Source organism: Mesorhizobium sp. M1329 (assembly GCF_040318035.1).
Classification (GTDB): Bacteria; Pseudomonadota; Alphaproteobacteria; order Rhizobiales; family Rhizobiaceae; genus Mesorhizobium.
Genome location: NZ_JAMYLN010000008.1, coordinates 57,672 through 114,144, shown reverse-complemented (window position 1 = coordinate 114,144; position 56,473 = coordinate 57,672). Strand labels below are relative to the sequence as shown.

Genomic DNA, 56,473 nt, shown 5'->3' with positions numbered 1-56,473 from the left:
CTGCGCTGATAGTCTCTAACGAGATGGGCCGCCCCGCGCCGTGTGAGCGACTGCAGGAGGTCTATTGGGGTCCTGATCTCGGGAGCGAGCGCGCCGTGCAACAGGAACTGAATGCATGGGCCGGACATCTCGAGGTTGAACGCTCTGATGACGTGGCAAGCAGTGCAGCCGACTGGATCGCCAACGGCGCCGTGATCGGCTGGGTGCAGGGTCGTTCGGAGTTTGGGCCACGTGCGCTGGGCAACCGCAGCATTCTTGCCGACCCTCGGCCCGCCGCAAACAAGGACCGGATCAATGCGATGGTCAAGAAGCGCGAAGGCTATCGGCCCTTCGCGCCATCTGTGCTGGAGGAGGATGCGAGCGAATTTTTCGACCTCCCGGACGGTAGGCACGAATTTCCATTCATGAATTTCGTCGTTCGCGTGCGTGACTCAAAGCGCGCCTTGCTCGGTGCCATCACGCACATCGACGGTACCGCTCGCCTGCAAACAGTATCGCGCAACGCCAATCCCGCGTACTGGGAGGTCATCAATGCGTTCAAGAAGCGCACAGGCACTCCAATTCTGCTCAATACGTCCTTTAACAACAATGCCGAACCGATCGTGGATTCGGTTGCAGACGCGATTGCCACCTTTCTGACGACAGAGCTGGATGGACTTGTGGTCGGGCCCTTCCTGGTAAAAAAGCGGGCTGCAACGCTGCAGGATTGGACTGCGCTTGCGGTTTCGTTGCCGCCCTATGTGTCCCTCCATCAAACCCGCGCTTACAAAGCGCCAGATCGTCGGGAGACTCACTGCGAGATCAGCACGACCCACTTCAGCAGTGACAGTGTACGAATTTCACACGACTTGTTTAATCTGCTGATGCGGATTGAGGGCGAAGCCATGTTGGGAGATCTCCTCAATACAATTGCGCCGGATCAGGCTAAGCGTGACGCTGTGATGGAGGGCCTGCGACGACTGTGGGAGCAGCGCCTCGTTCGGTTGCATCCCTCACAAGCTGCTCGCATGGATCAAGACTGCGATCAAACGCTGGACCAGCATAACAGGCTCTCAGCGTGATAGGGATGCCGCTATCCAAGCTCGGCGAATAAAGGTGTTCATCGACGCCGCCTGCCAGCTCACCGCCGGCAGGCGGTCGACTTCATCACAGGGTTGATTCGTCCAGTTCATGTTGGACGACCCGGACGCGCAGAAAAAAGCGCCTGCGGCGGGTCCTTTGTAACCACCATGATGCGGGACCACAGCGACAGGGCGTGCCGGAGACGGTCAATCCGGCCGGCGATGTCGTCGCCGGGGGCGACGGTCTCATTCAGGATCAGCATCGACCAAAGAGCGAGGCCACTGCCGTTATGCTCGAGATCTGGGGACGGCGGCTTGGCGAACGCCGTCTACTCGGCGTTTCTCGAACTCACTGCATGCAAGACCGTGACGAAGCCCTTCACATTGCGGTTCGGGACATAGCTGGCTTCTTGGCGCGCTACCACCGCTAGAGATGCAGACTTCGCCCGACAGCTCCTGCTGGAGCGCGGCTTGGATCTGATGGCAGAATTCTTGCGGAGACGCGGACAAGTGGGGAGCACTCCAACCCTACACACGCGTCACTGGGCTATCAGTGTTGACCGTATAATCTTCGGAATGGCAATGGCATATTTTACAAAGCACGACGGCAATCAAATTATATACCGCAGCTGGGAAGAGCCGGAACAGTCAAGCGCAAGGATGAGAATTTTGGTCCTCAAGCTTGATCATGTCGGCGACTTTTGGATGTCTCTAGGGCCCCTAAAGGACCTTCGTCAGCGTTTTGCGCATGCCCACATTACGCTGGTGGTGGGAAGCTGGAACATCGCTACTGCAAAACAGTTCGACCTCGCCGACGATCACATTGCTTTTGACTTTTTTCCTCGCAACCCAAAAGTCAAAACGCGCAAAGAAGCCGCCGACATAAGGCCGCTGCTGACCGGCGAGTTTGATCTTGCCATTGATATGCGTGTTCCGGAAGAAACAAGGCCCATCTTGCTTGAAGTCCCCGCCAGGCACCGTGCGGCGATAGTTGATCCGTACAGCATGCATCAGATCGATATTGCGATAGCGCCATTCAATCTGAAACTGCGCAGAACCATTTTCTACAAGCTGGTCCAAAAAATAGGGCTTGCTAACAAAATCCCCCGTAGATGGCTTGACTGGTTCATTGACCGTAAGCAGGTGCGTCTCCAGCATGTGTCAGAAATCCTCCTCTTTCTGGTCGCAAAGGCAGCTGCCTATTTCGAAAGCGGAGCGGGTCACCCACAGAATTCGACTACAGGCAATGCCCCGATTGTCGTGGCTCCGTTCTCCAATTCCAGCCTGCGAGATTGGCCGATTGAAAGTTTTGGCAAAGTTGTCGCTGCTCTTTCGACCCGTGGTGAGGTGGTCCTCGTTGGCCGTGGCGAATGCCTGGAAGCGCTTGAGGAGGTTGCGAAGATAGCTAGGGAACGTGGAGCCGCGAACATTCGCACGGCTGTCGACTTGTCAGAATTGGAATTCAATTGTCTCGTGAATTCGGCCGCGCTCGTCGTTTCGAACAATTCAGGCACCGGCCATGTCGCTGCCCAGCTTGGCCGCCCTACTATCGGCATTTTCACGGCGTCACATCTACCGGAGATTTGGGGGTTTCGAGGTCCCTTGGTCAGCATGCTTATGAGTGTTATTGAATGTCGCGGATGTGGTCTGGACCAAGTGCGGCATTGTCCGGTCAAAGTCCGATGCAAGTTCGACATCACGCCGGATCTCGTGATTGCCGAGGTAAACGCCTTGATGAATCATTGTAAGGGTACGGCACAAGCTTAGTGGCTCGCGGTCACCACAACCGCGATTGCCCGGACCGCAGTGGCGATGTCACATTGGCCGACAGGTGGCATAGAGCGGCGCCTGAGAATGAAAGTGCCGCCGCCCAGCCTTCATAGCCGTTCCTCCTTTGTGGCGTGACGGCCCGAAAGTCGCCATCGCGTCAGATGTTTATCAGGTTCGGGATAGCCGGGGCTCGTCCGGCGACAGTCATGGCAGCGACTTCGCTTCTGGACCCGCTCATCCGGCCGCCAAAAACAAATGCGCTTCCTAAGCCGTAATTGATCCGCCGGAGCTGACCAAAGCCACCTTGCTCTGGGTTGCGGCAATGGCGACTGGGGCGAGAAGCCGAGAAGAACCGATGCGGCGAGAAATCCTGAGACCATCCGCCACGAGACGTCGCCAGGGAACGTAGTATTGCGTTCCGCGCTACACTAACGTATATACGTCCGCAGCACAGGAGCGCGCCATGGCCACCACACCCACCAGGAAGGAAGCACCCGTCTCGATGCGGTTTCGCGACGATGATCTCACCATCATCGACCGCGGCGCGGAGCTGCTCGGCCTGTCGCGCACGGAGTTCATGCGGCGCGCGGCGCTGCACGAGGCGCAGGCGGCCATCCTCAACGAAACCGTCATCCGCGTGTCCCCGGAAGCCTATGACGCCTTCATGCAGGCGATCTCAGCCCCGGCCGCTGCGCCCCCGGCGAAGGCGGCCGAGCGGCTGCGTCGGTCCCCGCCCTGGGACCGCTAGGTGGCGCTTTCAGGCATCGAACTCCTCGACCACGCACACCGCCTCGACAGCTTCGATTGCGGCAAGCCGGCGCTCAATGCTTGGCTGGCCGGCTTCGCGCGAACGAACGAGGCCCGCGGGTTTACCCGCGTCCTGGTCATTCACGACGAGGGAACAGTCGTCGGCTATTACGGCCTCGCGCCGGGCGTGATCCAGCCAAACAGCGCGCCGCGCGCCATCCGCACCGGACGCCCGCCCGATCCGATCCCCTGCCTGCTGATCGGACAACTCGCCGTCGACCACCGCTATGCCGGACAAGGCGTCGGTAGCGGCTTGGTCAAGGACGCGCTGTATCGCTGCGTCGCCGGCGCCGACATCGTCGGCGGCCGCGCGGTGGTGGTGCGGGCGATCGACGCCGAGGCAGAGCGCTACTGGCAGAGCTGGGGCTTCATTCCCGCGCGGGACAATCCGTCGGTGCTCATGCGCTCGATCCAGGACGTGAGCCTCTGGCTGGCCGGCTAGCTCCACGCGCGTAACGCCTCCGGCAGCGGCAGGGTCCGGGCGCGCCGGCCTGCGGTCGGCCGAGCTCTAGTCGCGGCGTCCCGCCGCTCCCCGAGCCGGCTTCGCCGTCTCGGCGTTCGGGTGACCCCTCACGCAGGGCCAGAGGGAGACGGCGGTCAGAGCGAGGGAGCCCTGGAGAGAAGGGAAAGTCACGATGTCGATGATATTCATAGGGGGTTCACGCGAGATATTTGAGCTGCCGGAACCTGCCATCGCTCGGATCCGCCCAATCGTTGTTGCCGTGCACGGCGTGCTGATTGGCGACGCGTCTGGAGCCGATGCCGAGGCGCAGGGCCTGCTCGCGGGCTACGGCTACAAACATGTCGGGGTCTTCCATGCGGCCAAGGAACCCCGCAATGATCTGGGCGACTGGGCTGTACGCCGCCAAAGACCGGGAGATGGCGCGCGCCGATTTTGGGATGATAGTCCGGGACGGCGCATCACCCGGCACGGCCGTCAACGTGCTTCGGCTCGCCATGGCGAACAAGCCGAGGTCATCTACGATCTGGCCAGGGGCAGCATGGCGACTACGCACCATGTCGTCCCGGCGAGAAAGTCGTCATTGTCCGTGAGGGTGACCGCCGCCTCGACGGTGAGAATATTGATCGCCGGCAACTTATGGCGCCTGCCGACCTCAAATTCGTTGAAGTCGTGCGCCGGCGTGATCTTGACCGCGCCGCTGCCTTTCTCCGGATCAGAATACTCGTCCGCCACCACCGCGATCCTGCGGCCGACGATCGGCAGAGGATGAGGTTCTTGCCGACAAGATGCCGGAAACGCTCGTCGTCGGGATGCACCGCCGACCGCCATATCGCCCAGCATCGTCTCCGGGCGGGTCGTCGCAACGGTAATGAAGGTCCTCGGATTTTCCGGATCGAAGGTCATGCCTTCGACCGGATAGCGGAAGTGCCAGAGGTTGCCGTTGACTTCCTGCTGCTCGACCTCGAGATCCGAGATGGCGGTCAACAGCTTCGGGTCCCAATTCACAAGGCGCTTGTCCTTGTAGATCAGCCCTTCCTTGTAGAGCGTCACGAACACTTCGAGCACGGCCTTGGATAGGCCCTCGTCCATGGTGAAGCGCTCCCGGCTCCAGTCGGCCGAGGCCCCGAGCCGCTTCAGCTGGTTGAGGATCGCGCCGCCGGACTCGGCCTTCCACTCCCACACCTTGTCGATGAACTCATCGCGCGTCAGGTCGCGGCGGTGGATCTGCTTTTCCATCAGCCGGCGCTCTACCACCATCTGCGTGGCGATGCCGGCATGGTCCATGCCCGGCTACCACAGCACGTTCTTGCCGCGCATGCGCTCGAAGCGCACCAGAATGTCCTGCAGCGTGTTGTTGAGCGCATGGCCATGTGCAGCGAGCCGGTGACGTTCGGTGGCGGGATGACGATGGTCAAGGCTTCCGCGCCCTCCTCGGCGCCTGCGCCGACACGAAACGTCTTTTTAAGCGTAGTATGTTTTTTTGTGCATAGACCAACGAGTTGAACGGCGGCCCCATAAATCGCCGATGTGATAGGTCGGGCGAAGGCGTCCACCAGCTCGTACTTGTCAAGACGATGCCACCCTTGATCTTGCACCCGCCTCCGATATCAGCGATGCGCTGCGTCGTACGCTCATGCCTGTCAGGATGGGATGGGCGCTGCTAGCACCGTGGCAGTTTGACAACCCGGCCATCGGGGCGGTAGCACCGTCCAAGGCCAAGAGTCGCAGGGCAGACCGCACCCCATCGGGCTGCGCGACCCAGACCAGCTGACGCCCAACTGGCACACTCATCGCGCATCGGCACCGTGGATGCGACATCTACTTTGTTGCGAGCGCGATATCGGAACTTGGTTGTGACGCAGCTGTGCGTAAGCGCACCGCTGTCAGCGAGTGAGTGAGTGAAAGAACTACGTGGTGGAGGTGAGAAGTCATGCGGCGTCAAGATTCCCCGCCCTTTGCGGCAAACACACTGATCCCTCTTCAGAATCCGGTCTTTCGTTCGATCTGGACAGCCACGCAGATATCCAGCCTTGGCTGGCTGGTGCAGAGCGTGGCTATAAGCTGGCTTATGGCAACGATTTCAGCCTCCGATCTGATGGTTGCGCTCGTGCAGGCTGCATCGACACTGCCCGCCTTCTTCTTGTCGATCCTTGCTGGAGCGATTGCAGACAGCTTCAGCCGCCGCGGCGTGATGCTTGCCGGACATTGCCTGATCGCACTGGCATCCACGGCGCTGGCTCTCTCTGTTGGACTCGGCTTTGTCAGTCCATGGCTGATCTTGGGACTGAGTTTCTTGGCGGGATGCGGCTTTGCCTTGAATGATCCAGCCTGGCACGCCTCGGTCGGCGACATCCTGGAAAAGCGCGACATACCCGCTGCAGTGACGCTGATGTCGGTGGGGTACAACGTGGTTCGGAGCATAGGACCGGCGCTGGGCGGTGTAATTTTGGCTTTGCTGGGCCCCCTTACGGCTTTCGCCTTCGCTGCGCTGACCGACCTGGTCCCGTTGAGCGCTGTGCTGCGCTCCAAGTGGCAAGTTCGCTCTTCGCCTCTTCCGCGCGAGCGGATGACGACGGCCATTCATGATGGCATGCGCTTCACGGCAATCTCCTCGGAGATCAGAGTGGCGATCGTGCGCGCAACCCTGTTCGGGCTGTCAAGCATCTCGATCCTTGCTCTGCTCCCCCTCGTGGTTCGCGACCAACTGGCGGGGGGGCCAATTGTTTACGGCGTCCTGTTAGCCGGCTTCGGCACAGGCGCCTTCATCGCGGGCATTGGCAATAGCTACTTGCGACGCATCACGTCCCAAAATCGATTGATCACGCTCGCATCCGTTGCTTGCGCAACGTGTTGCCTTTTACTGGCTCTCACATCATCGGTGGCTGTAGCAGCGATCGCGCTTGCAATCGCTGGCGCAGGCTGGGTTGTCACCTGGACCGGAACCGACGTGTGTGTGCAGTTGGCAAGCCCAAGGTGGGTCGTTGGTCGCACCCTGTCGATCTATTACGCCCTGACCTACGGCGGCATGGCAGCGGGCAGCTGGATCTGGGGTGCTGTCGCGCAGTACTATTCCCTGACGTGGGCTTTGGAAGGTGCTGCAGCGGCGCTGTTGCTGGTTGCAGCCGTGGGAAAGCTATTGCCGGTACGGCTATGGGAGGAATCGGATCAAGGGGCTTTCGACTTCAGGCCACCAGAACTGGCCCTCGATTTGAAGCCCAGGAGCGGCCCGATCGTGATCAAGGTGGAGTACTCGATACCCGAGGAGAATATCGAGGAATTTCTGAGCTGCATGCGCGAAAGGCGGCGCGTTCAGAGCCGTGCCGGTGCGCGGGACTGGACCCTCCAGCGCGATCTTCAGAACTCGACTCTTTGGACCGAGACATTCCGCACGCCGACATGGACGGACTATCTTCGTCTAAACCATCGGCTAACGGTGACTGACAGGGAGGTAGGCGAGCGCCTTGCCGCTCTGCAGGTCGGTGATTCTCCTCCTCGTCTCTCACTTTCGATCGAGCGGTCGACAAGCCCCGCCCCCGGCAGCCAAGTCCAGCCCGTGCCCTTTGTATCGCGCCCGTAAGGAAACCAGTAACTTTTCTGGGTTCGGACACGGGAATGGCCGAGACCTACTCCATCTTTAGTCGGGACTGCCCGGATTGCCATACGTTGCGGCCGGTTAGGCGAGCATGAGGATTTGTGTGGCACGTACGTCCACCACGGGCGCATGTCCAGCCCCACCGCCTCTGCCATCAGATCGGCTTGGGCACGGGTTCAGGTCGCCTGTCCCCCTGCATCGTGGCGAGCAGCGCGAGCAAGGGGGCGGAGGGGTCTCCCCGGTCTGCACGGAGCGAAGCGGGCAGACGGAGGAATCCGCCAACGGCGACTTGCAGGGAGAGGGCCGCGCGCCTCTTTCCCTCCCTCACAAAACGTGCCGCCAAGCACGTTCACGTCGGCGCAGCCGTGCCGCAGAGCCGGCCGCAACAAAGAAGGCCCGCAAGGCGGAAGCATCGAAATGTCCGCCAGCGGGACCAATTCAGTTCGGTGCTGGAGAAAGCGGTTCAACAGGGCGGCCGTAGGAGCACCAGCATAGCGCCGTCGCCAGGCGCGATGCGGACCGACAGCCCCGACGAAGGGCGCTGATTGATCGACTGAAATTGGATCGGGTCATTTTATCAGCTGACATAATCCATGAATTTTTCACGATGCTTCAGCGCGCGCCTGGATTTTCTGCATTTAGCTGCAGCGAAGGTCCCGGTGATGCGGTGGAAGCGCACCCGGGGCATCTTGGACCTATTTGATGCAGCCATCCAGGACTGCTGCATTGCCACAGCAGTGGTCACAACATGCTAGGCGGGTTCATCGCCTCAATAGCGGCAGTGCCGCCGCCTGGAATGTAGATCAACCGGAACTCAGGGCTCGCGCCGGCCAACTTCGATTGGTTTCGAATGGTCAAGCGGCGCCGGTCGTTCCATAAGCCTTCCTCAAGAAACGGGCGGTATCCGCTATTCTCTTTGGTCGGTAAAATCGATTGTGTTTATGGAACGCATGCGCACGATGGATACGTGCGCATCAGGCGCACGTGAGTGCCCACGGATAGGACTTTGCTTCGGGGGTCACCGTCCTTTCGTGACTCTTGCAGTGCATGGATGAGGCGGCAATTCCCGCGGTGCAGCACCTTTCGAGCGCGTGCCACAAAATCGCTGGGTTCGACCTGCGCGGCGCTGGGTGGAGATCCGCCTGATCTAAAGCGTCACCATCCGACGGGCAACATCTCACGACGCGCCGGGCAGCTTGGCCAGCATCCGCACTGGCCGATCTTGCGCTGCGTGCGATCGCCTCCTGATAGCATAGAGCAAGACCTTCTTGAAATCAGCCTGTGCCGGCAATTTTGTCGTAAAGCTCATGGTGGCGACTGCCGCATGCGCGCAGGACAGCCGGCAGATCGCGCACCTTGGCGATCAACCCTGCCATTCGGCCGTCGTTCTTCTTTATTCCAATCGAGATCGCAATCAGGTCCGGCCGGTCACGCAGTAAAGTGTTCTCCCTTCGAGCAGCCAGGTCGGCGCCGCTCCGGGCCCGCCGCGATTGATCGGGTCTCATGCCCAAAGCTGCCTCGGTGCCCAGTAGCGGCACCGCATGGCCCCAACCCAGCCAGTAAAGCGTCGGCGAGCCAGCATCCGACGGTGCGTTCGAAGCGATCTCGTTCGGCGGCCATGATCGCGCCGGTCACCATGCCGCAGCGGAAAGCTGCCGAGCTCGTCTGGCCAGGTCGCTGACCGCCTCGTCGTCGCGGGGTCGACCGAAATCTTCCCCACCGCAGCGAGGTTTCTCCCGTTAGAAGATCCTGAGCGGGATGGGCAGCCAGTTCACGCCCGGCCAACAGCATCCGGCCCGCGGGGCCGACCTCGTCTCCCGGTCGTGTGAGCAGAAGAACATCGCGAAGTGCGGCTTCATCCTCGACGCCGCGAGCCTGCTCGCCGTACCGCGGCCGCCGAAAGCCCTAGGCGCTGTCACCAGGCGCCAGCCCACCTCTCTAGCTGGCGGACCATCGCATCGAGCGCGCCGATGGCCGCACCTGCAGTGATTGCAATGTCCTCATGCGCCGCAACTGTTCGGGTCGGGGGCAGCCCTGCGCAACCAGGCCGGCACCGCCGTCGTCGGCGGGGCTTCCGTGGCACCGGGAAGAGTGCCGTGGTAGCGCAGGAGGGTTTTGGCTCAGAACCATGGAATACGATGAATGACTGGGGCGCTTTTTGTAGAGCGAACGATAAGTCTTGCACGACCAGCCATTTATCCCTCGCGAGATCAATGCCGCGGGCAATTAGCAGGCGAACTCCGTCCGGACTGAGTACCCGTTTCAACGCGGGCAAAGAAGTTGTGTAGCCATGTCACGAAATGCTTGGTCCGCTTCTCTGCCGGCCGATGGTCCATGAAATCCCCTCTGCACGCACGACGCCGGAAACCTCCTTGCCGATATGATGCTCAAGCACCGGCCGCCATGGCACCAGCGTGAACTCGCGCGATTTCTCGATGACAGCGTATTTTCCGCCGGCGAGCTCGACGGAGCGGCGGAGCGTGCCTTCTATTCGATCTCCACTCTGGGCTTCAGAATAGGGCAGACCGAGTTCGTTCGACAACTGGCCGGCCACGCGGTTCAACTCGCGTTGGCGCAGCATCGAAAGCATGTTGGCGCGATAGACGATCCGGTCCTGCTCTTCCCGAGCAAGACCTTGCGCAATCAGCCACTGCCGTCGGCGGCCTTGCGCCTCTCGGACATCGCGGCCGAAACCAGAGCTGTGCAAGGCCTCCGGTATGTCGGAAACCAGCTCTCGATCGAGCCAGGTGGCGCCGTCGAAGCTGACTTGTTGTTCCAGCGGCGTCGATGAGAGCTTGTCAACCGTGACAGGCTCGGCCCCGGCCCGCTGACGCTCGTAGTCAGACACACGGTCGAGATGATCCGGTGCGACGATCCAGGTGCCGTCCGGCTCGCGCTCGACACGACCGGTCGCCCGGCGGATCGCCTCCAGTCGCCGCACGTGCGTTTCGGCAAAGCGTTCGGTGGCCGACTGGTCATGCTTGAGATGGATATCGACGCTGTAGCGCCCGTCATGGGCCGTGGCGATCTCGGCAATTGTGCGGTCGACTTGCCTTGGCCCGGTGTCCCTCCGCGTGACCCGCACTATGCAGCCCTCTGGCGTCGGTTGGGTGGCATCGCCTTTGCCGATATCAACATAGTGGCTTTTGCCGTCCACGCCGTCGACGACGAGGTAATGGCGGTCATTGATTTCGTCGGCCAGGCCGCGCGCAACGATGCGGCCGACGACAGGCTGCATCTGCTCTGCAGATCGATCATGGACAACATAGTCGGCGGCACTGCGGGCGAGCCCCTTGCCGGTCAGTTCGCGGTGCATTGTCTTGATGATGTCGCCCCGCTCGCCGATGCGGCGCAGCGTCGCTTCAAGCTCGCCATCAAGGCGCCAGCGGCCCGAGCCGACTTGCTCAGCCAGACCCATCCGCTCGAGCTTGCGCAGGCGGCCCTGGTGCAGCGTCTGGCGAAACGTGTCTCCGGTGGCCGGTGAGACATGCCCCTCATGGTCGCGCATGCGGAGCAGCTGCCGATCGATGCTGGTGAAGCGTTCCCGCTCCATTTCCTGGCGCAGGCGTTGCTCGATCTCGCGGTCCGTTCTCGGGCCAAGGTCGAGGCTGACCAGCTCGGCCGCCCGTTCACGGATTCCAGACGAGATGTAGTCCCGCGCGATGACGAGGTTTTCGTCGCGGTCATCCTTGCCGCGGACGATAATATGGGTATGCGGATGACCAGTGTTGAAATGATCGACGGCCACCCAGTCGAGCCTAGTGCCGAGGTCTTCTTCCATCTGCGCCATGAGGCGCCGCGTGAGCGGCTTCAAGTCATCATACTCGATGCCGTCTTCAGGGGCGACGATGAAGCGGAACTGATGCCGGTCGCCATCGGCACGATCGATGAAGGCCTTGCCATCAACGCGGTCGCTGTCGGCGCTATAGAGCTCGCCAGGCTCGCCTTCGCGGGTGACGCCGTCGCGCTGGAGGTAGCGAAGGTGTGCACGTGCCCCGTCAACACCCTTGCCGGCCAGCTTGACGATACGCGCCTTGACGACGGTGCGCCGCTGCCGAAACGCCGCGTGGGGGTCGCGCGCTCTGAGAACGGCGGCAGCAGCCCCGCCGCGCCCCGCCCGGCTTCCGATGAAGCGGCCACGGCGACCGCTGCCGCCGCCGGCTCGGTTGATCGCGGCGCGGATCTGGCCGGCGAAACGCTTGCCTGCCTTCGAGCCGCGCGATCCGATTTTGCCCAGGCTCGGCTTGAACTCTTCATCCTGCATTGAGCCTCCTAGTAATCTTAAGCAATATCAGAGGTTTGTCGGCAGCAGCTCTCCTGACGCTGAAGGCAGCCTCCGTGGAAAACGATGTGCAGACAAAGACTTCGCCGCCTCCAGGAGGCGATGCCTTTATCTTGCCTTCCGCGGACCTGCCTCCCTGCCTCCCTGCCTCCCTGCCTCCCTGCCCCGCCCGACCCACGGTACCCCTGCCCTCACCTGCGATCCGGCCGGCCTGACCTTGCTCGCTCCGATCCGAGCGGCACCACGATTTGGCCATTCGGATCGGTCGCGGAAACACCGTTTCGCAGGAAAAACAGCGACTGCCCGGACGGGATTTCCGGCGCTTTTCCGGAACGGGATTTGCCGGTGAACGCGTCCATGTCGGCGGCCGAAATCCCCGCAGCCTTGAGCTCTTCCAGATACGAAACCGTCTCGCTGGGCAGCGGTCGCCCACGCTGCAAATGCTGTTCGTAGCGGTCCGGCCCAGCGTTATAGGCGGCAAACAGGCCGGGAAAGCCGAAGCGGTCATACATGGCGCGCAGATAGGCAGTGCCTGCCAGAATGTTGTCGCGAGGGTCGTACGGATCGGCCCCCAGGCCAAGCTCTGCGCGCATCTCCTCGTAGGTGCCGGGCATCACCTGCATAAGGCCAATGGCGCCGGCGTGTGAGGCGATCGGCCGTCCGTCCAGCATTGTCTGCCCCCGGCTTTCGGCATCCATGACGGCATAAATCCAGGGTTGTGGAATGCTGAAACGCCGGCTTGCCTCAGCTACGTAGTGCTGCCATCTTGCCAGCTGCGGACCACGGGAGATGGCGGCCGGCTGAGCGTCGGTCGCGGCGGAACAGGCGCATGGCGCTATCGCGACCATGCCGAGCATCAGGAGGGTTACTCGGTCCATAGCGGCACGAGCCTCCCGGCAATATTTTCGGCCGGCACCGGCCCGAAATAGCGGCTGTCGAAGGAGCGATCTTTATCGCTGCCGAGCAGGAAAACCTCGTCCTGGCCAAGCTTGCGGCAGGCATTCCACCAAGGCAGCGGACGGCCTTGGCCGTCGGTTGCCAGCCGGCGGGCGACGATCTCGCCGCCGATGATGATGGCGTCGCCGAAGGCGCACACATGCTCGCCAGGCAGCGCGGCAAGGCGCTTGACCAGCGGCACGTTGCTGGGCAGATAGAAGCGTTCGGCGGCGAGATCGGCGACCGTTTTTGGCGCGCGAACGAGCACGAGATCGCCACGAGCCGGTGATCCGGTCGCGACACGGTAGAGGCCGACCGGGGCACTTGCCGAGGCGTTCCAGACCAGCCAGGGCGATGGTTTGCCGGAGGTGGCGAAGCCGATTAGGCCGAGGCCTATCGTCGCCACCGCGATCGTCTTGCGCGCCCGAAGGCGCCGCAGCTGGCTGCCGATCAGACGGATGGTGGGACGCCGGCTCATGAGCGGCCTCCCTCACCGGCCGAGCCGGAATCGTGCTCGCCATCCTCGGGCCTGGTCTCCTGCGCGCGTCCCTTCGACCAGTCGTCGAGCTCATCGATGTGATAGCGGACATAGCGGCCGTGCTTGCGAAATTGCGGGCCACCGCCTTTGAGCCGCATCTTCTCCAGCGTGCGCTGGGATAGCCCGATATAGAAGGCGGCCTGCGCGGTGTTGAGAAACGGACTGCCCTTCTTCGCGCGGGCCGCGCGTTCGTTTTCGTCGTCCATGATGATCCTCGTTTCGCTACGGACAAGCGAAGGCGAGGATCGGCGAGCGAGATCGTTTCGGGGACGGGCGAAGAGTGGGGGGCGAGTTTTCGCCGCCCCTTCTTGAGAAGAGCCCCGCGCCGGTTGCGGCGCGGGGCTCGAGGCTGGCGGTTCAGTCGACCGGGTTCCAGATGATGGCGTATGTGTCGTCGTCATCCTGGCCGGCGGCGCGGCCGAGATTGGCGTAGAGCTTGCGCGGACCGAACTCCGGGGCGGCAATCGACAGGCTCACATAGTCCTTGCCGGAGGTCTCGCCGGTGCGGATCCAGCCGGCCCCTACTTCGACCCCTTGCGTCAGCACCCGGAAGTCGGGATGGGTGTCGGCGCTCTTTGCCTGATTGGGCACGATGTCGATGTCGGCGCGCACGCTGAGCGTCTTGAGCTGGCCCTTGTAGCCGCCGTTTTCCTGTTTGGTGACGTATCCGATCGCGGTCATTTTCAGTCTCCTTTGGTGCTCGCCGGGGACCATTCCCCTGCGATGGCGGACCGTGATGGGCGCGTCCGGACCGCCGGAACCGGGACGGCCGCAGCGATAGCGGAGGACCCGAGCGGGCAGCTTTTTTGAAGCGAAGCGGCGCGAGGAAGCCGCCGCAGGCGGCGGGGAAAAAAGCTGCTGGCGAGGGTTTCGGGCGGGCCGGATCCGCCCATAGGTCGTCAAGCCAGCCGCAGGGGAATGGTCCCTGAGACACATGGAGACAGGTGGCGCGATCGGTGGCACAAGCGGGGGCGGCAATGCAGGGGGCTGGCTGCGCGGGCTCTGTCGGCAACCCGATCGGACAATTGGCCCCATGCGCGGGGCGCCTCAGCAAGCAACCCGGCGCTGCAGGGCTGCCGAAATGGGGGCGAGTTGGCGTCGGGATTTCTCGCGCGCGGCACCGGCTCGACAAGACGACCGATCGGCAGCCGGCGCGGTCCGGAGCGGCGCGCGCGACCTGAGCGGCGGCACTCGAAAGAACCGCCGCTTGGGTCCTGATCGATTATTCGCGGACGAACAGCGGCTGCACTTGTGCCCACTGATCGGCGGTGCGGAAACCGCCGCGGCTGGTGTAGCTTTCGGCCGGGAATTTCATCCAGCGCGGCAGCCAGGTCTCGACCCTGAGGCGGCCATTCTCGCCCGCCAGGAAGTCGCGGATGATCTTCTTTTGCGTCTTGACCTTCTCGGCGACATTGCCGTCGGCGACCAGCTTGCCGCCGACCTCGGCCAGCATCGAATTGGCGATTTCCTTGTCGCGCAAGAGGTCGAAGAACGCATCGTCCGGTTCCCACCATGCGCCCATATCCACGTTCAGATGGTTGCCGAGCGCCTCGATGACGGCGCTGCCGGCTGCAAGCGTCTCGGCCATGACAAGGGTGAGAACGCGCATGACATCGTCGTCGCACAGCGCCAAGAGGCGGGCGAACACGCCGGCGATAGCAAAGGCGTCGCCATTGCTGCCGGCCACCACTCCATCCTCATCCGGTGATCCGACCAGGGCCAACACCTCGCGCCGCTTTTTGCCGAATGCAGCTTCAGCCTTGCAGCCGGCAAGGCTGGCAGTCACCGTCTCGTTGACTGCGCGCTGTGGCTCACGGCGCACCTGCCACAGGCCGGAACCGGTGATGGCGTGCGCCACCACGAGGCGCAGCGCCACGGCGGGATGGTCGAGCATGGCCGCACGCACGGCAGCATGGCGATGCAGATCGAGATAGTTCTGCATCGGGCCGGTGAGTTCGGGGCGCGGCGGCTTGGCGGCTGTTTCTTCTTGCTCGCCGCCCTCGCGGGCGCGGCGGGCTTCCTTGCGTGACAGCCAGCCCTCGTGACACTCGACCTCGCCGCGATGCGAGACAGTGATGACGACCTTGCCGCCGCTCTTCTTCGGGGTCTTCTCGTGGTCCCATGGGTGGAAATATTGGCCCGGTTCCAGCAGCACCACCTCGCTCCAGCCCTCGTTGAGATAGGTGTCGCGTCTGGCGGCAATCGCTTCGTTCTGCTTTTGCCAGAACAGGTCGGCATCGGCGAAATAGCTGTCCTCGCCGAACAGGTCCGAGGTGATCAGGCCGGGATATTCGTCGATGGCAAACAGCGCCACCTTGGTGGAAATCGACTGGCCGCCGAACAGCCATTGCTTCAATTGAAAGCCACGCGGCGCGTATTGATCGGGATCGGCACAGAGTGCCAGCCAGTCCTTCTGCTGCGCCTTGGACGCCATGGTGAGATGGCGCACCGTCTCGGTATCGATCTCCTCGCGGCGATAGGCTTCGCGGATTTTGGGCAAGAGGTCGCCAAGCGCCAGAATGCGTTTGACCTTCAGGTCAGTGATGCCGAAGGTCGCAGCGATGTCTGGAACGGTGCGGCCTTGCCTGACGAGCCGCGAAAACGTCTCCCATTGCGATACTTCGTCAGGATCGAGGCGGGCGAGGTTTTCGATCAGCGAGGCTTCCAGCGCATCGGCGTCGTCGCCATCCTCCATGATGGCGCAGGGCAAGGGATCGCCTTCGCCGCGCTCGTCGGCAAGCGATTTCGCGGCGAAATAGCGCCGCCTGCCGGCAACGATCACGAAGGTTTCCGGTTGGCCGTTGGGCCGCACAAGGAGAGGCACCAGCACGCCGCGCGCACGCACTGACGGCAGGATGTCGGATATGTCGGGCGCGCGTTTTCCATGGCGCATGTTGAGCGCGGAAATGTTGAGGTGATCCAAGGGGATGTGGGCAAGCTGCATGGCTACTCTCCTTCGCTTTGGTGAGGTTGTCCCCGCCGCAGAGGCCGACGGCCGGCGCGGCGGGACGGTTTTTGCGCCTATCGGCGCTGCTGTTCCGCCGGGCCGGACGGAAGCTCGGAATGGGGCTTTGAAAGGGCGTCTGCTGCCTGCCGCAGAAGTCGCTCGGCATCGGTGATGTGGCCGCAAATGCGGGCGGCTTCGGCATAGACGGAGAGCGTATAGCGCGCCTGGAAATGCAGGTCGCGCTCTATGCCGAGGCCAAGCGGACCTTTTACGGATGCAAGCTCGGCCAGACTGACGCTGCCGAGTTCGGGGAAGCTGAAGCCGAGATCGCAAAGGCCGAACAGCGTGTCGCCATCGGCGTCGAGTTCGCTCAGAAGCCACGTCGCGGCACCTGTCGGATCGAACAGTTTCACAACGGGAAAATGGTCGATGTCGGCCTCGGCGGCGCCATTGGCGAGCAGTCGTGCGCGCAGTGGATCGGTGATCAGGATCATGGAAAGAAGACTCCTTGTCAGAACAGGTCGAATTGATTTCTGCTGGCTTCATCGAAGAGGCCGATATGGAGCGGCTTTTGCGCCGCGCGCGGACACATCGGCGCGTCCATCAGGAGGGTGAGCCGATCGCGCGTGGTGATCGGCCGGACACCGGGAATGAGCATCTGCTCGCCTTGCGGCGTCGGCTCGCTCGCGGTCAGTTGAGGATCGCGCATCGTCATGCCGCAATCCCTTCCTGCGCCTCGCCTTCGGCATCGGCCTGAAGGCCAAGCAGGAAATCGGCGGCCTTGGAAGCAAGACTGGCGGCACGGAAGATGGCGCGATTGTCCTCGCGCAGCACCTTCAGCCATGAGCCGATGTAATCGGCATGACGCACGGTCGGCTCGATACCGAGATTGCTGCAGACGAAGGCGGCAGTGATTTCGGCGACCAATTCTTCACGCGCGTAAGCCTTGGAGCCGAACGAGCCGGAGAGGTCGCGAGCAAGCCGCGTCGGGTGGCCGGTCCAGTGGCCAAGCTCGTGAAAGCAGGTCCGGTAATAGTCGATCTGGTGATGGAACGCCGGCTGCGGCGGCACCTGAATGTGGTCGCTGCCCAGCATGTAGAAAGCGCGATCGCCGCCGACCCTGAAATCCGCACCGCTGGCGCGAATGAGCGTCTCGGCCTGCGGCACGATCTCGCACTGAGGCAGCGGCTCGGCGGCGGCATAGAGGTCTTCCGGAAGATTATCGCACTGCGCGACATTGAAGACGGTGAAGCGCTTCAAAAAAGGCACGGCCTGTGGTTCATCGCCCTCGTGGCGTGCGCGCTCCTTCTCGTCCTTGGGGACAAAGCGGTCGGCATGCACGATGGTCGTGCCGCGCTCGCCCTTCCTGACGTTGCCGCCAAGGACGAGCGCCTGCCGGAAGGTGAGCCAGTTCTGGCTGGGATAGCTGCGCTCGATCACCGCGCCCCACAGGATAAGGATATTGATGCCGGAATAGGTGCGGCCAGAGGATGCATTCCTCGGCAGGCCAAGGCCTGCCTTTGCCCTGCCCCATGGCTTGACCCATGGCACGGTGCCGCGCTCCAGCTCGGCAATGATGCAGTCCGTGATCTCCTGATAAAGGCTGGCGCCGGGGCGCCCGCCCTTGCCTGCGCCAGCCTCTCCGCTGGCGGAACGCTTGCTGTTTGCATGCATCGTCTCATCCTCCGCTCGCCAATCGCCGCGCCTTTCCCCGGAAGCGGGGTGGGCGGCGAGTCGCGACCGGAAAGGCCCGCCGTGGGAGGCGGACCGCATCCGAAGGACCGGAACGAAGAGGAGGACCCTGAGCGGCACGCGAAGGGTTGCGGGCTGCCGCGGCGGGCCTAGAAGGGAGTGCCGCCCACCCGGCGCCACCGGGAAAGGCCAACAGACAAACCGCGCCGCCCGCAAGGGCGGCGGCCGTCACAGCCCGAAGGGCTGCCCACGCCAAGGGGCGAAGCCGAATGGCCGAGACCGCCTGAGCTTGCCGAAGAAAAGCGGGCTCGGTTCACGAGCACCTGGTGCGCGTCATCAGGCGCGCGGGCGCCCGCCCGGACGGCAGGCTGGAAAGATTTTTCGCACGGATCATCGTCAAGCGCCGCAGTTACGTCGAGAAACTCGACGACATCGCCGCCGTGCGCGCGGCTTCCTCCGAACAAAACCAGCGCTCGCCTTTCAACAGGTTGAGGCGCGTGTCCCAGTAATTCCTGTCCGGGATCATGATAGACGCGCTCGCCCGTTTTGTAGCTTATATTGGCTTTGATGTTGCAGCCGACAGCGGCAGGGTCGATTCGAAGGCAAGAAAGCCAGCCAGGAGTTGTCTTGAAAGCGATGATTGCCCACGCCCCTTCCCTCCGTAGAGAGAATGGGACGTTTGCAGCGTGGAGTCTACAAGTCGGGTCTAATTCACCGGTCCTGTTCCGAACCATTGAATGAACGGCGCATCCTTACCCGTGATATCCTTCACCGTCTTTAACAGCGCTTCATGGGTGCGTTGGAGAGCCCGGTAATGGTTGCTGCTAGGTGATAGAAGCGGCTGGACGATGCTCTTGTGCAGCCGTTCCGCCTCCGCCAGAAAGCGCTCGATTTCAGCCTGTGAAAGCTGCTTGGAAAGTTTGGTCCTAACCATTGCGATCTCCGTTGAGGAATCGCCCCACCTAGGATTATCATCCTATATCGGCATGGCCTAGTAAAGACCACCCGCAGCGGAATGGCAGCTTGCCGAAGAAAAGCGCGCTCGGTTCACGGCACCCGCGCGAGCCGTTAGGCGCGCGGGCGCCCGCTAGGACCGCAGGCTGGACAGAATCTCGCACGGATCAGCGTCAAGCGCCGCAGTTAAGTCGAGAAACTCGATGACGTCGAGACGACGCTCTCCACCCTCGTACTTGGCCACGAAGGATTGGGGACGATCAAGCTTCTCGGCCACCTGCGCCTGAGTCAGGCCTTTGGCCTTGCGCAGGGAAACCAACTGGGCCAGAAACCGCTGGTGGCGGGGCGATCGAAGAGACTTGGGCATGTAGGCGAACCGGTCGGGTAAAGACCGGATCAGCGACTAATCCCGGTTTCGGATTATCCCATTTTGGGATATGCTGCGTTGCATCCAGCGCTCAACAGCCGAGGCTCGCAACAGGCATGAATCGATCAATGGGAACAGATGAGACTCGAAGCTCAACTCTGTGTGACGAAGTCCCCTGGTCGGATAACCTCACGAGCTACGACAGGCAGCATTTCACGATCTACCTGCGGATCCTGGATGCCTGCGCCGACAACGCCAGCGAAGAGGAGATGGCCGATCTCATTCTCGGCATCGACCCGTCCATTGAACCGGTCCGCGCCCGCAAGGCTCTTCGCAGCCATATCGACCGTGCGAACTGGATTGTGACGACTGGCTACAAGGAACTGTTCGCCGGCTGACGCACAGCACGGACTGTCATGCTCTTCAAACAAGGACGTTCAGATACCCGCCATTCATGAGCGCACGGCCGCGAGAGACGGCGCGGCGGGAGCGGTCACAACTGGTTCGCGTGCTGTTTGACTGCCATTTCTAGTGCTTGGCTCAGAGGCACAGCCTTGGAGAACAGGAAGCCTTGAGCGGTTCGGCAGCCAAGCTTGTGCAGGGTTTGCCGATCCGCCTCTGTTTCGACGCCCTCGGCCATGACCTCGATCCCGAGCATGTTACCGAGATCGATGACCGATTTGACAAGCAGTCGGTCCTCTCGGGACTTGGCCAAGCCGCGAATGAAGCCCTGGTCTATTTTCACCTTGCGTATCCGACTGTCCTTGAGCGATGCCAACGTGGAAAAGCCGGTGCCGAAGTCATCGAGCGCGATGGAAATGCCGGCATGTGAAAGCCGTCCGAGCTTTTCATCCACTCTGTCCGGGTCCACCGGGGATTCTTCGGTAATCTCGATTTCGAACATCGTTGCAGGGAGGCCTTTTGCCGCCAGACCATCCAGAACCATGTCGTCGATATCGCCGGCTTCCAGTTCGCGCGGCGAAACATTCATCGCCACACGAACGTTACGACAGTCAGCTTTCACCAAGCCGTCGATAAAAGCACAACAGTCGGCGAATACGGTTTGCGTCAGCAGCTGAAGCATTCCGGTTTCGCGTGCAGCTGTGATGATTTCGGGTGGAGAGATGGCACCATGAGTCGGATGGGACCACCTCAGCAAGGCTTCAAAACCGACCACGGCCTCGGTGTCGAGTTTCACGATCGGCTGGAACCAAGGTTGCAAGCTTCTCGTCTTTATCGCCGAATGAAGGTCCCGTTCGACGGACTGGCGGCGTTGCAGTTCCCTGTCGAGTTCGGCATCGAACAGGCAAAATTCGTTCCTGCCACGACGCTTGGCCGTATAAAGGGCGATATCCGCCCGCAACAACATTTCGGTCAGGCCCGGGCTTTCCGCCAGGTATATTCCTATTGATGCCCCGACCCGGACGGACGCGACCTCGATATAGGGGCGGGCAATTTTGGCTATGATATTGGAGGCGAGATCACTGGCAGAAAGCGAAACCCTCGTTGAGGGAAAAAACAGCACGAATTCATCGCCGCCGATACGAGCGAGCGTTGAGCCTTCCGGTGCTTCCTCCTCTATGCGGCGGGCGATCCTGACAAGCAGTTCATCACCGGTCCTGTGACCGTAGGTATCGTTGACGGATTTGAACCCGTCCAGATCAATCAGCATTGCCACGAAGGGGCTATCCGCGGTCTCGAACCGTCCGATAGCGTGTTCGAGGCCACGCCTGTTGAGAAGGGCCGTCAGGTGGTCCTGCCTGGAACTGGCCTTCATCTCCGCCGCAAGCCGCTCGGCCTCATGCCTCAGGCGGCTCGCTTCGCGGAACCGCGCTTGCCCAACAAACGAAGCTCGAACCAAGCCGCCCATGAAGAGCAGAACGGTAAAAGCCAGAATGTAGTCTTCAAAATTGCCTTTCGCCAAAAGGCAACCCACCGTGATGAGGAGCGGAGGTGTGATGAAGTTGGTCGCCGCCGCGGCATACGAACTGCCGTATGTAACCGCACCAGCGGAAATGCCCGCCAGAATGACCAGATGCAGCGGTGCTTGAGGTGTCGTGTATCCAACAGTCAGGACGGCCAGGAAGGACCAGGCAAACCCTGCCAGAAGAGCAAGGATGCCAAACCAGCGAAGCCGCGGCAAAACCCCCACTAAACCGTCATGGCGCCCCGTTTCCTTTAGCTGATAACGCGCGAGTGCAAGGCGGGCGGCATTTATCGCATTGACGATCAGGAACCAGATTGCAGCGGCAAAGCCGCTGCCAGAAAGGGCGTGCACCGCCCAAATCAGGCCTGACAGGATACCGCTTATCGGCATCGACACGAAGAGGCCGGTCCTCAGGTCAGCAAGCTGATCCTGACGGATTTTGGCCTCCAGCGTGTCTACTTTCTTCGGGGCCATGGACGGACCAGCTTGCTCCCATCGTTGTTCGCGAGGACAAGCTTACGCAGGCCCACTGAAGGACGGGTTAACTATCCAGCGGGGGTAACCAGTGCGCTCACCATGTCTTCGGGGCGCACGTCTGCTCTTGGCCTTGCCGTCTGACCATCGAGCTCTTGCCCGCACTGCCTTGATCCGAATCATCCCAGGATCGGCAACGTCACCATGGAAGCAGCCCTGCCAACGGCATCAACGCGCCCGGCGAGACAAAAGGAAGCCGAGATAGCGTTCCAGAGCGGCAGCGCTGCCTGCGATTCACCGCCTGAGCATGGCCGAAATGCCATGGCGGATAAAGGGAAGATATTGGGCAAAGCGAAGCCCTGCATGTCTTGCAAGCCGTGCCGCCGGGTGCTCGCCTGAGTAGAGAGCGACAAGTACATTCGTAGCATGATAGAGCGGTGCCGCCGACAGACGCAGCCGGCTTTCGTATCTGCCGAGCATGTCGGGATCAGCAATGTCGCGGCGCTCGCGACATGCCGCCAGGATTCTATCGGCGAGTTGCTTCTGGCCACTGAGGCCGATGTTGAAGCCATGCGCGGTCACCGGGTGCATGCCGAGGGCAGCATCGCCGATCAGTGCCGCACTCGGAGCCCAGAACTTGTGCGCCCAGGTCGTGACCAGCGGATAGGCATGGCGGGTGCTTGCCAAGGTCATCTCTCCGAGGCGTCCTCGACACCGGCTCGTCAATTCCATGAGGAACAAATCGTCGTCGAGAGCAAGCAGTCTGTCGGCCTCGCTTGAGCGCAAAGTGAGAAGCAGCGACGATACGCCTTCCATGAGCGGCAACATCGCTATCGTCTGATGGTGATCGAACCATTCGACCGCGATCTGGTGATGGGCGCGCTCGTGCCTCACCCGGCAAATCAGCATGGAGTTGCCAAGCCGATTGATGTCGGCGCCAATGCCGAGCAGGTCGCGCGTCGCGGACAAACGCGAATCCGCTGCAACGAGCAGCCGAGCGGCCAATTGCCTGCCATCAGAGAGCGTTATGACTGCTTCTTTGTGGCTGGTTGTTGCATTGACGACCGAGTGGCCGCACAGTAGCCGGGCATGATCCTGGAAGCGGACAATCTTGAACAGGGCGTCGCGGATCCGAGAATTTGGGACCAGAATTCCGAGTGGTTCCCCAGATCCGCTGGGAGAATCGAAGCTCAGGGCGAAAGGGCTCGATCCGTTGAGCACGCGCGCGCCTTGTAGCGGTGATTTGTCCGAAGCGGGGATGGCATCCCAGGCGCCGAGCTCGCGAAGGATTCCAACCGATGCGTGGGTCAGCGCGATCTCGCGACCGTCGAAAGCCGGATTCGCCAGGCTTTCGAGCGACTGCCGTTCAACCACTGCCACCTTGAGTCGGCTCTGGGCAAGCGACGCGGCGAAGGAAAGTCCGACCGGCCCGGCTCCGACCACAATAACGTCGAATCTATCGACAGAGCCGGCCATCAGCGTGCCGCCATTGCGTCGGCTATCTGCGACGAAGGGCACTGGAACGCATCGCAATCGATCCACGGTTTGCGGCTCATCTCCCCAAGCGTCTCCACGCGACCTAACCATCCGTTAGACATCCGTTCTCCGTTCAAAAATGCTCAATGAAACCATGCCTATGAAGAGATAACCCTGATGTGGATCAACCAGGCTCGATAAACGCGGCAACGGCGGGTTCACGGTCGACTGGTCGACCGCCACACCATGATCTGGTCAGGTCATCATGGAATGGCCGGCTTCCCGTTCGGTGCGGCCCTTTCCTGGCCGAAAGTTCGGCAACGTATTCTGGCTGATCCGTTCGCACCCGTCGCGCGCCGAAATCGGCATGACGCGAAGCAACCGCGGAAAATAATCGAGCGAGTCCTCGCAGGGCAGGCTGGGTCAACTGCGTGGCTCGTCGCGGTCGATCAGGATCCGCTCGGCGGCGCCATCGAGATCTTCATATTGGCCGCTCCTCAAGGCCCACAGGAACCCCGCCAGCCCAAGCGCTCCGAGGAACAGGGCCACAGGTATGAGGTAGGCGAGCGTCGTCATGAGGATTGTGCCAGTGCGCCAATGTCCGAGCGCCTGTCATGTCGGGCATCTTGCACCGATGCATTTGACACGAAACCTTGCAGACGTAGCGCATTGCCGATGACCAGGAGGGACGAGGCGGACATCGCGACCGCCGCGATCAGTGGCGTAACGTGCCCCAGAATGGCGACCGGCACGGCGATGCCATTGTAAACGATCGCGATGGCGATGTTCTGCCGGATCAGCCGTCCGGCCTTCCGCGAAATGTCTAAAGCAAGTGGGACCGCCAGAAGACTTTTACGCAGGAACACGAAATCCGCGGCGTTGCGACCGATATCCGCCGCCGTGGCCGGAGCGATCGAAACGTGTGCGGCGCCCAATGCAGGCGTGTCGTTGAGCCCATCGCCGACCATCAGCACCTTGTGGCCAGTTCGCGTCAATGCTTCGATGTGTTCGACCTTCCCGGAGGGAAGCAACGCGGGAACGAAGCGCTCGACGCCCAGTGCTTCCGCGACTTCGCCGCAGGCAGCTTCTGTGTCGCCCGACAGCATCTCCACCGACACGCCGGCGCCGTTCAGTTGCTCGATGGCCGCCTTGGCATCGGCACGCAGCTCATCCTCGAAATCGAAAGTCGCGACAATGACCCCGTCCTTCGTCAGAACGGTTCCGCCATAGCCTTGTTTGCCTTCGCCGCCGATCCGAGCTTTCCACTCACGCCATCCGCGGCGACCCAGCCGCCAGGTACTGCCCTCGGCGATGGCTTCGATGCCGAAGCCCGGATGCTCGCTGACGGACGCGAGTTTCGGCTGGCCGGCAAAGGCTGCATTGCCAGCGATTGCCTTCGAAAAGGGATGGCGGGAATGCGCTGCCATCTCGGCCGCCATGGCGAGCATCGTCGGATCGATGGACGGCGCATTGATCAGCCTGGGCAGTCCGAGCGTAAGCGTGCCGGTTTTGTCGAACAATGCCGTGTCGATCCCCGCCAGGCGCTCCATGGCGGAGCCGTCCCTGACCATGACGCCGCTTTCAAACAGCCGCCGCGCAGCGACCACCTGCACGATCGGCACGGCGAGACCGAGCGCACACGGGCATGTAATGATCAAAACGGCGATCGCGATTGTTATTGCCCGGTGCCAGTCGCCGGTCGCCGCCATCCAGCCGAGGAACGTCACAAAGGCGGTGAGGTGGACCACGGGGGCATAGAGCGCGGAGACGCGATCGGCGATCCTGCGATGGCGGGCGCGGCCGCCCTCTGCCGCTTCCATTAGCCGAACGATTTCGGCCAGGAATGAATCCTTCGCGGCGGCCGTCGCCTCGATGGTCAGCGGACCGGTGAGATTGAGTGTACCGGCCTGGACCTGCGCCCCCGGGCCCACCGTTCTGGGCGTGCTTTCCCCGGAAACCAGGGAACAGTCGAGATCCGATGCCCCGCCAATGATCCTGCCGTCGATGGGCACCCTCTCGCCAGCCGCAATCAAGAGCTCCATTCCTGGTTCGATCTCGCCAACCGGCAAGTAGTCGCGCGAACCATCCTCGCGCAGCACCATGGCGCCGCGCGCCGCCAGCCGAGCCAGTCCGTTTACGGCCGTCCGTGCCCGTTCCCGCATCACGTGATCCAGCGTGCGGCCGATCAGCAGAAAGAACAGCAGCGACACCGACGCGTCGAAATAAGCATGGTCGCCATGGTTGATCGTCTCGTAGAGGCTCATGGCGTAAGCGAGCGATACCCCGACCGCGATCGGCACGTCCATGTTCATGCGGCTGTGGCGCAGCGCATTCCAGGCCGAGCGAAAATAGATGCCGCCGGCGAAAGCGAGCGCAGGAATGGCAATCAAGGCCGAGACCCAATGGAACAGGTCGCGGGTCGCGCCTTGCGCGCCGGACCAGACGGAGACTGATAGCAGCATGATGTTGCCCGCCGCAAAGCCGGCGACCGCGACGGCGCGGATCAGTTCCGAGAGCGTCCTGTCCTTCCCGTCAGCCTCGGGATCGAACAGGTGCGCGCCATAGCCCAGCCGTCCAAGTGTGGCGACGAATGGCGGAACCTCGTCGCCGCGCCACCGGACCGAAACACGTTTCGTTGAAAGATTGACACGAGCGCCTTCGACGCGATCCAGCTTGCCGATCGCCGTCTCGATCGTCTGGATGCAGGCGGCACAATGCACAGCCGGCACCGAGAGGTCGGTCTGGCGAAGATTTTCGCCAATCGAGCGGCTCGCCAGTCTGATTTCCTGGCCAGAAGGCAGGACCAGTGTGACCTTTTCCAGGTCCAATGCCATTTCGGCGCCTGGCGCGCAGCAGCTCATTGCAGCGCCCCGTGGGAAATCATGATCCGGCGAACGTCGCGATAGGGTTCCGCAAGGCTCGCATCGGCGTCGATTTCGACGATCCAGAGGCCATCGTTGGGCATGTGGTGCGCGGCGAATATCTGACCGGAGGCAGCCTCAAGAGTGACGGATTTGTCCTCGGCCTCGTAGGCGGGATGACGGAACAGCACCTTGACGCCATGCAAGGCAACCGGCTTGCCGACAGCATCGGTGAGGCTGTAGCGGACCTCACCGCCTGCGATGGTCAGTTTGCCAGTCCAGCCAAGGGCTGCCTGCGCGCGCCCTTCCTCGGCCTTCCTGTTGAACTGCTGGCTGGCCACATAGGTGTTTTCGACGACAAGGCCGGTCCAGCTCGTGTTGGCGAGCGTCGCCATCGTGAGATTGACCGCTATGACCACGCCGAAGAAGCCAAGGATGGTGAACAGCATATGCCTGCCGGTGAATTCGCGGGATTGTCGCGAGGTGTCGCTCATCTGGCGATCTCCGGTGCGTTGAAAGTGGCCGTGTATTCGTCCGACTCGAACGTTGCCTTGTTTTCGACCCGGAACTTGAAGCTTTGCGCTGCACCCCGAACCTGATCTGCCGGCTCACGCACGAAAACCTTGAGCATCTTCAGCCGGTCGGGTTCGACCGGGATGGCAAAGGAGCGATCCGCCGGCAGGTCGATGCCGACAACGCTCATTTCGGCTCCATGCAGGCCCTGCATCGTGACAATGATCGTTCTTGGTTCGGGGATCATGTTGAGCAGCTTGACGGTGTAGCCATTGCGGATCGAACCGTCGGACAGCGTCACAAACTGCGGGTTGCGATCGTGCAGGACATTCAATTCGAGCCGTGCGCGGGTCAGCAGCGAATAGAGCAGCGCGAGACCGACCGCCGACCAGGCGACCATGTAGATGAAGGTGCGCGGGCGAAAGATCTTGCGGATATGGAAACGGGCCACATTGTCGGAGAACAGGCCGTCAGCGTTCCTGACCAGTGACGGGTTGACTGAACCGGAGCCGCCCGGGGTCGCCAGCATCATATTGGCGTTGTAGTCGGCCAGCGTCGCATAGGAAATCAGTCCGCGCTCCCTGCCGAGCTTGTCCATGATACCGTCACAGGTATCGATGCAGAGCGCGCAGGTGATGCATTCAAGCTGCTGGCCATCACGAATGTCGATCCCCATCGGGCACACCGCGACACAGGCATTGCAGTCGACGCAGTCGCCGACGGGCTGCCCGGCGGCAAGGACCCTCTTGGCGTGACGCGAGCGCGGTTCGCCGCGCCAGTCATTATAGGTGACGGTGAGGGAATTCTCGTCGAGCATGGCCGCCTGGATGCGCGGCCATGGGCACATGTAGGTGCAGACCTGCTCGCGCATCAGCCCGCCGAACGTATAGGTCGTCGCCGTCAGCACGGACACGGTGATGTAGGCGACGGGGGCGGCGGTGCCGGTGAAGAGTTCCCCAAGCAGCGTCGGCGCATCGGCGAAATAGAAGATCCAGGCGCCGCCGGTCAGCACCCCTATGACCAGCCAAATGGCGTGTTTCGATGTTCGCAGCACGAGTTTGCGCGCAGTCCAGGGACCGGCATCGAGCTTGATGCGCGCGTTGCGGTCGCCCTCGATGGCTCGCTCGACGACCAGAAACAGATCGACCCACACGGTCTGCGGGCACGTATAGCCGCACCAGGCCCGGCCGACGGTGGATGTGATCAGGAAAAGGCCGATACCGGCCATGACCAGCAGGCCGGCCACATAATAGAATTCCTGCGGCCAGATCTCGATGAAGAAGAAATAGAAGCGGCGGTTGGCAAGATCGACCAGCACGGCCTGGTCCGGGGCAAATGGCCCGCGATCCCACCGCAGCCAGGGCGTCAGGTAGTAGATCCCCAGCGTGATTGCCATCACCGACCACTTGAAGCGGCGGAAACTGCCAGAGGCCCGGGCCGGGAAGATCTTCTTGCGTGCGGCATAGAGCGGCTGACGGGTCTTGGCGGAGTTGACCGCATCGGCTTCGAGCCGTTCTATTTGCGTGTTATCGAGCACGAGAAGCTCCAGTCACCAGCGACCCATCGGTTTCTGGATGATGCCGAGGCCCGGCTCGCGCCGGGCCTCGTCGCTTGGCGGTGGGGGGGAGGACGAGAATAGGCTGCGTACCTATTCTCCGCCACCAAGCGAATGGACATAGACCGCGAGTTCCTTGGCCTTGATCTCGCCGAGACGCCCGATCCAGGCCGGCATGACGCCGAGCTTCGGCGCGCGGACCTGCGCGGCGATGGCTGTTTCGCCAGACCCGTATAGCCAGATCGCGTCGGTCAGGTCGGGTGCGCCGAGCTCCCTGTTGCCCTTTGCATTCTCACCATGACAGGCCGCACAATTCTCGGCGAAAACATTGGCGCCGAGTTCGATCAGGCTTGTGTCCTGAACAGGATCGGAGAGGCTTGCGACATAGGCGCCGACCTGCTTGATCTGATCCGTCGTGATGATGTCGCCAAAAGCAGGCATTTCCGACAGGCGCGTATCCGGGTCTGATGCGAAGCGGATGCCGTGCGCAATCGTCTGCTGGATCTGTTCGGCGTTGCCACCCCACAGCCAATCGTCGTCGTTTAGGTTGGGAAAACCCTTGGACCCTTGAGCGCCCGAGCCATGGCACTGCACGCAATTGACCTTGAACGCGGCGCCACCTGCGGCGACGGCGAATTCGCGTAGCGTATCGTCGGCAGTAATCTCGGAGACGGTCTTCGCCTGAATGGCAGCGACAAATTTACCCTTGGCCACTTCGGCCGCCGCCAGTTCATTCTTGACGTCTCTGCGGCTCGAATACCCCAGCACACCCCTGGTCGCGGAAGTCAGCATCGGCCATGCCGGATAGACGACGGTGTAGCCGATCGCCCAGGCAATGGTGATGTAGAAGGTGATGACCCACCAGCGGGGAAGCGGGTTGTTGAGTTCCTTGATGCCGTCCCACTCATGGCCGGTCGTCGAGATACCCGAAACCTCGTCGATATGCTCGCTGCCCATGATCAGTCGTCCTTGAGAGGAATGTGAGCGGCTCTCTCGGCTTGCCTGCGGCTGCCGGGACGAAGTGCAAAGGCAACGCATCCGAGGAAGAAAAGCGCCATGGCAAGCAGGCCCCAGCTGTCGGCAAACTCCCGCATGAAATTGTAGGTCATCGCCATTCTCCTCAGCGGTAACCGGCGGCTTCGTCATAGGTCCTGAAATCGACCAGCGTGCCGAGCATCTGCAAATAGGCGACCAGCGCATCCATTTCGGTGACCTGCTGCGGATCGCCGTCGAAGTCCCCAACCTTGGCTTTCGGATAGCGTCTCTCCAGGCCCGATGTGTCGGCATTCGCATCGGCCTGCGCCATGAGATCGGCATTGGCATGAGCGATCATGTCGTCTGAATAGGGCACACCGACACGGCTGTTGGCGATCAGATGCGTCGAGAAATCCTTCACCTCGATGGGCATGTCCTTCAGGAACGCGTAGCTCGGCATGATCGACTCCGGCACCACCGAACGCGGCTCGGTGAGATGCTGGACGTGCCATCCGTTCGAGTAGCGGTCGCCGACCCGGGCGAGATCCGGCCCGGTGCGCTTCGAGCCCCACTGGAACGGGTGGTCGTACATCGACTCGGCCGCCAGGCTATAGTGGCCGTAGCGCTCGACCTCGTCGCGGAACGGCCTTATCATCTGGCTGTGGCAGAGGTAACAGCCCTCACGCACATAGATGTTGCGCCCGGCGAGCTCGAGCGGCGAATAGGGCCGCATGCCTTCCACCTTCTCGATGGTGTTGTCGAGATAGAAGAGCGGCGCGATCTCGACGATACCACCGATTGTTACGACCAGCAGGGACCCGAGGAGAAGAAGTGTGGCGTTCTTCTCGATGACCGCGTGTCTGTCCATCAGGCCCATTTTCTGGCTCCTGATCGCACAGGCTGGAGGGCGGGGATGGAGCGCGGCATCGGATCCTCCTCGCGCTGGTAGCCGAGGATGGTCATGGCGATGTTCCAGGTCATGATGAGGGCGCCCGACAGATACATCGCGCCGCCGGTGGCACGCATGATGTAGTAGGGATGCATGGCGGCGACGGTTTCGGCGAAGGAGTAGACCAGGAAGCCCTGCTCGTTGTATTCGCGCCACATAAGGCCCTGCATGACGCCGGAGACCCACATCACCGCGGCGTAAACGACGATCCCAAGCGTCGCCAGCCAGAAGTGCCAGTTGACGAGCCGCAGCGAATAAAGCCGGTCGCGGTTCCATAACTTCGGGACCATGAAATAGATCGCGCCGAACGAGATCATGCCGACCCATCCGAGCGCGCCCGAATGGACGTGACCGATGGTCCAGTCGGTGTAGTGCGAGAGCGAGTTGACGGCCTTGATTGACATCATCGGGCCTTCGAAGGTCGACATCCCGTAGAAGGCGATGGCCATCACCATCATGCGGATGATCGGGTCGGTGCGCAGCTCGTCCCAGGCGCCCGAGAGCGTCATCAGGCCGTTTATCATGCCGCCCCACGAGGGCATCCAGAGCATGATCGAGAACACCATGCCGAGCGTCTGGGCCCAGTCCGGCAGGGCGGTGTAGTGGAGGTGGTGCGGACCGGCCCAGATGTAGAGAAAGATCAAAGCCCAGAAGTGGATGATCGACAGCCGGTAGGAATAGACCGGTCGGTTGGCCTGCTTGGGAACGAAATAATACATCATGCCGAGGAAGCCGGCGGTGAGGAAGAAGCCGACGGCATTGTGGCCGTACCACCATTGCGTCAGGGCGTCCTGGACGCCGGAGAAGGCTGAATAGCTCTTGGAGCCCAGGAAGGAGACCGGCATCGACAGGTTGTTGATCACATGCAGCATTGCGATGGTCACGATGAAGGCAAGGTAGAACCAGTTGGCGACATAGATGTGCGGTTCCTTGCGCTTCAGGATCGTGCCGAGGAACAGGATGAGATAGGCGACCCAGACAATGGTCAGCCACAGGTCCACATACCATTCGGGCTCGGCGTATTCGCGGCTCTCGGTGATACCGAGCAGGTAGCCTGTCGCGGCCATGACGATGAACAGCTGATAGCCCCAGAACACGAACCAGCCGAGATCGCCGCCGAACAGCCGAGCGCGGCAGGTGCGCTGGACGACATACAGCGACGTGCAGAGCAGCGCATTGCCGCCGAAGGCGAAGACGACGCCCGACGTATGCAATGGCCGTAAACGGCCGAAATTGAACCAGGGCTGGATGTTGAGATCCGGGTAGGCGAGCTGCAGGGCGATGACCACGCCGACCAGCATGCCGACGACGCCCCAGAATACGGTGGCGATGGCACCGTAGCGGATCGGCCCATCCATGTAAGCGGCGGGGTCGATCGGAACTGCCGGCTTGAACTCCGTGTTGCGCAACAGAATCGCCGTGAAGCCAGCCACGGCGAAGAACAAAACCCACATATGCCGCCGAAAAGGTTCATCTACGCCGAAGCCGGCAGCCACCAGGGCCGCAAACGCAAACAGGCTTAGAAGGACGATCTCTGTGCCGAATTTCATCGCAAGCCCCGATTTCCAATTCCGGCGGGCGCCAAACCGCAGTGCCTTATTGCGCAGCCGTGGCCTGCTCGCCCTGATCCATGTCAGAGCCGCACGATTTTGCTTCGAGCAGCATCGAGTTCGGTGCGATCAGACTGTGGCGATCGAATGTGGAAGCGCAGCACCGGCCGCCACGCTTACGGACAGGCCCGGCGTCCCCGGTCTGGCCGGGTATGGAGGCGATCGCGGGCGTGTGGGAAGCGCGCCTTCTGTGACGCTGGAAAGTAGGCCGATGCCTTGCCGAACGTCGATCGTTTCAATGCCTTGGGACAGCCAGCGCCAGCGTTGCGCTGCCTTCGTGACATTCATGGTTCGGGGGAACGGCGATTTTCCCCTGCGTATGAGGCGTATTGACTTCGGCCGAGTGCAATCCTGCCTGGAACAGCCGGTTGCACGTCGAGCACCTCGAGGATGGATGCTTCGCCGACGAGTTGGCCGAAACACACCTGGCTCAGGCGATCGGATGAAGAGCGGGCTGTCGCTATGCGGCTTCTTCTAAGCCCAACGCGAGCATGCCCTGCCCCGAACGAAGTAAGTGACGTAGGCCATGCAGCTTCGGTGTCATTCAAACGGCGGTTGCGCCTCGGCCGCCGCAGCGCCGTTCCAGCCGGCTCATGCTGTCCACGGTGACACGGCGGTTGTTCTCGATCCGAATCACGCCGTCCATTCTCAGGCTGGTCAGCTGACGGCTCACGGTCTCGTTTGTAATTCCAAGGAAATCAGAGATGTCGGCACGCGTCATCGGCAGCTCGAAGCACGCCGACCTAGCCGCCGGGTCAACACTGGAACCGATGTTCCGGGCGATCATGAGGAGAAAGCTCGCCACCTTCTCCGGTGCGGTCTTGCGCCCCAGAGTCACCATCCATTCGCGTGCCTCGTCGAGTTCGTTCAGCGCCTGCTTGAGCAGGCGATGCACAAATTCCGGTGATTCCTTCATCAACCGTTCGATGGCCGCTCTCGGAAACGAGCATAGCGAGACAGCTGTTGCCGCTTCCGCATTGATCGCGCTTTTCATCTTGAAGGGCCGTCCCAGAAAATCCGGCGCGAACTGGAGACCGACGATCTGCTGGCGGCCGTCCGAAAGGCTCTTCGTGAGCTTCACCACGCCTGAAAGCACGTTTGAATAACAGTCGACCGCCTCGGCGTCGCCGATCAGTTCGACCCCCGGCTCGATATTGTGCCGCGACGACGTCTTGGCGAGCTGAGCCAAATGGTCTGGTTCGAGCGCACCACAGACACCGCGGTGCCGTGCCTCGCAAGACAGGCAAAGAACGGGAATGCCGGAACTGTGAATGTCCTGCCGTAATGTCATTCGATCGCTCTACCGGTCCAGTGCGGGCAGGATAGCAATCGACGGTAGAAAAATCCTTGCGGCAGTTTGTCCGTGCTGAAGGTTGATCGAAATCAGGGCTTAGGCTCATCCAAGCATCCACAGTTCCGGCGACGCAAACACGGTGGACCACGACATGCGACTGCAGCTAGCTGCCAGACTTGGCGAGAACGTCCCGCGCTATACCAGTTATCCGACCGCGCCGCATTTCCATGCGGGGGTCGATGCCGTCGTTTACCGAGGCTGGTTGGAGGCGCTCGAAGGTGGTGACGAGATCTCGCTCTATCTGCACATCCCGTACTGCGACAAGCTTTGCTGGTTCTGTGCCTGCCATACCAAGCAGACACGCCACTACGAACCAGTGACCACATATCTTCGCTCACTGCATGCCGAGATCGCCACCGTCGCCGGTCTTGTCGCAGGCAAGGGCCGCGTGCGTGCCGTCCATTTCGGCGGCGGTTCGCCAACGATGCTCAAACCGGAGGATCTGGTGGCGCTGGGAACCGCCCTGCGCAACAGTTTCACCTTTCTTCCCGGCGCCAAGATCGGCGTCGAAATCGAACCCAATGATATGGACGATGCCCGCCTCGACGCACTCGCCGAAATCGGCATGACCCGTGCGAGCCTCGGCGTCCAGGATTTTGACCCGAAGGTGCAAAAGGCAATTAACCGCGAGCAGAGCTTTTTGCAGACCAAAGCGGTAGTCGACGGCGTTCGTTCGCGCGGCGTCGAATCGGTCAATCTGGACCTGCTCTACGGCTTGCCACACCAGACCAGGGAGAGTGTCTCCTCCACCGTCGCGCAGGCACTGACCCTGGAACCGGATCGGATAGCGCTTTTTGGCTACGCCCATGTGCCGTGGTTCAAGAAACATCAGACGATGATCGACGAGGCATGGCTGCCGGGTCCGGCAGAGCGGTTTGCTCAATCGCAACTTGCGGCGCGGGCGATCGTGGACCAGGGATACGAAGCAATCGGGCTCGACCATTTCGCCAAACCGGGCGATGCCCTCGCGCTTGCCGCCCGCGCCGGAACACTGCGCCGGAACTTCCAGGGCTATACCGAGGATCGCTGCGAGACCTTGATCGGCCTTGGCCCGTCATCCATCAGCCAGTTTCGCCAGGGCTATGCACAGAACATGCCTTCGACCGCCGAGTATGGACGCATGGTTGCTGATGGCGGGCTGGCCGCTGTTCGGGGTATCGCGCTTTCCGACGACGACCGTGTTCGCGGCTGGATCATCGAGCGATTGATGTGTGACTTCGCCTTCTCGGCGATTGAGCTGGTGGAGCGCTTTGGCGAAGCCGGCCAAAGACTTCTCCTCAAGGCGAGTTCCACGGCTCTTCATGGTCCTGCGCGGCTGCTTGAACTTGATGGTGACCGCTTCGTCGTGCCGGCGGAAAGCCGGCCCTTTGTCAGAAGCATCGCGGCGAAGTTCGACAAATATTTCGAAAGTGGAACGGCCAGGCACTCAGCGGCAGTCTGAGCTCCGCAGAGGAACGGTCATGGTTCTCAGTCGATCGTGAACCGATTGCGCTACGTTTTTCACTGTTGACCGGCGACCGTCGTGTCAAGACAGGATTCGGAGCGGACCAGACGCGTCTTGGCATAGCGACGATATCGTCCGGTCGTGCCTTCCGGCGCCGTATTCCATTTCGCAGTCCCTGAAGCGCCACGTCGAGTCCGGCCTCTTTTCTGTATCGGAAGCAGTCGACAATCGTCCTGGCCAGATCATGGTTGTCGGCCGACAGCTCCCTTCGGCCTTGCAACGAGAATCCGCAAGGACCGTGCCAGCTGCAGCAGGCGCCGCCGGATCGCACCACCACACTATCCACCCGTGGCTCGCGCTAACCTTTGATTGGTTCGCGCCAGGCCGACCCCCGTCGAAACCGAGCCTCGGCAACAATCCTAATCGTAAGCGGCTGGCCACGCTCTTGGTGCCGGTGGTAGAAGTCCGCAAGCACCCCGGCAGCGCCTTCAAGCGTGGGACAACCCGTCCACCCGAATATTCGTCGGCGCAGTTTCAGTGAAAAGCGGGCCTAGGCTACACAGCTCTCTTGTTACCCCAGAGCATAACGTGCAGCTGCGGCAGCACACGGGCTTCGAACCACCTGTCGCGGGTCACGCTATCAACCAGCCACTCCATGCGCTTCAATATTCCGTCAAGGTCGACAGGCGCGTCTTCATTTGCGGGGCGTGGCGGCGTGTGATTGCCGGGTTGCAGATAGATCGGAAGCCGCGGAAATCTCGCAGCGGCGTCTTTCGCGTAGGCGTAGTCCCTTTCGTCGAAAACAATGAGCTTGAGCACGATTTGTGGCCTGCCTTGTGCCGCCTGGAGGCACGCCTCGAAAGCGGCCCAATCGGTCGTCATTTGGCTTGACGGCGGCTTTGGGCTGAGGACTAGCACGTCAAGGTCGGTAAACCAGTCCCTGGCCACCGAACCTTGGGTTTCCAGCGCAAAACGGTAACCTTCACCATGGCCTCGCTCGATGAGCGCGCCGAGCGGCTGGATGGCCGGATTGCCGCCTGACAGCGACACCATCAGCGGGCGGCCACCGGAAAGCGCAAGCACGTTTTGCCACACCGCGCCAATGGACATCATCTCCCATTCGTGGCGGAATTGATTGTCCACCGCATGCAGGCTGTCGCACCAGGAACAGCGATAGTCACACCCGCCGGTTCTGACGAAGACCGTCGGCAATCCGATGAGCACGCCCTCGCCCTGGATCGTCGGCCCGAAAATCTCACTCACGCGGATTGCGGGATGCGTATCGGTCATGGCCGGTATTCCGCCCAGGTTTTCGGCGTTTCGCTCACCCGCACGGCCGAGGTTTCGCGCAGGCGTGCCTTGCACCATTCATAAAAATGTCTGGCCAGATATTCCGCCGTGACTTGCTCATGCCCCAGCACCTCGTTGAGATGTCGGTGGTCGAAGCTCTCGTCGATGTAGCGTTTGAATGGCGCCAAATCGTGATAGTCGCGCACGAAGCCGTGCTCGTTCAGTTCCTTCGCCGAAAGCTCTACTTCGACGATGTAGTTATGCCCGTGCAGGCGCGCGCATTGGTGCTCGGGCGGCAAAGAGGTGAGCTGATGCGAGGCCGAGAAGTGGAATTCCTTAGTGATGCAGAACATTACACGATCCTCCTGCGCAGCGCGTCGAGCCAGAAGTCGGAGTCCTCGTACTCGGTGGGGTCCGGGTGCCCTGCAAGATGAAACGCCTCGCGCCGCTCGACGCAGGTCCCGCACCGTCCACAGTGACGCTCGCCGCCCTTGTAGCAGGACCAGGTCTGCGCAAATGGTGTGCCGAATCTTGCTCCATCCTCAACGATGTCCGCCTTCGTGAGGTTCACATAAGGCGCATAAAGGCGAATCTTCGCGTAGCCGTCGAGCGCATGGTCCTGCATCATCTGGAAAGCGTCGATGAAGGCCGGACGGCAGTCGGGATAAATGAAATGATCCCCACCATGCACGGCCGTCGCCACCGCGTCAGCGTCGTGCGCTGCGGCGAAGCCGAAGGCAATGGCCAACATGATGGCGTTCCGGTTCGGCACCACCGTGACCTTCATCGTGTCTTCGGCGTAGTGCCCGTCGGGCACGTCCACATTATCGGTCAGCGCGGAGCCGAAAAGGCCGCCGCCGATTTCGTGGATGTCGACGATGCGGTGCGGGACGGTCAGTCGCTCCGCGCAAAGGGCGGCGAAGCCCAATTCCTTCCTATGCCGTTGGCCGTAATCGAAAGATAGGAGGCCGGCGAGTTCGTGCTCCGCTGCCACCTTGTGAGCAAGGGTAACGGAGTCCAATCCGCCGGAGCAGACGACGAGAGTCTTCATCGTTGGGTCCTTGTTTTAACCGGGTAGGCTGCGACCGGAGATTTCTCTGCGCTCCCATTACTTCAGGAAATCCATTTTGTGAAGTGAACGGGGAACGAGTTTCATGCGCTGACGTGCCGCTGTGTGCAAGGCGCCCTCGCGGTGAGCCTGCAAGGAACACGGACTAGCGAAACGTCACGCTTCAGCGGAATGCTCAAAGGCGAGCGCACCAGAATAAGCTCTGCAGGAGGTCCGGACCTTCGTAAACAAAGTTCTCGACGATCAAGCGCCCGGCGGTCCCGAGCTTCGAGGGACGCCACCGCGAGGGTTTCAGGTACTAGACGGCCCAAGGATGGGCTTGCCGCAAATAACGGACTTACCAGTGGGATGTTCAGCGACGCCGATGCAGATGTCTGGAATGATCACGACATCAATTGTCGCGGCAACTTTGGCTGGCCTGCTCCTCGGGTTCCGTACATCCAGGGCATTCCGCTTCAGGATCGGTTCGAACCGGAGCACTCCCTCGGTGAATGGACGTCCGGCAACAACCTGAATGATCGGTCGTGAGCCGACATCTGTGAACAAGCGGTGTGGTCGATTGCTATCACCCATGTGTTGCGCGCAGGTACCTTATGGCAGTGGATGAACTGGATTTGATGGTTTTACAGCTGGCGGTCGAAAGCGTCCGCTCGCTCTCCTTAAGCTTCGCTGAAAAAGCCGCCGAGGTAGCCACCAGGAGCCGCGGCATCCTGCTTTTCGACGTGCGGGTCGACGGTGACGCGGGGGTCCAGCGGGTCGCAGCCATCCGATATCAGGGCGACCAGATCGGCGTGCTGGCGTTGGACAGACAGGGCCTTGTTACCCACCATTGCATCGTCAACGGTACGTTCTCACATTTCATTGCGCCCTTGGAGAACTGGCACAGCATGCCCCTGTCGATGCAGGCCAAGATCGATGCCAACGGCCATGCCAGTCTCTTCCTAGGGGCCTTGCGAAATGCCGGACATTTGCTGGGCAGCTAGCATTTGGCCAGAATGCATCTGTGAATTTTTCCATGCGCATCGCTGCCGACAGCGCCGGCATGTTTGTCGTGCTCGAAAACGGCTGCGGCGATCGCGGCAAAGCGATCGCCGCGATGATGGCGATCTACGCGTGGGCGTTGCATCGATGCGCGATCGTTTAGACAGAGGTCTCCGCCTGGCATCGAGCAACATGCACGGAGGTACGCAAAGCGCAAATGCATCAAGTATTTGAAGGGACGAGCCCCTCCCTCTGCGGCTTCCAGACATTGTCGTGTACAGCTTAAGACCCTCAAGCCGAGCCCGCAGGGCCTCGCTTACCTTTTACGGGGCGGCGGTACGTCCAAGCCGCTTCAACAGTTAAGAATTTCGCAAAGACGATACCCCCGGATCGTCGAGCTTCCGCTGCCACTTCCCGCATTCGCCGAGGCGGTCAATGACCCGCCCTTCACAATAGTTATCCGGCAAGCATCTGGATGCGAGAGATAATGTTGCCGGAGGCATCTCTCATGGCTTCTACACCTGCCTGAACGCCAGAACCGCGTTCGTGCCGCCAAAGGCGAAGGAGTTGCTCAGTGCCACGCGCACCTTGCGCTCGCGTGCCACATTGGGCGTGACGTCGAGATCGCAATCGGGGTCCAGCTCACGATAATTGGCAGTCGGCGGCACGACGCTCTCGCGGATAGCCATCACGCAGGCGATCAACTCGAGCGCGCCGGACGCGCCGAGGCAATGCGCGTGCATGGACTTGGTAGAAGAAATGGACATTGAGAAGGCGTGCTGACCGAAGACGCGCTTGATCGCCGCCGTCTCGATCTGGTCGTTGGCCTTGGTGCCGGTGCCGTGCGCGTTGAGATAGTCGACATCCTCGGCGTCCAGCCTGGCATCGGCAAGGCAGGCCCGCATTGCTGCCTCCGGCCCCTCGACAGTCGGCGCGACGATGTCGGACGCATCGGCGGAAAGGCCGGCACCGGCAATTTCGGCAAGGATGGTGGCGCCCCGAGCCAGGGCATGCTCGTAGCTTTCCAGCACCGCCATGCCGGCGCCTTCACCAAGCGACAGGCCCTGGCGATCGGCCGAGAATGGCCGGCAAGTATCGGGCGAAAGCACGCGGATCGCTTCCCATGCCTTCAGCACACCCCATATGAGCGGCGCTTCGCTGCCGCCGGCAAGCATCACGTCGGCCCGGCCGAGCCTGATCTGGTCCACCGCGCAGGCAATCGCATGGTTTGCCGAGGAACAGGCGGACGTGACGCCGAAGACCGGCCCGCGCAGGCCGAGACTCATGCTGACCTGGCCGGCAGCGGCACCCGGCATCGCCTTGGGTACAGTCAAGAGAGCGGCACGCTTACCGCCCAGAAGGATGGCGCGGTAGGTTTGCTCGATCGCATCCCACCCGCAGCCGCCAACGCCCACCGTCGCACCGAAGCGATAGCTATTTCCCTCTTTGGAGGAAAGTCCGGCCTGACGCATGGCTTCGCGCGCCGCAAGCACAGCGAGCAGGCTGAAGCGGTCCATGGAGATGAGTTGCTTGCCGTCGATGTCATGCTCCGGCAGCGCCTTGATCTCGGCACCGATCCTGACCCTCAATTCATGGAGCTCGGAGTTGACGATTGGGCCGATGGCGGAGCGGCCTTCTCGCATCTCTCTCCAAATGGCGGCGGCGTTGGTCCCAAGCCCGCAAATCCCGCCAATCCCAGTAATCACGACGCGCCTGTCCATTCACACCGCCTTAGCGAGCAAGCTGCGCACGGCTTCCACCATGTCCCCAACATTCTGGAGATCCGACCATGCCTCGGCCGTATTCATCTCGATCTCGATGCCGTAGGCCTGCTCCAGGTCCCAGAGAACGTCCGCCAATCCCAGTGAATCGATACCGAGCGAAGTCAGTCCCGTGGCAGCCGTTATCTCGCCGCCTGTGGCAGGCGCTATGCCGCCCTCCGACGCGGCGCGCTTCTTGATCATGGCGATTATTTCGTTGGCGAGTTGATCTGCCATCTTGTTCCTTTCCAGCTTGCGTTTTCGGCGTCGTTGAAAACCCGAGTCGCGTCGCGTTGCCAAAATTGCCCCTCATAGAGCCTGTGCGACCGACCAAGCCCAATGCCCATAGGAACCGGACGAGTTCCGGCTTCTGCGGCGTCAGCCCGATGACGAAGAAAAGTCGCCGGCCTCCCGCTTTTGCGCCAGCACATCAAGAATCTGCGTGTAAATGGATAGGAACCGTCGTCAAACGTCAGCTAAACGCTGCGACGGTGGGTGCTGTCAGCGTATTCACTCGGCACCTCATATGTAATCGAGATGTTTCATAGCTCCGGACCATTGCGATCAACTATTGTACCGGTCCGCCATTCGTCGGAGAGTTCGACATGATCGGAGCGCTGCCTCTCATTCCCAGTACAATCTCCACCGCACGCGACAGATTTCCTCTTTCGGGCTCTTCTCAAGGGACTCGCCACGCGATAGAGGCAGTGATCGGCGCACGTGAGGTCCTGCCAAGTCCATGCGACATTCCGGAAAATTGGTAAAATCGTTTGTTTCAATCAAATGCATCCACGCTATGGATAGCTAAGACATGCGTTTCAAAGGGCTCGATCTGAATCTTCTCGTCGTTCTCGACGCGCTGCTGAGCGAGCGCGGCCTCACGGCGGCGGCACGCCGCATCAACCTAACCAAATTCATGGGGGTTGGTGGATGTGGCGCAAGCCGTTGAAATGACGTAGGATTTGGTTGCTTAAGCCGATCCGAACCATTTCCCGGAGACCACACCCACCATGAACGATCTTGCGCTGCCGCTGAGCGGTTTGTCATCAGTCGGCGGCAAGTCCGTCGTCGCCCGTTTCGACGGCGGCATGCTGTCGTCCAACAGCGGCGTTCTGGCCTTGGCCGAGGTGGAAAAGCGGTTGCGGGTGGCCGAGCGTCTGGCGCGTTGCATCGACGATCCGCGCTGCCCGGACCAGGTCGTCCACAGCCTGGCGGACATGATCGGCTTTCGCATGAAGATGATCGCCGCCGGCTACGAGGACGGCAACGACGCCAACCGGCTGCGCCGCGATCCGGTCTTCAAGATGGCCCAGGATGCGCTGCCGTCGGGTCGGGATCTGGCGTCGCAATCGACGCTGTGCCGGCTGGAGAACCTACCCGGCGTGCGGGAGCTGGTCGCGATGGGACGGGCGATGGTCGATCTCTATTGCGCCTCGTTCCGGCAGGTGCCGAAGCGGATCGTACTCGACATTGACGACACCTTCGACGCTGTGCACGGAGGCCAACAGCTTCGCCTGTTCAATGCCCACCATGACGAGTACGGCTTCCAGCCGATCGTCGTGTTCGATGGTGCGGGACGGTTCGTCAGCGCGATCCTGCGACCGGCCAAGCGGCCGAGTGGGGCTGAGATCCGCCCCCACCTGCGCCGTCTGGTGCGGGCGATCCGGATCAACTGGCCGAACATTCGAATCCTGCTCCGCGGCGATAGCCATTATTGCAACCCGCAGGTCATCGACTGGTGCCGCGCCAACGACGTCGACTTCATCTTTGGCCTCGCGCCCACCACGACCCTGCGCAAGCATGTCGCGGATCTGGAGGCCAGCACGACGGCGCGCTTCGAAGCGTCGGCCAAGACAGGCAAGGTCCGCAGGTTCAAGGAGTTCGTTGACGGCGCCGCTAGTTGGAGCCGCGTCGAGCGCATCATCGCGCGGGTCGAGGTCGGCGCCCAAGGTGGCGATATCGCTTCGTCGTCACCAACCTTGCCGGTGGGAAGGCCAAGGCGCTCTACGAGGATGTCTACTGCCGGCGCGGCGCGGCCGAGAACCACATCAAGTCGTGGAAGACGCATCTTGCCGCCGACCGCACATCCTGCACCAGAGCGACGGCCAACCAGTTCCGGCTATTCCTGCATGCCGGTGCTTACTGGTTGATGTGGGCTTGCGGGCCGCGATGCCGAGGCGCTCGAGCTTTGCCGTCGCCCAATTCGACACGCTGCGATTGCGCCTCATCAAAATCGCTGCGCGGGTGGTCGAGATGAAATGGCAAATCCGCCTGCACCTGCCGACATCGTGCCCCGACCAGCGCATCCTGCGCATCGTCCTCGATCGCATCCCCCAACTCGCGACATACGATGGGGGCAGACGCCCCGAAACGAACCCGTCGACCGCAACCTGCAAACCCCCGCCTGCCATCACGACGGAGCAATCCCGGCGCCTGACGAGGCGCGTGGAAAAGCACCGCAACGGCGACCACAACGTCGCTTCAGGCCGTCAAAAGCTTATCGCCGTGCATCAAGGCGGCTAGAAGCGCGCCGGCAGCCTGGCGGGGGGCTTGGGGTTAGACTGCCGGCGCACGCCACTCATGAAGAGCGGCCCCTTTTTGCGGTTCCGACACCCATAGTCAACCCGGCAGCGTCTGGATGCCCGCTGTGCTCTTTTCAGAGCGGCTCGCGATGCCGGCCATGTCGGCCGATCCTGCCTAGGATGGGGGGCCACTCTCGTCGGCCGAGTTGATGCTCCAGCCAGTATCGTCTTGCCAACCAGCATGGGTTCGCCGTTAGCAATCCATCCTCGCGAGCCAATGCTATCGTGCACGTGTCGCAGCACTCCGGGCGGCTATATCGCCTAAGACAGCATGACGAAGCGTTCCAACTTCCTGTTCGGCGAGCCCGTGTGCAGTTCCTGACTCGGACAGTGGACGAGAATTCTTTTGGCGGTACTGCGCCAGAAGGCATTCGCGTCCAACGGAATCAAGCGACGACTATCAGCCGCAAACGTCACATCACAAGAGCGGTCTTCCACCCATTGCAGATTATCCGACTGATCAGGCGGCGTCCGATATGTCCGACTCTGCCTCAAGGATTCCCACAGGTATGGACAGCGATCTCGCTATCCGATTCCGATAGCCCTTATTGTACTTTAGACCCCGCTCGATGTTTTGGATTTCCTGAGCGGCAAGCCCGCACGCGACCGCGAGGTCCTCGATTGAATACCCAAGGTGCTCACGATAAGCGCGGATGATGTGGGTCCCCTGCGACATAGCCGTCAAGACTGGCTCGGGAATGCGCGAATCCTTCATAAACATCTCCAAGAAGATGGGAGCGCCTGACAAATCGGGAGATTTCCTCCCCGACCCTGGCGCACACCCAGCAAATCAAAAAAATGGACGTCCATTCGGCCGGACCGGCCTCATCCATGGAATGGGCCACTTGAAATTGGCAGCCGGGTCGGAATATGGCGGCTCACCTGCTTCTGATCAAGTTCTAAGAACCTGCCCGCCATGAGATGGCCTGATCGGCTGTAGCGCATTCGACCTGCGATCCTACACGACTCATTCTCCCCGATGGCTTTCTTGAACAGCAACTCGAACTCTCACTGACGCCTCCAGTGGCTATTCGCGGCACCGTCCACCCAGCCTCGCGGACGCTGATACCTTCGACCAATTTCCACCGCCGATGCAGCGAAGATGGACAAGCATCGCCACCTATAAAGGTTCACAATCACTCGACCGTGACCGATTTTGCGAGATTGCGCGGCTGGTCTACGTCTGTGCCCATGAAGAGCGCCGTGTGGTAGGCAAGAAGCTGTATCGGCAGCGAGAAGATCATCGGCGCGATAATCTCGTCGACAGCCGGCAACACGAGCGTGTGCATGGTGTTGAGTTTCGATGCGGCTGCCCCTTTTTCATCGGTGATGAGGATAATCCGCCCTCCACGGGCAGCCACTTCCTGCATGTTGGAGACGGTCTTGTCGAAAAAGCGATCATGGGGCGCGATGACGATCACTGGCATGTTGTCGTCGATCAATGCGATCGGACCGTGCTTCAATTCACCCGCCGCATAGCCCTCGGCATGGATGTAGGAAATCTCCTTGAGCTTCAGCGCACCTTCCATCGCTAGCGGGAAACTGGTGCCACGGCCGAGATACAGGACGTCACGACACTTTGACAGTTCGCGCGACAGGAACTCGATCTCCGGCTGGATGCTGTTGAGTACCTGGCCCATGACGCGCGGCACTTCGGCGAGGCTCCTGACGAGCGCCTGCAGCTCGTCTTCGGTTACGGTCCCGCGGGCTCTGGCGGCGCCGATGGCGAGTGCGGCTAGAACCGCAAGCTGGCAGGTAAACGCCTTGGTGGAGGCGACGCCAATCTCCGGTCCGGCAAGGATCGGGAAGACCGCATCGGCCTCCCGAGCGATGGTCGATTCGCAGGCATTGACGATAGCGCCAATTTTCAGCCCACGCTCCTTGCAGTACCTCAACGATGCGAGCGTATCGGCGGTTTCGCCGGACTGCGAAATGAAAAGAGCCGCCGACTGCGGCGACAACGGGATCTCGCGGTAACGGAATTCGGACGCAACGTCGATTTCAACCGTCAGGCGCGCATAGCGCTCGAACCAGTATTTTCCGATCAGTCCGGCGAGATAGGCGGTCCCGCAGGCCGAGATCGCCAAGCTCGGGATCCTGGCGAAATCGATGCCAGAAACCATGTCGGCGCGATTCTCTATGATGTTGCTATAGTGACGGAGAGCATGGGCGATGACTTCGGGCTGCTCGTAGATTTCCTTCTCCATGAAGTGGCGATGATTGCCCTTGCTGGCCAGATCGGCCGCGGCCGTGGAGGTATGGCGCGGACGCTCGACGGGATGGCCGTCGAAATCGAAGATATGGGCGCCCGAATTGCCGACAATGGCCCAGTCGCCCTCGATGAGATAGGTAATTTCATTGGTGAAGGGAGCAAGCGCGATCGCGTCGGAGCCCAGGAACATCTCGCCGTCGCCGTGACCGATCGCCAGCGGTGGTCCGTTGCGCGCCGCCATGATGGTCGACGGATCATCTTCGAAGAGGACGGCAAGCGCATAGGCGCCCCTGACGCGTTTCAGCACGGCACGCATCGCCTCTTGCCGCCTCATGCCCTCCCGGCGGTGTCTTGCCAAGAGATGCGCGATGACCTCGGTGTCGGTGTCGGTCTGGAACTCGGCGCCAGCCGCCGCCAATTCGTCCTTCAGCTCGTTGAAATTCTCGATGATCCCGTTATGGACGACGGCGACACCGTCGGTAAAGTGCGGGTGCGCATTGCGTTCCGTCGAGGCCCCATGGGTTGCCCAACGCGTGTGGCCGATGCCGATGTTGCCGCTCAGCGGCTCTTCCTTCAGTCTCCTCTCGAGATTGACGAGCTTGCCCTCGGCGCGCCGGCGGTGCAAGGCACCTTCGGTGATCGTCGCAACGCCGGCGGAATCATAGCCGCGATATTCCAAACGCTTCAATGCGTCGACTAACCGATCCGACACCGGCTGTTGCCCAACGATGCCAACAATCCCGCACATGTTCGTCTTCCCATTCTTGCCGGCAGCTTCAGCCCACGCGAGACGGATACCCATCCGGCCGCTTTCATTGGGGATCTTGTAGTAGTATTCGGTAATATTGGTACAATTGATTGTAGGCATAACTATCATCCACCCCATGGATGAGCCCCTGATCTAAACTTCTCGTTGCGCCTGACGCCCTCATGACCGAACGCAAGCCCACACCCCGCGGCACGAAGGACCAATCGGCCATGCGCGACCATCCCGGCTACGCACCTGACACGAAGCGCCGCCGCTCGTAATCACGCGGTGATCGGCGTGATCACAAGCACTGTAGTTAGGCAGCATCAGCGACGCATGATCGGCATCATCATCATCGGCAGCGTGGGCGCCATCGGCATGATTCACGTGTTCGTCACGTTGATCATAATCATCGTCGCCGCCGATCAAGTTTCTGATTGCCTGCCGCTGTTGACGCCGCTTTCGCCGGTAGAGCTTAGCCCGCGATGGCCTATCAATACGCTGATGGTCGGCATGGCCGAAACCGAGAGTCAGGCGGCGCAGGCCACAGAGCACGTTCAGCGACCGTTTCAGTCAGCGCCGGCTTTGTCGGGGTTCGTAACGGTCATCAGGATTCTCGGGGCATGAATGCACTATCACGAAAACGTTGGTTCTCAGTGCTTCGTCCGTATTACTCAAACCCGATTCCCGCAGCGGAAGAACTAGGCGCGTGTCACGTCTTGTACAAGGCCCAATAGCAGTGAGAAATGGAGATTGATGCCTGCGCGTTTTCGAATAAGACAATCACCAAGCTGTCACCCGAATTACATCAGGAACTGTCTATAGCCGCCGCCCATCAGGTAGCGGCCACGTTGGATGGCGCGACGCACCTGATCGCGAAGATGGCTACCGGGATGAGACCAATCTTCTTCGACACGGCGTCTCCCGAACAGGGCAATGGCGATCTCCTGATGAGATGCTCCCGCAAGCGAGCCATCCAAAGCCTGGAGCACGATACGCAGACGCGCTCCGCGGGGTTCCGGCGGAAAGCAAGCAGCTGCCAGGCGGCCGCAACCATTGATGTCGTTCAGGAACTGAAGGGCAGCGACATGGAACTTCAGGTGCTGCGGCTGCACGATCGCGTCGACATATAGCCGCAACGGGCGGAGAACGGATGCACCGGAAAGGGCGATCTGCAGACTCCGGCAGTCCTCCCTCAGCAGCACGTGCTGCACGCCGGCAGGTGTCAGCAGGATGTCCTTGCAGCATGAGAGCGAAGGGAGATCAAGCGGTTCAAAATCGTGGTCGAGCCCAACCGGCTCCGCGGCCGCTCGTAGAATACGGGCGCAGTCGCGCGGATCCCAAAAGACCCTTGCCGACGTAGCGTCCGACTGTGGCGCGTCCGCGAAAAAGGAGGCTCCATTGTCTTAGGAAAGATGATCCTGTCGTCAACTCGATTATCTTCATGTCGGCCTGGGCTCCGACAATGCAGGCGGACGGTGCCATTTTGGCGTGGTCGCGCTGAAATTGTGGATTGCGCCGAAGAAACTCCCAGGCCCAGGCAGTGCGTGGCAATCGTCTGGCGTAGTGGTAAGCTTCGTGACGACGCCAGTCCGGCCAGCATACAAGACCGACCGTCGCTTCCTTGGGCAGACCAGCATCCTTCACGGCTCAGGTGTCCACAATGCCGACGGGCCTAGAACCGGTTGCCACAGTACCGGTCCGCTCAGACGTCCCCTGCTGCGGATGCGCAAAAGGCTCGCGCGGGAAATCTCGAGAAACCCGGCCACCGCCTCCGTTTTGCCGACGGACTTGGGTTGTCCGATGCGCGACAATGGCCACGTCGCGAGGCGAAGGATCCGTTCCATGCGCGTGTCCGTCACCGTTACTATCCGGGTCAGATCCTTGGCCAAGCCGAACTCGATCATGCCCGCGAAGAGCTCGTAGGTTGCCTGGGCCAGTCCGCCCGCTGCCTTGGGCGCCGACGGAGGAAGATCGAGCGCGAAACGACTGCTCTCCCATATGTCGGAGGTCGAGGGCACGACGTCAGCACCCAGCAGCACCGGGAACGTGTCGCGCAACATTGTGGGTCCGGTGCTGGGCAAAAGACGCACGCAACCGCGAATTCGCCAGTCGGATCCCTTGAGGAGCAGATAGACAGGCTTCAGATCATCAAACGGGTCTGTTTCCATCTGGTCTTCGGTATCAACTTCCCAATCGAGCCTTTCCTTGAACACCCGAAACCTCAGCCCGTGCATCTCTTTGAGCTCGCTTGCGAACTCGTCGTAAAGGTCTGGTGTTATCAGCTGCATCATGGTCGCCTCCGTGCGGGAATGTGTTCCCGCCATCGAAGGGCAAAGCCGGCAGCGATGCAGCCTGTAGAGGTTTACAGCTATCGTGGCCGACGAATCAGGATCTCGCCTGGCCGGAGGCAGCCAGTCGTGCAACGGCCTGGTTGATCGTTCGAACGCCAAGCTTTGCCTTGGCGTTTTCCAGATGAAAGGTCACGGTGCGCTTTGAGACGCCGAGAAGCTGGCTGATAACCCAAGCCGACTTGCCGCGCGCCGCCCATTTCAGGCACTCGAACTCCCGCGGGGTGAGCGTTACACCATCCACCACGCGATCGTCGGCGAGCCTGCGCCGGACATGGATATGAAAGTTGATGGCCACCAGCTGCAATGCTTTTTCGTAACGTGTCAGTGACCGCAACAGAGGCGGGCGGGACTCGTCGGAAGCAAAGGTCAGGGCAGCAAACCGGCCGCGATGATCATGCATGGATATCGTCAGGCCGCCGCGGATGCCAAACTCAGCCGCACTCTCCAGAATTTGTTGCTGCGAATTCGGCAGACAGTGCCGAGCGCGATCCACACCCCAATCGAAGGTATCCCAGCCTTGCAGCCCGCGCAGGATGACCGGATCAAGACTGTGGTACCGCTGTTGCAGATAACGTGATGTCCAGGATGAAGGATAGTTTGAGATCAATTGCGGGGCGTCGCCGGGGGCCGACGGGTAAGTGAAATAGGCGAATAGCGGAAAATCGAAGCCGGCTGCAGCGGATGCCATTGCCTCACGGAGATCGGCAGCATCAACACTTGCAGACAGTTGCTCGACGAAGTTCTCAAACACGCGATGCATTTGCGCTTTGCGTAACCTCCGTGATCGCTCGATGCCAGGCAGAGACCTTGTTTTAAACGATCCCGGACGGATACAGCGCGTGCCGAGAACCCCGTTAATCTGTTGAAACCCGTGATATTCTGACGTTGTCTATGAGCCGTGTGCCGCCGAGCCAGGCCGCGACAAGCAAACGTGCAGGTCGGCCAAGGCTTGTCATGGGTCGCAAATCTGCCTCGTCGCGAAGTTCCAGGTATTCGATCTCGCGATAGCCTGCAGCCAGAATTGCTGCGCGCGCTTCGGCAAGCGTTGGCAGGACGGGCGAGCCGCGGGCAAGCCGCTCAGCCGTCTCGAGCAAGACCGATGGTAGCTTGTGGGCAACAGCACGCTCTGCTGGCGAGAGCCGGACATTGCGCGATGATAGTGCAAGACCGTCGGCTTCGCGGACTGTCGGACAAGGAACAATGGTGATTGGAATATCCAGGTCCCGGGCCATACGCCTGACTAGCTGAAGCTGCTGAAAGTCCTTTTCGCCAAAGAAGCCGAAGTCAGCGCTGGTCTGCAGGAAGAGCTTGGCGACGACGGTCGCCACGCCATCGAAATGTCCCGGCCGGAAGGCACCGCACAGGCCCTCGCTGACACCGGACACCGAAACGGTCGTGGCGAAGGCCGCCGGATACATTTCCTCTGCATCCGGCGCATAAAGCAGGTGCGCGCCAAGCGGTGCCAGCTTGGCGGCATCCTCGTCCTCGGTGCTCGGATACGCGGCGAGATCGGCCTGGCTGTTGAATTGCTTCGGGTTGACGAAGAGCGTCACGATCACCCGGTCGGCCTTCTCGAGTGCCGCGCGCACCAGGCTGAGATGGCCCTCATGCAGGACGCCCATCGTTGGCACCACGGCAATCCCCACGCCCTCGCCGCGCCATGCGGCGACGATTTCGCGAAGCCGGGCAACGCTCCTGACAATCGGCACGCTCACGCTGCTTCTCCGCTCTTGGCCGCGTCCGCGTCGGCGGGCTTGGGCGCATCGGCAAACACGTGCTCGGCGGCCGGAAACTGGCGCTCCTTCACTTCCCGCGCATAGGCCGCGATCGCAGCCGCAGCGGCCTCCCCCAGTTCAGCATAGCGCTTGACGAATTTGGGCCGGAAGTCGCCGAAGAGGCCCAGCATGTCGTCGACGACGAGAATCTGGCCGTCACAGGCTGCCGAGGCACCGATGCCAATGGTCGGGGTCGCCACCTCCCCGGTGATCCGGCGGGCGAGCGCCTCGGGAACCTTCTCCAGCACGACCGCAAAGGCGCCCGCTTCGCTCACCGCAAGCGCATCGCGCCTGATGCGCTCGGCATCCCCGCCTCTGCCCTGCACGCGGTAGCCACCGATGGTGTTGATCGCCTGCGGCGTCAAGCCGACATGGGCCATGACCGGCACGCCGCGAGCGGCGAGGAAGCCGATCGTCTCTGCCATCGTTTCGCCGCCTTCGAGCTTGACGGCCGCGCAGCCGGTCTCGGCCATGACGCGCGCGGCATTGCGGAAAGCCTGCTCGGGGCTTTCCTCGAAGGAACCGAACGGCAGGTCGACGACCATCAGCGCCTGCTCGAGGCCACGGCGCACGGCCTGGCCGTGCGTGATCATCATCTCCAGCGTCACACCGAGCGTCGAGGGCAGGCCGTGGAGAACCATGCCGACGCTGTCGCCGACCAGCACCACATCGCAATGGGGATCGACAAGCCGGGCGACTGGCGTCGTGTAGGCGGTAAGGCAGACGAGCGGCGTCCCACCTTTGCGCGAACGAATATCCGGCGGTGTGATCGCCTTGGTGTCACCAAACGCACTCAATGGACCCTCCTTCCCCAACGTTACCAACCGCGGGTGTCGCGTTTGCCACATTTTTGTGCAAGTGCGAAGAGCTAAAAATGGCCGTGCAGCTGTGCGGTGTTGACGTGCGGACAGGCGCGCTTACACTTAAATCGATTCAGGCGCCCCCGAGCACCAGCCACTTTCGCGAACATGAACGATCAGGCAAAAGGACCCAGGAAAGACAGAGCCGCCGTCAAGGCGGACGAAGTCAAAGTGGACCTGATCGCCTTTGTCGTCGCCGTAAACGACAGTGAACCCTGTGTCCTCACCATCGGCCAGGCGGACACCCTGCCCTCCGGACCATTTGCGCTTGAGCACCGATCGCTGCAATCCGGTTTGAGGGGGTGGGTCGAGCAGCAGACCGGCCATCCGCTGGGGTATATTGAGCAACTCTACACCTTCGCGGATCGGGATCGCATCGGCGCCGAGCGCCAGCAGCGCGTCATCTCCATCAGCTATCTCGCATTGACCCGCAAGGAACAGGCAGCTGGCTCGCCCAAGTGCGGCTGGCAGAGCTGGTATGAATATTTTCCATGGGAGGACCACCGCTCCGGCACGCCTCCGGTCGTGCTGGACGTTCTGCGACCGCGCCTGATTGAATGGGCAGACGGCGTCAGCGACGCGGCCACGCGACGTGAACGCTGGCAGCGGGCGACGATAGCCTTCGGCTTCGACGACCGCCTTTGGAACGAGGAACTCACGCTTCAACGCTATGAGTTAGTCTACGAAGCAGGCCTGGTCCAAGAGGCCGGAAGCGGACGGGACGCGACGCTGCCTCCGCTGGTGCCCAGCAAGTCTATGGTCGCCGATCATCGCCGCATCGTGGCGACCGGCATTGCGCGGCTGCGCTCCAAGATCAAATACCGGCCGGTCGTCTTTGAGCTGATGCCGCCGGTCTTCACGCTTTTGCAGCTGCAGCGAACGGTGGAGGCGCTTGCCGGCAGGCTCGTGCGTAAGCCGAACTTTCGCCGGCTGATTGAGCAGCAGGAGCTGGTCGAAGAGACCGGAGAGGCAACCGCGGAGACCGGCGGCCGGCCAGCGAAGCTTTACCGGTTCCGCCACGCCGTTCTCGACGAGAGGGTCATCGCCGGGACAAAATTGCCGCTGGCGCGGGGTTGACATCGCTTATACTCACAGCAAGTATATGCTGGTTATTTTCACCTAGAGTATAAGCTGGGAGGGGTCGATGAGCGCCATGCTGCCTGCGACCGCGTTTCTCTACGAGCGCGTCCGACGAGTGATCCCGCCGATCGAATGGCCGGCTTTCGTCGAGGATATCGAGGCGATCCTTGCACTGAAGCGCGAGCGCAACGCCATCATCCTGGCGCACAACTATCAGACCCCCGAGATCTTCCATTGCGTGGCCGACATCGTCGGCGACAGCTTGGCACTGGCCCGCACGGCTGCGACGATCGAGGCGCAAGTCATCGTGCTGGCCGGCGTACATTTCATGGCCGAAACGGCCAAGCTGCTCAATCCGCAAAAGACGGTGCTCATTCCCGACCTGCGGGCAGGCTGTTCGTTGGCGGAATCGATCACGGCAGAAGACGTGCGCTTGATGCGCCAGCGTTATCCCGGCGTGCCGATCATCACTTATGTCAACACGTCGGCCGAAGTGAAAGCCGAGTCGGATATCTGCTGTACATCCGGCAACGCCAAGGCGGTCGTCCAATCCCTTGGCGTTCCCCAGGTGATCATGTTGCCGGACGAATATCTGGCCCAGAATATCGCCGCCCAGACCGATGTGCAGATCATCGCCTGGAAAGGGCATTGCGAGGTGCATGAGCGCTTTACACCGGCCGACATCCGCGAGTTGCGCGAAAGCCATCCCGGCGTGATCGTGCTCGCGCATCCCGAATGCCCGCCCGACGTCGTGGCTGAAGCAGATTTTTCCGGCTCGACCGCTGCCATGTCCGACTATGTCGAAAGGCAAAGGCCGGCACGTGTCGTGCTGATGACGGAATGTTCGATGAGCGACAACGTCGCGTTAGCGCACCCAGAGGTCGAGTTCATCCGGCCCTGCAATTTGTGCCCGCACATGAAGCGTATCACGCTTGCCAACATCCGCATGGCGCTCGAGCAGAACCACCATATCGTAACCATCGAACCCGGGATCGCCGGGCGCGCGCGGCTTGCGGTCGAACGGATGCTGGCAATTTGAGCGCCGATGTCCGCAGCTTCTTCGGGCGGCCCATCATCATCGGCGGCGGCATCGCCGGACTGATGACCGCGCTTCAACTGGCGCCGGAGCCGGTGCTGCTTCTGTCCAGGACGCTGCTGGGAGCTGACAATTCGAGCACGTGGGCACAGGGTGGTCTGGCTGCAAGTTTCGGCGAAGACGACGATCCGGCACTGCATCTGGCCGATACGCTTGCCGCCGGGGATGGTCTCTGCGACACAGACGTGGCGAGCCGCATCCTCCAAGCCGCGCCCAAGGCGATAGAGGGGCTTGCGGGCTTTGGGGTTCCCTTCGACCGTACGCCGAAAGGATCACTGTGCCTCGGATTGGAGGCCGCACACAGCCGACGTCGCATCGTTCATGCGCATGGTGACGGCACCGGGCGTGAGATCATGCGTGCCCTGATCGCGGCTGTGCGTTCCACTCCGTCGATTGTTCTCGTGGAGGGCGTGGAAGCGCGCCGGCTGGCGGTGCGAGAGAATGCGATCCGAGGCGTCTGGGCGAGCGGTTCGATAGGACCTGTCTTCTTCGGCTCACGGCGGGTCGTCCTCGCCACCGGTGGGATCGGGGGACTGTTTCTCGACACCACCAATCCTTGCGGCAGTTGCGGACAGGGCCTGGCGCTTGCGGCCCGCGCTGGAGCTGTCCTTGCCGACCTCGAGTTCATCCAGTTCCACCCGACCGCGCTTGACGGCCCGGAACGCCCTATGGTGCTGGTCAGCGAGGCCGTCCGCGGCGAAGGTGCTGCCCTGATCGACGAAACCGGCCAGGCTTTTCTCCAGAGCGTGCTAGGGGCGGAACTTGCGCCTCGTGATGTCTTGGCGCGCGCCGTCTGGAACCATCTTGCCAACGGCCACCGTGTTTTTCTCGACGCGCGGCAACGGCCTGGCCCGGAATTCGCTCGACACTTCCCGACAATCGCATCAGCCTGTCGTGGAGCGGGCATCAATCCCGCGCGCGATCTCATCCCCATTCGTCCGGCCCAACACTACCACATGGGTGGCGTTGCCGTGGACGGCTCCGGTAGGACGTCCGTCAAGGGGCTGTGGGCCTGCGGCGAAGTCGCTTCGACAGGACTGCATGGCGCCAACAGGCTCGCCAGCAATTCCTTGACCGAGGCCGTCGTATGCGCGCGCTGGGTCGCTGAAAGTGTCGCTGGAACGCCTGCTCGCAGAACAAAGCCTGCGTTTGCGGACGTTTACCCATCGCCCGCTCCGACACCCGTGCGTGTTTTCCTGTCGCGCGCACTCGGCATCGTCCGGGATGGTGAAGGTTTGAAAGCAGCCGCACGTGCCTTATTGCCGCTCGCCGAAAGCAAGGACGCGGCCTCGGATCCGGCGGCTGTCGGGCTAATGATCGCGGTTGCCGCCCTGTTGCGCGAAGAAAGCCGCGGCGCTCATTACCGGACAGACTTTCCTCATCATGCGACTGTCGCCCGACGGTCCGAAATCACCCTCGAAGCCGCCTTGGCCGCTGCGCGGGAACTCGGACACTCGCCAAGCCTCGAAGGGGCAAAGTGATGACGCTCTCACCGCTTCCCACGGTCATGCTTGAGCCGCTTGTAAGGGCAGCTCTTCTTGAAGACCTTGGCAGAGCCGGCGACCTGACCTCGGATGCGGTCGTACCGAAGGACCATCATGCGACAACCGTGCTGACAGCCCGCCAGGCCGGAACTGTCGCCGGGCTCGATCTGGCGATGCTCGCCTTCCGGCTCATCGACCAGAACGTCGACATGAAGGTGGAGCGAGCGGACGGCAGCGAAGTCGTGCAAGGGGAGATCATTGCATCGGTGAGCGGTCCGGCCCGGGCCATACTCACAGCGGAACGGACGGCGCTGAATTTTCTCTGTCACCTGAGCGGGATCGCTACGGCGACGGCATCCATCGTCGCGGCGGTCCGCGGGCACAGCGCGAAGATCGTCTGCACGCGCAAGACGACGCCCGGATTGCGGGCAGTCGAAAAATACGCCGTGCGCGCAGGTGGCGGATCCAATCACCGCTTCGGCCTCGACGACGCAATTCTGATCAAGGACAACCACATCGCCATCGCAGGCGGCGTTCGCCCGGCGCTCGAGCGAGCACGAAGACGGGCCGGTCATCTCGTCAAGATCGAGGTCGAGGTCGATACGCTGGCCCAGTTGGAGGAGGTACTTGGCTTCGCTCCCGATGCGGTTCTGCTCGACAACATGTCCCTCGCCGATCTTCGCCGCGCCGTCGCAATCGTTGGCGGCCGTGCTATCACCGAGGCTTCTGGCGGGATCGCATCCGATACAGCGCGAGCGATTGCCGCGACCGGCGTTGATCTGATTTCGGTCGGCCGACTGACCCACAGCGCGCCGATCCTGGATATCGGCCTCGACTATTGGGGCTCATGATCGCCTGAGGAACGAACAGGATCGAATCAACCTTTCCGATCGTCATCAATCAGACAGCAAAGCAAGGCAGAACCGGAGGAACAGCATGGACATGCAAACAGCCAGTCCAACGCAGACATCGCCACAGGCTCAATCCCCTGACCCTGGAGCGTGGACCCTGGAGAAGGCTCGGGCACTTCACGATGCCCCCTTCAACAATCTCCTCTTCCTCGCGCAAACCGTGCACCGCCAGAATTTCGATCCCAACAAGGTCCAGCTCAGCCGGCTGCTCAGCATCAAGACGGGCGGATGCCCGGAGGATTGCGGCTATTGCAGCCAGTCGGCGCATCACGAGACCGGCCTGAAGGCGTCGAAGCTGATGGAGGTCCGGCGCGTCGTCGCCGAGGCGAAGAAAGCGCGTGACGCCGGCGCCACCCGCTATTGCATGGGCGCGGCCTGGCGAAACCCCAAGGCGCGCGACATGGATGCGGTGGTGGCGATGGTCGAAGGCGTCAAGGCGCTGGGCATGGAGACCTGCATGACGCTCGGCATGCTCGATCTTGAGCAGGCCGCTCGACTGAAGCAGGCTGGTCTCGACTTTTACAACCACAACATCGATACGTCGGAACGCTACTATAGCGAGATCATCAGCACGCGCAGCTTTGCCGAGCGGCTCGAGACGCTCGAGCACGTTCGCCAATCCGGCATCAAGGTCTGCTGCGGCGGCATTGTCGGCATGGGCGAGGAGCCGGTGGACCGGATCGGCATGCTGGTGACGCTGGCCAACCTGCCGGAACATCCGCAAAGCGTTCCGATCAACATGCTGATCCCGATCCCCGGCACCCCGCTTGCCGACGCCAAGTCCATCGAGCCGATCGAATTCGTGCGCGTGATCGCGCTGGCGCGCATCATGATGCCGAAATCGCATATCCGTCTTTCCGCCGGCCGTACGGCCATGACCGACGAGATGCAGGCGCTGTGCTTTTTTGCCGGCGCCAACTCGATCTTCGCCGGCGACACGCTGCTGACGGCGGACAATCCCGGTGAGGACAAGGATACCCTGCTGTTCCGGCGCCTTGGCATCGAGCCGATGGAACTCGAGGCGCAATGAACGGGGCACCGCTTGCCCGCTATGAGGCGACCTTGCAGGGACTGGCGCGCAAGGACCGGCTGCGGACGCTGAAGCCGCGCGCCGGGCGCGACTTCTCGTCGAACGACTATCTCGGGCTTGCCGCCTCGAAAAGACTTGGCGAAGCGGTTGCGGCGGCGATTGCGCGGGGCACGTCGGTTGGCGCCACCGGGTCGCGGCTGTTGCGCGGCAATGCGCCGGAACACGAGCAGCTCGAGGCAGACGCGGCGGCATTCTTTGGAGCCGACCGCGCGCTGTTCTTCGGCAGCGGCTACATCGCCAACTTCGCTTTGCTGACTGCGCTGCCGCAGAAGGGCGACCTTTTGGTCCTCGATGAGCTCGCCCATGCCAGCATGCATGAGGGGGCACAGGCCGGACGTGCCGAGTTCAAGCTGGCCGCGCACAACGACGTCGATGCTGTCGAGGACGCGATCAAGCGTTGGCGCGCCGAAGGCGGCATGGGATGCGTCTGGATTGCGGTGGAAAGCCTATACAGCATGGATGGCGACTGCGCGCCTTTGGAGAGCCTGGCCGCGCTTGCCGATCGGCACAACGCATTCATCGTCATTGACGAGGCGCACGCGACCGGCGTCTGGGGACCGGACGGCCGGGGGCTGGCCGCCGCTTTCGAGGGCCGCGACAACATCGTCGCGCTCCACACCTGCGGCAAGGCGCT

General features: G+C 61.7%; 56 protein-coding genes and 4 pseudogenes (2 of these 60 only partly in view). 21 read left to right on the top strand and 39 right to left on the bottom strand.

The genetic code is table 11. The features are described from left to right. From NKH21_RS10555 to NKH21_RS10540, 4 genes are all read left to right on the top strand, one after another. Positions 1-1,061 carry the 3' portion of a carbamoyltransferase family protein gene (locus tag NKH21_RS10555; RefSeq protein WP_352864934.1) on the top strand. 1,006 nt of this gene lie to the left of the window's left edge, so the window shows 1,061 of its 2,067 coding nt (coding positions 1,007-2,067); its start codon lies beyond the left edge, outside the window; the stop codon is at positions 1,059-1,061. 582 nt (positions 1,062-1,643) lie between these two features. Then, positions 1,644-2,828: a glycosyltransferase family 9 protein gene (locus tag NKH21_RS10550; RefSeq protein ID WP_352493108.1), complete on the top strand. Its 1,185-nt coding sequence runs from the start codon at positions 1,644-1,646 to the stop codon at positions 2,826-2,828. Positions 2,829-3,294: 466 nt separating this feature from the next. Further along, the gene (locus tag NKH21_RS10545) at positions 3,295-3,579 is read left to right on the top strand and encodes a type II toxin-antitoxin system TacA family antitoxin (protein ID WP_352453587.1); all 285 of its coding nucleotides are present in this window, start codon (positions 3,295-3,297) and stop codon (positions 3,577-3,579) included. Next, the gene (locus NKH21_RS10540; protein ID WP_352864766.1) at positions 3,580-4,080 is read left to right on the top strand and encodes a GNAT family N-acetyltransferase; all 501 of its coding nucleotides are present in this window, start codon (positions 3,580-3,582) and stop codon (positions 4,078-4,080) included. A gap of 217 nt (positions 4,081-4,297) precedes the next feature. Here NKH21_RS10540 and NKH21_RS10535 read toward each other — a convergent pair whose 3' ends face one another. Both NKH21_RS10535 and NKH21_RS10530 read right to left on the bottom strand, forming a co-directional pair. Then, the gene (locus NKH21_RS10535) at positions 4,298-4,606 is read right to left on the bottom strand and encodes a hypothetical protein (RefSeq protein WP_352864764.1); all 309 of its coding nucleotides are present in this window, start codon (positions 4,604-4,606) and stop codon (positions 4,298-4,300) included. An 11-nt stretch (positions 4,607-4,617) separates the two neighbouring features. Continuing rightward, a pseudogene (locus NKH21_RS10530) lies at positions 4,618-5,418 on the bottom strand (class I tRNA ligase family protein). Between the two features lie 613 nt (positions 5,419-6,031). On the opposite strand from NKH21_RS10530, the gene NKH21_RS10525 reads away from it, so the two are divergent. Next, positions 6,032-7,678 carry an MFS transporter gene (locus NKH21_RS10525; protein ID WP_352508099.1) on the top strand — a complete coding sequence of 549 codons (1,647 nt, stop codon included), beginning with the start codon at positions 6,032-6,034 and terminating at the stop codon, positions 7,676-7,678. A 1,289-nt stretch (positions 7,679-8,967) separates the two neighbouring features. On the opposite strand, the gene NKH21_RS10520 is transcribed toward NKH21_RS10525, so the two are convergent. The 11 genes from NKH21_RS10520 to NKH21_RS10470 form a co-directional block, all read right to left on the bottom strand. Then, positions 8,968-9,231: a hypothetical protein gene (locus NKH21_RS10520; protein WP_352864760.1), complete on the bottom strand. Its 264-nt coding sequence runs from the start codon at positions 9,229-9,231 to the stop codon at positions 8,968-8,970. Continuing rightward, complete coding sequence (locus tag NKH21_RS10515; protein ID WP_352864932.1) at positions 9,122-9,526, bottom strand: hypothetical protein; 405 nt, start codon at positions 9,524-9,526, stop codon at positions 9,122-9,124. Before NKH21_RS10515 ends, NKH21_RS10520 begins: the two co-directional genes overlap by 110 nt. A gap of 460 nt (positions 9,527-9,986) precedes the next feature. Continuing rightward, positions 9,987-11,957: a relaxase/mobilization nuclease RlxS gene (rlxS, locus tag NKH21_RS10510; RefSeq protein WP_352864758.1), complete on the bottom strand. Its 1,971-nt coding sequence runs from the start codon at positions 11,955-11,957 to the stop codon at positions 9,987-9,989. A gap of 209 nt (positions 11,958-12,166) precedes the next feature. Then, the gene (locus NKH21_RS10505; RefSeq protein ID WP_352864756.1) at positions 12,167-12,853 is read right to left on the bottom strand and encodes a lytic transglycosylase domain-containing protein; all 687 of its coding nucleotides are present in this window, start codon (positions 12,851-12,853) and stop codon (positions 12,167-12,169) included. Continuing rightward, positions 12,841-13,389: a signal peptidase I gene (lepB, locus tag NKH21_RS10500; protein ID WP_352864754.1), complete on the bottom strand. Its 549-nt coding sequence runs from the start codon at positions 13,387-13,389 to the stop codon at positions 12,841-12,843. The genes NKH21_RS10505 and lepB overlap by 13 nt, the downstream gene beginning before the upstream one ends. After that, positions 13,386-13,655 carry a helix-turn-helix transcriptional regulator gene (locus NKH21_RS10495; RefSeq protein WP_352864751.1) on the bottom strand — a complete coding sequence of 90 codons (270 nt, stop codon included), beginning with the start codon at positions 13,653-13,655 and terminating at the stop codon, positions 13,386-13,388. Before NKH21_RS10495 ends, lepB begins: the two co-directional genes overlap by 4 nt. Positions 13,656-13,806: 151 nt before the next feature. Continuing rightward, complete coding sequence (locus tag NKH21_RS10490) at positions 13,807-14,130, bottom strand: DUF736 domain-containing protein (RefSeq protein WP_023672372.1); 324 nt, start codon at positions 14,128-14,130, stop codon at positions 13,807-13,809. A 541-nt stretch (positions 14,131-14,671) separates the two neighbouring features. Continuing rightward, positions 14,672-16,393 carry a ParB/RepB/Spo0J family partition protein gene (locus tag NKH21_RS10485; RefSeq protein WP_352864747.1) on the bottom strand — a complete coding sequence of 574 codons (1,722 nt, stop codon included), beginning with the start codon at positions 16,391-16,393 and terminating at the stop codon, positions 14,672-14,674. 77 nt (positions 16,394-16,470) lie between these two features. Further along, a complete protein-coding gene (locus tag NKH21_RS10480) occupies positions 16,471-16,890 on the bottom strand; it encodes a DUF2958 domain-containing protein (RefSeq protein WP_352864745.1) in 420 nt (139 codons plus the stop codon). Between the two features lie 17 nt (positions 16,891-16,907). Next, a complete protein-coding gene (locus NKH21_RS10475; protein WP_352864742.1) occupies positions 16,908-17,111 on the bottom strand; it encodes a hypothetical protein in 204 nt (67 codons plus the stop codon). After that, positions 17,108-18,070: an ArdC family protein gene (locus tag NKH21_RS10470; RefSeq protein WP_352864740.1), complete on the bottom strand. Its 963-nt coding sequence runs from the start codon at positions 18,068-18,070 to the stop codon at positions 17,108-17,110. Before NKH21_RS10470 ends, NKH21_RS10475 begins: the two co-directional genes overlap by 4 nt. Positions 18,071-18,414: 344 nt before the next feature. Here NKH21_RS10470 and NKH21_RS10465 point away from each other — a divergent pair, with 344 nt between their 5' ends. Next, positions 18,415-18,597 (top strand): hypothetical protein, encoded by a 183-nt coding sequence (locus tag NKH21_RS10465; protein WP_352864737.1) that lies wholly within the window; start codon positions 18,415-18,417, stop codon positions 18,595-18,597. A 197-nt stretch (positions 18,598-18,794) separates the two neighbouring features. Here the strand turns inward: NKH21_RS10465 and NKH21_RS10460 are convergent, their stop codons facing one another. Continuing rightward, on the bottom strand, positions 18,795-19,022 hold the full coding sequence (locus tag NKH21_RS10460; RefSeq protein WP_352864734.1) for a hypothetical protein: 228 nt from the start codon (positions 19,020-19,022) through the stop codon (positions 18,795-18,797). Between the two features lie 153 nt (positions 19,023-19,175). Next, complete coding sequence (locus NKH21_RS10455) at positions 19,176-19,409, bottom strand: helix-turn-helix domain-containing protein (protein WP_023679646.1); 234 nt, start codon at positions 19,407-19,409, stop codon at positions 19,176-19,178. Positions 19,410-19,537: 128 nt separating this feature from the next. Here NKH21_RS10455 and NKH21_RS10450 point away from each other — a divergent pair, with 128 nt between their 5' ends. Next, on the top strand, positions 19,538-19,807 hold the full coding sequence (locus NKH21_RS10450) for a DNA -binding domain-containing protein (RefSeq protein ID WP_352864732.1): 270 nt from the start codon (positions 19,538-19,540) through the stop codon (positions 19,805-19,807). Between the two features lie 95 nt (positions 19,808-19,902). On the opposite strand, the gene NKH21_RS10445 is transcribed toward NKH21_RS10450, so the two are convergent. The 11 genes from NKH21_RS10445 to NKH21_RS10395 form a co-directional block, all read right to left on the bottom strand. Continuing rightward, complete coding sequence (locus tag NKH21_RS10445; protein ID WP_352864729.1) at positions 19,903-21,810, bottom strand: putative bifunctional diguanylate cyclase/phosphodiesterase; 1,908 nt, start codon at positions 21,808-21,810, stop codon at positions 19,903-19,905. Positions 21,811-22,104: 294 nt separating this feature from the next. Next, entirely contained in the window at positions 22,105-23,286 is a 1,182-nt protein-coding gene (ubiM, locus tag NKH21_RS10440) for a 5-demethoxyubiquinol-8 5-hydroxylase UbiM (protein WP_352864929.1), read from the bottom strand. Between the two features lie 423 nt (positions 23,287-23,709). Continuing rightward, on the bottom strand, positions 23,710-23,862 hold the full coding sequence (gene ccoS / locus NKH21_RS10435; RefSeq protein WP_023679633.1) for a cbb3-type cytochrome oxidase assembly protein CcoS: 153 nt from the start codon (positions 23,860-23,862) through the stop codon (positions 23,710-23,712). Beyond that, on the bottom strand, positions 23,859-26,147 hold the full coding sequence (locus tag NKH21_RS10430) for a cation-translocating P-type ATPase (protein WP_352864727.1): 2,289 nt from the start codon (positions 26,145-26,147) through the stop codon (positions 23,859-23,861). The genes ccoS and NKH21_RS10430 overlap by 4 nt, the downstream gene beginning before the upstream one ends. Continuing rightward, positions 26,144-26,641, bottom strand: coding sequence for a FixH family protein (locus tag NKH21_RS10425; RefSeq protein ID WP_352493089.1), 498 nt, complete (start codon positions 26,639-26,641; stop codon positions 26,144-26,146). Before NKH21_RS10425 ends, NKH21_RS10430 begins: the two co-directional genes overlap by 4 nt. Then, complete coding sequence (ccoG, locus tag NKH21_RS10420) at positions 26,638-28,197, bottom strand: cytochrome c oxidase accessory protein CcoG (RefSeq protein WP_352864725.1); 1,560 nt, start codon at positions 28,195-28,197, stop codon at positions 26,638-26,640. Before ccoG ends, NKH21_RS10425 begins: the two co-directional genes overlap by 4 nt. Before the next feature lie 111 nt (positions 28,198-28,308). Continuing rightward, on the bottom strand, positions 28,309-29,172 hold the full coding sequence (gene ccoP, locus NKH21_RS10415; protein ID WP_352864722.1) for a cytochrome-c oxidase, cbb3-type subunit III: 864 nt from the start codon (positions 29,170-29,172) through the stop codon (positions 28,309-28,311). A 2-nt stretch (positions 29,173-29,174) separates the two neighbouring features. Beyond that, a complete protein-coding gene (locus tag NKH21_RS10410) occupies positions 29,175-29,324 on the bottom strand; it encodes a cbb3-type cytochrome c oxidase subunit 3 (protein WP_023679629.1) in 150 nt (49 codons plus the stop codon). A gap of 11 nt (positions 29,325-29,335) precedes the next feature. Further along, entirely contained in the window at positions 29,336-30,067 is a 732-nt protein-coding gene (gene ccoO / locus NKH21_RS10405) for a cytochrome-c oxidase, cbb3-type subunit II (protein WP_352493086.1), read from the bottom strand. Continuing rightward, a complete protein-coding gene (gene ccoN, locus NKH21_RS10400; RefSeq protein WP_352864719.1) occupies positions 30,058-31,689 on the bottom strand; it encodes a cytochrome-c oxidase, cbb3-type subunit I in 1,632 nt (543 codons plus the stop codon). Before ccoN ends, ccoO begins: the two co-directional genes overlap by 10 nt. Before the next feature lie 604 nt (positions 31,690-32,293). Next, positions 32,294-33,040 (bottom strand): Crp/Fnr family transcriptional regulator, encoded by a 747-nt coding sequence (locus tag NKH21_RS10395; RefSeq protein WP_352864717.1) that lies wholly within the window; start codon positions 33,038-33,040, stop codon positions 32,294-32,296. Positions 33,041-33,194: 154 nt separating this feature from the next. On the opposite strand from NKH21_RS10395, the gene hemN reads away from it, so the two are divergent. Next, complete coding sequence (gene hemN, locus NKH21_RS10390; protein ID WP_352864714.1) at positions 33,195-34,544, top strand: oxygen-independent coproporphyrinogen III oxidase; 1,350 nt, start codon at positions 33,195-33,197, stop codon at positions 34,542-34,544. Between the two features lie 558 nt (positions 34,545-35,102). Here the strand turns inward: hemN and queE are convergent. Genes queE through queC form a run of 3 tightly spaced genes read right to left on the bottom strand, consistent with a single transcriptional unit; the run spans position 35,103 to position 36,888 of the window. Further along, positions 35,103-35,837, bottom strand: coding sequence for a 7-carboxy-7-deazaguanine synthase QueE (gene queE / locus NKH21_RS10385; protein WP_352864712.1), 735 nt, complete (start codon positions 35,835-35,837; stop codon positions 35,103-35,105). Further along, complete coding sequence (queD, locus tag NKH21_RS10380) at positions 35,834-36,190, bottom strand: 6-carboxytetrahydropterin synthase QueD (protein WP_352864709.1); 357 nt, start codon at positions 36,188-36,190, stop codon at positions 35,834-35,836. Before queD ends, queE begins: the two co-directional genes overlap by 4 nt. Further along, on the bottom strand, positions 36,190-36,888 hold the full coding sequence (queC, locus tag NKH21_RS10375; RefSeq protein WP_352864706.1) for a 7-cyano-7-deazaguanine synthase QueC: 699 nt from the start codon (positions 36,886-36,888) through the stop codon (positions 36,190-36,192). The genes queD and queC overlap by 1 nt, the downstream gene beginning before the upstream one ends. 366 nt (positions 36,889-37,254) lie before the next feature. On the opposite strand from queC, the gene NKH21_RS10370 reads away from it, so the two are divergent. The 4 genes and pseudogenes from NKH21_RS10370 to NKH21_RS10355 all read left to right on the top strand — a co-directional run. Continuing rightward, a complete protein-coding gene (locus tag NKH21_RS10370; RefSeq protein WP_352864704.1) occupies positions 37,255-37,434 on the top strand; it encodes a hypothetical protein in 180 nt (59 codons plus the stop codon). 65 nt (positions 37,435-37,499) lie between these two features. Next, positions 37,500-37,889, top strand: a complete 390-nt coding sequence (locus NKH21_RS10365) for a hypothetical protein (protein WP_023722055.1) — start codon at positions 37,500-37,502, stop codon at positions 37,887-37,889. A 32-nt stretch (positions 37,890-37,921) separates the two neighbouring features. Beyond that, on the top strand, positions 37,922-38,050 hold the full coding sequence (locus NKH21_RS10360; protein WP_352864700.1) for a hypothetical protein: 129 nt from the start codon (positions 37,922-37,924) through the stop codon (positions 38,048-38,050). Positions 38,051-38,251: 201 nt separating this feature from the next. Continuing rightward, positions 38,252-38,416, top strand: a pseudogene (locus NKH21_RS10355) (LysR family transcriptional regulator); the annotation flags it as partial. Here NKH21_RS10355 and NKH21_RS10350 read toward each other — a convergent pair. Both NKH21_RS10350 and NKH21_RS10345 read right to left on the bottom strand, forming a co-directional pair. Continuing rightward, positions 38,403-39,608: a beta-ketoacyl-[acyl-carrier-protein] synthase family protein gene (locus NKH21_RS10350; RefSeq protein WP_023679610.1), complete on the bottom strand. Its 1,206-nt coding sequence runs from the start codon at positions 39,606-39,608 to the stop codon at positions 38,403-38,405. The pseudogene NKH21_RS10355 and the gene NKH21_RS10350 sit on opposite strands and share 14 nt — an antisense overlap. Beyond that, on the bottom strand, positions 39,609-39,884 hold the full coding sequence (locus NKH21_RS10345) for an acyl carrier protein (protein ID WP_352469359.1): 276 nt from the start codon (positions 39,882-39,884) through the stop codon (positions 39,609-39,611). It abuts the gene before it with no gap. A 574-nt stretch (positions 39,885-40,458) separates the two neighbouring features. On the opposite strand from NKH21_RS10345, the pseudogene NKH21_RS10340 reads away from it, so the two are divergent. Beyond that, positions 40,459-40,560, top strand: a pseudogene (locus tag NKH21_RS10340) (LysR family transcriptional regulator); the annotation flags it as partial. 97 nt (positions 40,561-40,657) lie between these two features. Then, a pseudogene (locus NKH21_RS10335) lies at positions 40,658-41,987 on the top strand (IS1380 family transposase); the annotation flags it as partial. Between the two features lie 702 nt (positions 41,988-42,689). Here the strand turns inward: NKH21_RS10335 and NKH21_RS10330 are convergent. Together NKH21_RS10330 and glmS are read right to left on the bottom strand one after the other, a co-directional pair. Further along, a complete protein-coding gene (locus NKH21_RS10330; protein ID WP_352453550.1) occupies positions 42,690-42,905 on the bottom strand; it encodes a helix-turn-helix domain-containing protein in 216 nt (71 codons plus the stop codon). A 460-nt stretch (positions 42,906-43,365) separates the two neighbouring features. Then, positions 43,366-45,189, bottom strand: a complete 1,824-nt coding sequence (gene glmS / locus NKH21_RS10325; protein WP_352864927.1) for a glutamine--fructose-6-phosphate transaminase (isomerizing) — start codon at positions 45,187-45,189, stop codon at positions 43,366-43,368. A 336-nt stretch (positions 45,190-45,525) separates the two neighbouring features. On the opposite strand from glmS, the gene NKH21_RS10320 reads away from it, so the two are divergent. After that, positions 45,526-45,816: a hypothetical protein gene (locus NKH21_RS10320; protein ID WP_352864696.1), complete on the top strand. Its 291-nt coding sequence runs from the start codon at positions 45,526-45,528 to the stop codon at positions 45,814-45,816. A 176-nt stretch (positions 45,817-45,992) separates the two neighbouring features. Here the strand turns inward: NKH21_RS10320 and NKH21_RS10315 are convergent, their stop codons facing one another. The 6 genes from NKH21_RS10315 to panB all read right to left on the bottom strand — a co-directional run bounded on the left by NKH21_RS10315 (position 45,993) and on the right by panB (position 50,115). Next, a complete protein-coding gene (locus tag NKH21_RS10315; protein ID WP_245278728.1) occupies positions 45,993-46,304 on the bottom strand; it encodes a DUF2285 domain-containing protein in 312 nt (103 codons plus the stop codon). Between the two features lie 157 nt (positions 46,305-46,461). Beyond that, the gene (locus NKH21_RS10310) at positions 46,462-46,836 is read right to left on the bottom strand and encodes a transcriptional regulator domain-containing protein (protein ID WP_352484151.1); all 375 of its coding nucleotides are present in this window, start codon (positions 46,834-46,836) and stop codon (positions 46,462-46,464) included. After that, positions 46,833-47,483, bottom strand: a complete 651-nt coding sequence (locus NKH21_RS10305; protein ID WP_352542119.1) for an acyl-homoserine-lactone synthase — start codon at positions 47,481-47,483, stop codon at positions 46,833-46,835. Before NKH21_RS10305 ends, NKH21_RS10310 begins: the two co-directional genes overlap by 4 nt. A 94-nt stretch (positions 47,484-47,577) precedes the next feature. Then, on the bottom strand, positions 47,578-48,303 hold the full coding sequence (locus tag NKH21_RS10300; protein WP_352474702.1) for a LuxR family transcriptional regulator: 726 nt from the start codon (positions 48,301-48,303) through the stop codon (positions 47,578-47,580). 94 nt (positions 48,304-48,397) lie between these two features. Then, positions 48,398-49,258, bottom strand: a complete 861-nt coding sequence (panC, locus tag NKH21_RS10295; RefSeq protein ID WP_352786069.1) for a pantoate--beta-alanine ligase — start codon at positions 49,256-49,258, stop codon at positions 48,398-48,400. Beyond that, positions 49,255-50,115: a 3-methyl-2-oxobutanoate hydroxymethyltransferase gene (panB, locus tag NKH21_RS10290; protein ID WP_352549642.1), complete on the bottom strand. Its 861-nt coding sequence runs from the start codon at positions 50,113-50,115 to the stop codon at positions 49,255-49,257. Before panB ends, panC begins: the two co-directional genes overlap by 4 nt. 171 nt (positions 50,116-50,286) lie before the next feature. Between panB and NKH21_RS10285 the strand changes: the two genes are divergently transcribed. From NKH21_RS10285 to NKH21_RS10260, 6 genes are all read left to right on the top strand, one after another. Beyond that, a complete protein-coding gene (locus NKH21_RS10285) occupies positions 50,287-51,255 on the top strand; it encodes an NUDIX hydrolase (protein ID WP_352864690.1) in 969 nt (322 codons plus the stop codon). A 67-nt stretch (positions 51,256-51,322) separates the two neighbouring features. Beyond that, a complete protein-coding gene (gene nadA, locus NKH21_RS10280) occupies positions 51,323-52,297 on the top strand; it encodes a quinolinate synthase NadA (protein ID WP_352508058.1) in 975 nt (324 codons plus the stop codon). Beyond that, positions 52,294-53,835 carry an L-aspartate oxidase gene (locus NKH21_RS10275; protein ID WP_352864687.1) on the top strand — a complete coding sequence of 514 codons (1,542 nt, stop codon included), beginning with the start codon at positions 52,294-52,296 and terminating at the stop codon, positions 53,833-53,835. Before nadA ends, NKH21_RS10275 begins: the two co-directional genes overlap by 4 nt. Then, positions 53,835-54,689, top strand: coding sequence for a carboxylating nicotinate-nucleotide diphosphorylase (gene nadC / locus NKH21_RS10270; protein WP_352864684.1), 855 nt, complete (start codon positions 53,835-53,837; stop codon positions 54,687-54,689). Before NKH21_RS10275 ends, nadC begins: the two co-directional genes overlap by 1 nt. A 91-nt stretch (positions 54,690-54,780) precedes the next feature. Further along, positions 54,781-55,779: a biotin synthase BioB gene (gene bioB, locus NKH21_RS10265; protein ID WP_352864925.1), complete on the top strand. Its 999-nt coding sequence runs from the start codon at positions 54,781-54,783 to the stop codon at positions 55,777-55,779. Continuing rightward, on the top strand, positions 55,776-56,473 hold the 5' portion of the coding sequence (locus NKH21_RS10260; protein ID WP_352864681.1) for an 8-amino-7-oxononanoate synthase. Its footprint extends 442 nt past the window's final position; 698 of the gene's 1,140 nt are visible here — the first part of the coding sequence; it begins with the start codon at positions 55,776-55,778; its stop codon lies off the right edge, out of view. Before bioB ends, NKH21_RS10260 begins: the two co-directional genes overlap by 4 nt.

Bases quoted from the DNA above. Each gene is read 5' to 3' on its own strand.
- NKH21_RS10550 (WP_352493108.1), top strand. From the start codon at position 1,644: ATGGCATATTTTACAAAGCACGACGGCAATCAAATTATATACCGCAGC.
- NKH21_RS10545 (WP_352453587.1), top strand. From the start codon at position 3,295: ATGGCCACCACACCCACCAGGAAGGAAGCACCCGTCTCGATGCGGTTT.
- NKH21_RS10525 (WP_352508099.1), top strand. From the start codon at position 6,032: ATGCGGCGTCAAGATTCCCCGCCCTTTGCGGCAAACACACTGATCCCT.
- rlxS (WP_352864758.1), bottom strand. From the start codon at position 11,957: ATGCAGGATGAAGAGTTCAAGCCGAGCCTGGGCAAAATCGGATCGCGC.
- NKH21_RS10505 (WP_352864756.1), bottom strand. From the start codon at position 12,853: ATGGACCGAGTAACCCTCCTGATGCTCGGCATGGTCGCGATAGCGCCA.
- lepB (WP_352864754.1), bottom strand. From the start codon at position 13,389: ATGAGCCGGCGTCCCACCATCCGTCTGATCGGCAGCCAGCTGCGGCGC.
- NKH21_RS10495 (WP_352864751.1), bottom strand. From the start codon at position 13,655: ATGGACGACGAAAACGAACGCGCGGCCCGCGCGAAGAAGGGCAGTCCG.
- NKH21_RS10490 (WP_023672372.1), bottom strand. From the start codon at position 14,130: ATGACCGCGATCGGATACGTCACCAAACAGGAAAACGGCGGCTACAAG.
- NKH21_RS10485 (WP_352864747.1), bottom strand. From the start codon at position 16,393: ATGCAGCTTGCCCACATCCCCTTGGATCACCTCAACATTTCCGCGCTC.
- NKH21_RS10480 (WP_352864745.1), bottom strand. From the start codon at position 16,890: ATGATCCTGATCACCGATCCACTGCGCGCACGACTGCTCGCCAATGGC.
- NKH21_RS10475 (WP_352864742.1), bottom strand. From the start codon at position 17,111: ATGACGATGCGCGATCCTCAACTGACCGCGAGCGAGCCGACGCCGCAA.
- NKH21_RS10470 (WP_352864740.1), bottom strand. From the start codon at position 18,070: ATGCATGCAAACAGCAAGCGTTCCGCCAGCGGAGAGGCTGGCGCAGGC.
- NKH21_RS10460 (WP_352864734.1), bottom strand. From the start codon at position 19,022: ATGGTTAGGACCAAACTTTCCAAGCAGCTTTCACAGGCTGAAATCGAG.
- NKH21_RS10455 (WP_023679646.1), bottom strand. From the start codon at position 19,409: ATGCCCAAGTCTCTTCGATCGCCCCGCCACCAGCGGTTTCTGGCCCAG.
- NKH21_RS10450 (WP_352864732.1), top strand. From the start codon at position 19,538: ATGGGAACAGATGAGACTCGAAGCTCAACTCTGTGTGACGAAGTCCCC.
- NKH21_RS10445 (WP_352864729.1), bottom strand. From the start codon at position 21,810: ATGGCCCCGAAGAAAGTAGACACGCTGGAGGCCAAAATCCGTCAGGAT.
- ubiM (WP_352864929.1), bottom strand. From the start codon at position 23,286: ATGGCCGGCTCTGTCGATAGATTCGACGTTATTGTGGTCGGAGCCGGG.
- ccoS (WP_023679633.1), bottom strand. From the start codon at position 23,862: ATGACGACGCTCGCCTACCTCATACCTGTGGCCCTGTTCCTCGGAGCG.
- NKH21_RS10430 (WP_352864727.1), bottom strand. From the start codon at position 26,147: ATGAGCTGCTGCGCGCCAGGCGCCGAAATGGCATTGGACCTGGAAAAG.
- NKH21_RS10425 (WP_352493089.1), bottom strand. From the start codon at position 26,641: ATGAGCGACACCTCGCGACAATCCCGCGAATTCACCGGCAGGCATATG.
- ccoP (WP_352864722.1), bottom strand. From the start codon at position 29,172: ATGGGCAGCGAGCATATCGACGAGGTTTCGGGTATCTCGACGACCGGC.
- NKH21_RS10410 (WP_023679629.1), bottom strand. From the start codon at position 29,324: ATGACCTACAATTTCATGCGGGAGTTTGCCGACAGCTGGGGCCTGCTT.
- ccoO (WP_352493086.1), bottom strand. From the start codon at position 30,067: ATGGGCCTGATGGACAGACACGCGGTCATCGAGAAGAACGCCACACTT.
- ccoN (WP_352864719.1), bottom strand. From the start codon at position 31,689: ATGAAATTCGGCACAGAGATCGTCCTTCTAAGCCTGTTTGCGTTTGCG.
- NKH21_RS10395 (WP_352864717.1), bottom strand. From the start codon at position 33,040: ATGACATTACGGCAGGACATTCACAGTTCCGGCATTCCCGTTCTTTGC.
- hemN (WP_352864714.1), top strand. From the start codon at position 33,195: ATGCGACTGCAGCTAGCTGCCAGACTTGGCGAGAACGTCCCGCGCTAT.
- queE (WP_352864712.1), bottom strand. From the start codon at position 35,837: ATGACCGATACGCATCCCGCAATCCGCGTGAGTGAGATTTTCGGGCCG.
- queD (WP_352864709.1), bottom strand. From the start codon at position 36,190: ATGTTCTGCATCACTAAGGAATTCCACTTCTCGGCCTCGCATCAGCTC.
- queC (WP_352864706.1), bottom strand. From the start codon at position 36,888: ATGAAGACTCTCGTCGTCTGCTCCGGCGGATTGGACTCCGTTACCCTT.
- NKH21_RS10370 (WP_352864704.1), top strand. From the start codon at position 37,255: ATGTTCAGCGACGCCGATGCAGATGTCTGGAATGATCACGACATCAAT.
- NKH21_RS10365 (WP_023722055.1), top strand. From the start codon at position 37,500: ATGGCAGTGGATGAACTGGATTTGATGGTTTTACAGCTGGCGGTCGAA.
- NKH21_RS10360 (WP_352864700.1), top strand. From the start codon at position 37,922: ATGCGCATCGCTGCCGACAGCGCCGGCATGTTTGTCGTGCTCGAAAAC.
- NKH21_RS10350 (WP_023679610.1), bottom strand. From the start codon at position 39,608: ATGGACAGGCGCGTCGTGATTACTGGGATTGGCGGGATTTGCGGGCTT.
- NKH21_RS10345 (WP_352469359.1), bottom strand. From the start codon at position 39,884: ATGGCAGATCAACTCGCCAACGAAATAATCGCCATGATCAAGAAGCGC.
- NKH21_RS10330 (WP_352453550.1), bottom strand. From the start codon at position 42,905: ATGTCGCAGGGGACCCACATCATCCGCGCTTATCGTGAGCACCTTGGG.
- glmS (WP_352864927.1), bottom strand. From the start codon at position 45,189: ATGTGCGGGATTGTTGGCATCGTTGGGCAACAGCCGGTGTCGGATCGG.
- NKH21_RS10320 (WP_352864696.1), top strand. From the start codon at position 45,526: ATGATCGGCATCATCATCATCGGCAGCGTGGGCGCCATCGGCATGATT.
- NKH21_RS10305 (WP_352542119.1), bottom strand. From the start codon at position 47,483: ATGATGCAGCTGATAACACCAGACCTTTACGACGAGTTCGCAAGCGAG.
- NKH21_RS10300 (WP_352474702.1), bottom strand. From the start codon at position 48,303: ATGCATCGCGTGTTTGAGAACTTCGTCGAGCAACTGTCTGCAAGTGTT.
- NKH21_RS10285 (WP_352864690.1), top strand. From the start codon at position 50,287: ATGAACGATCAGGCAAAAGGACCCAGGAAAGACAGAGCCGCCGTCAAG.
- nadA (WP_352508058.1), top strand. From the start codon at position 51,323: ATGAGCGCCATGCTGCCTGCGACCGCGTTTCTCTACGAGCGCGTCCGA.
- nadC (WP_352864684.1), top strand. From the start codon at position 53,835: ATGACGCTCTCACCGCTTCCCACGGTCATGCTTGAGCCGCTTGTAAGG.
- bioB (WP_352864925.1), top strand. From the start codon at position 54,781: ATGCAAACAGCCAGTCCAACGCAGACATCGCCACAGGCTCAATCCCCT.